At 54.9% G+C, this 57,671-nt stretch carries 54 protein-coding genes and 1 riboswitch (2 of these 55 only partly in view); of the genes, 29 read left to right on the top strand and 25 right to left on the bottom strand.

Going from position 1 to position 57,671, the window contains the following annotated elements; all coding sequences use genetic code 11:
- The 7 genes from gpmA to modE all read right to left on the bottom strand — a co-directional run.
- Positions 1-472: the 5' portion of a 2,3-diphosphoglycerate-dependent phosphoglycerate mutase gene (gene gpmA / locus M2374_RS01125; RefSeq protein WP_096757810.1), read on the bottom strand. The gene continues 281 nt to the left of window position 1, outside the view; the window shows 472 of its 753 coding nt (coding positions 1-472); its start codon is at positions 470-472; its stop codon lies off the left edge, out of view.
- Between the two features lie 222 nt (positions 473-694).
- Positions 695-1,735, bottom strand: coding sequence for a galactose-1-epimerase (gene galM, locus M2374_RS01130; RefSeq protein WP_181688352.1), 1,041 nt, complete (start codon positions 1,733-1,735; stop codon positions 695-697).
- Positions 1,729-2,877: a galactokinase gene (galK, locus tag M2374_RS01135; RefSeq protein WP_137362292.1), complete on the bottom strand. Its 1,149-nt coding sequence runs from the start codon at positions 2,875-2,877 to the stop codon at positions 1,729-1,731. The genes galM and galK overlap by 7 nt, the downstream gene beginning before the upstream one ends.
- 3 nt (positions 2,878-2,880) lie before the next feature.
- Positions 2,881-3,927 (bottom strand): galactose-1-phosphate uridylyltransferase, encoded by a 1,047-nt coding sequence (galT, locus tag M2374_RS01140; protein ID WP_135912373.1) that lies wholly within the window; start codon positions 3,925-3,927, stop codon positions 2,881-2,883.
- 9 nt (positions 3,928-3,936) lie between these two features.
- On the bottom strand, positions 3,937-4,953 hold the full coding sequence (gene galE, locus M2374_RS01145) for a UDP-glucose 4-epimerase GalE (protein WP_181688351.1): 1,017 nt from the start codon (positions 4,951-4,953) through the stop codon (positions 3,937-3,939).
- Positions 4,954-5,571: 618 nt separating this feature from the next.
- Positions 5,572-7,044, bottom strand: coding sequence for a molybdate ABC transporter ATP-binding protein ModF (gene modF / locus M2374_RS01150; protein ID WP_259153371.1), 1,473 nt, complete (start codon positions 7,042-7,044; stop codon positions 5,572-5,574).
- Positions 7,045-7,111: 67 nt separating this feature from the next.
- On the bottom strand, positions 7,112-7,900 hold the full coding sequence (modE, locus tag M2374_RS01155) for a molybdenum-dependent transcriptional regulator (RefSeq protein ID WP_096757798.1): 789 nt from the start codon (positions 7,898-7,900) through the stop codon (positions 7,112-7,114).
- 129 nt (positions 7,901-8,029) lie between these two features.
- Between modE and M2374_RS01160 the strand changes: the two genes are divergently transcribed.
- From M2374_RS01160 to modC, 4 genes are all read left to right on the top strand, one after another.
- Positions 8,030-8,179: an AcrZ family multidrug efflux pump-associated protein gene (locus M2374_RS01160; RefSeq protein ID WP_085047482.1), complete on the top strand. Its 150-nt coding sequence runs from the start codon at positions 8,030-8,032 to the stop codon at positions 8,177-8,179.
- Positions 8,180-8,378: 199 nt separating this feature from the next.
- A complete protein-coding gene (gene modA / locus M2374_RS01165; RefSeq protein ID WP_181688350.1) occupies positions 8,379-9,152 on the top strand; it encodes a molybdate ABC transporter substrate-binding protein in 774 nt (257 codons plus the stop codon).
- Positions 9,152-9,841: a molybdate ABC transporter permease subunit gene (modB, locus tag M2374_RS01170; RefSeq protein ID WP_115259021.1), complete on the top strand. Its 690-nt coding sequence runs from the start codon at positions 9,152-9,154 to the stop codon at positions 9,839-9,841. Before modA ends, modB begins: the two co-directional genes overlap by 1 nt.
- 2 nt (positions 9,842-9,843) lie before the next feature.
- Positions 9,844-10,902: a molybdenum ABC transporter ATP-binding protein ModC gene (gene modC, locus M2374_RS01175; protein WP_115259020.1), complete on the top strand. Its 1,059-nt coding sequence runs from the start codon at positions 9,844-9,846 to the stop codon at positions 10,900-10,902.
- Here modC and M2374_RS01180 read toward each other — a convergent pair whose 3' ends face one another.
- A complete protein-coding gene (locus M2374_RS01180) occupies positions 10,903-11,721 on the bottom strand; it encodes a pyridoxal phosphatase (RefSeq protein WP_115259019.1) in 819 nt (272 codons plus the stop codon). It lies immediately after the preceding gene.
- 166 nt (positions 11,722-11,887) lie between these two features.
- Between M2374_RS01180 and pgl the strand changes: the two genes are divergently transcribed.
- Positions 11,888-12,883, top strand: a complete 996-nt coding sequence (pgl, locus tag M2374_RS01185; RefSeq protein ID WP_115259018.1) for a 6-phosphogluconolactonase — start codon at positions 11,888-11,890, stop codon at positions 12,881-12,883.
- A gap of 65 nt (positions 12,884-12,948) precedes the next feature.
- Here pgl and M2374_RS01190 read toward each other — a convergent pair whose 3' ends face one another.
- On the bottom strand, positions 12,949-13,893 hold the full coding sequence (locus M2374_RS01190; protein WP_115259017.1) for a LysR family transcriptional regulator: 945 nt from the start codon (positions 13,891-13,893) through the stop codon (positions 12,949-12,951).
- A 179-nt stretch (positions 13,894-14,072) separates the two neighbouring features.
- Here M2374_RS01190 and M2374_RS01195 point away from each other — a divergent pair, with 179 nt between their 5' ends.
- The 3 genes from M2374_RS01195 to M2374_RS01205 all read left to right on the top strand — a co-directional run bounded on the left by M2374_RS01195 (position 14,073) and on the right by M2374_RS01205 (position 18,998).
- Positions 14,073-15,128: a 4-oxalomesaconate tautomerase gene (locus tag M2374_RS01195; RefSeq protein WP_181490426.1), complete on the top strand. Its 1,056-nt coding sequence runs from the start codon at positions 14,073-14,075 to the stop codon at positions 15,126-15,128.
- 80 nt (positions 15,129-15,208) lie between these two features.
- Positions 15,209-16,642: an anion permease gene (locus tag M2374_RS01200; RefSeq protein WP_117341659.1), complete on the top strand. Its 1,434-nt coding sequence runs from the start codon at positions 15,209-15,211 to the stop codon at positions 16,640-16,642.
- 91 nt (positions 16,643-16,733) lie between these two features.
- Positions 16,734-18,998 (top strand): hydratase, encoded by a 2,265-nt coding sequence (locus M2374_RS01205; protein ID WP_181490424.1) that lies wholly within the window; start codon positions 16,734-16,736, stop codon positions 18,996-18,998.
- Between the two features lie 93 nt (positions 18,999-19,091).
- Here the strand turns inward: M2374_RS01205 and M2374_RS01210 are convergent, their stop codons facing one another.
- A complete protein-coding gene (locus M2374_RS01210; protein ID WP_115259975.1) occupies positions 19,092-20,375 on the bottom strand; it encodes a putative acyl-CoA thioester hydrolase in 1,284 nt (427 codons plus the stop codon).
- Positions 20,376-20,598: 223 nt separating this feature from the next.
- Here M2374_RS01210 and hutI point away from each other — a divergent pair, with 223 nt between their 5' ends.
- The 5 genes from hutI (at position 20,599) to hutH (ending at position 26,894) form a co-directional block, all read left to right on the top strand.
- Positions 20,599-21,822, top strand: a complete 1,224-nt coding sequence (gene hutI, locus M2374_RS01215; protein ID WP_181490423.1) for an imidazolonepropionase — start codon at positions 20,599-20,601, stop codon at positions 21,820-21,822.
- Positions 21,819-22,760, top strand: coding sequence for a formimidoylglutamase (gene hutG, locus M2374_RS01220; protein WP_115259012.1), 942 nt, complete (start codon positions 21,819-21,821; stop codon positions 22,758-22,760). The genes hutI and hutG overlap by 4 nt, the downstream gene beginning before the upstream one ends.
- Positions 22,761-22,825: 65 nt before the next feature.
- Positions 22,826-23,551, top strand: a complete 726-nt coding sequence (locus M2374_RS01225; protein WP_096757790.1) for a histidine utilization repressor — start codon at positions 22,826-22,828, stop codon at positions 23,549-23,551.
- 135 nt (positions 23,552-23,686) lie between these two features.
- Positions 23,687-25,372: a urocanate hydratase gene (gene hutU, locus M2374_RS01230; protein WP_096757789.1), complete on the top strand. Its 1,686-nt coding sequence runs from the start codon at positions 23,687-23,689 to the stop codon at positions 25,370-25,372.
- 1 nt (position 25,373) lies between these two features.
- On the top strand, positions 25,374-26,894 hold the full coding sequence (hutH, locus tag M2374_RS01235) for a histidine ammonia-lyase (protein WP_096757788.1): 1,521 nt from the start codon (positions 25,374-25,376) through the stop codon (positions 26,892-26,894).
- 92 nt (positions 26,895-26,986) lie between these two features.
- On the opposite strand, the gene M2374_RS01240 is transcribed toward hutH, so the two are convergent.
- Both M2374_RS01240 and bioA read right to left on the bottom strand, forming a co-directional pair.
- Entirely contained in the window at positions 26,987-27,463 is a 477-nt protein-coding gene (locus M2374_RS01240) for a kinase inhibitor (RefSeq protein ID WP_137400322.1), read from the bottom strand.
- A gap of 57 nt (positions 27,464-27,520) precedes the next feature.
- Entirely contained in the window at positions 27,521-28,810 is a 1,290-nt protein-coding gene (gene bioA / locus M2374_RS01245; protein ID WP_181688349.1) for an adenosylmethionine--8-amino-7-oxononanoate transaminase, read from the bottom strand.
- A gap of 76 nt (positions 28,811-28,886) precedes the next feature.
- On the opposite strand from bioA, the gene bioB reads away from it, so the two are divergent.
- The 5 genes from bioB (at position 28,887) to uvrB (ending at position 35,147) form a co-directional block, all read left to right on the top strand.
- Positions 28,887-29,927 carry a biotin synthase BioB gene (gene bioB / locus M2374_RS01250; RefSeq protein ID WP_096757785.1) on the top strand — a complete coding sequence of 347 codons (1,041 nt, stop codon included), beginning with the start codon at positions 28,887-28,889 and terminating at the stop codon, positions 29,925-29,927.
- On the top strand, positions 29,924-31,078 hold the full coding sequence (gene bioF, locus M2374_RS01255) for an 8-amino-7-oxononanoate synthase (protein ID WP_181688348.1): 1,155 nt from the start codon (positions 29,924-29,926) through the stop codon (positions 31,076-31,078). The genes bioB and bioF overlap by 4 nt, the downstream gene beginning before the upstream one ends.
- On the top strand, positions 31,065-31,820 hold the full coding sequence (gene bioC, locus M2374_RS01260) for a malonyl-ACP O-methyltransferase BioC (RefSeq protein WP_137362334.1): 756 nt from the start codon (positions 31,065-31,067) through the stop codon (positions 31,818-31,820). Before bioF ends, bioC begins: the two co-directional genes overlap by 14 nt.
- Positions 31,813-32,493, top strand: a complete 681-nt coding sequence (gene bioD / locus M2374_RS01265; RefSeq protein WP_181688347.1) for a dethiobiotin synthase — start codon at positions 31,813-31,815, stop codon at positions 32,491-32,493. The genes bioC and bioD overlap by 8 nt, the downstream gene beginning before the upstream one ends.
- Before the next feature lie 632 nt (positions 32,494-33,125).
- Entirely contained in the window at positions 33,126-35,147 is a 2,022-nt protein-coding gene (gene uvrB / locus M2374_RS01270; protein WP_115259005.1) for an excinuclease ABC subunit UvrB, read from the top strand.
- A 159-nt stretch (positions 35,148-35,306) separates the two neighbouring features.
- Here the strand turns inward: uvrB and yvcK are convergent, their stop codons facing one another.
- Positions 35,307-36,215 (bottom strand): uridine diphosphate-N-acetylglucosamine-binding protein YvcK, encoded by a 909-nt coding sequence (gene yvcK, locus M2374_RS01275; RefSeq protein ID WP_115259004.1) that lies wholly within the window; start codon positions 36,213-36,215, stop codon positions 35,307-35,309.
- A 288-nt stretch (positions 36,216-36,503) separates the two neighbouring features.
- A riboswitch (molybdenum cofactor riboswitch) is annotated at positions 36,504-36,649 on the top strand.
- On the opposite strand from yvcK, the gene moaA reads away from it, so the two are divergent.
- From moaA to M2374_RS01305, 6 genes are all read left to right on the top strand, one after another.
- A complete protein-coding gene (gene moaA / locus M2374_RS01280; RefSeq protein ID WP_096757779.1) occupies positions 36,637-37,626 on the top strand; it encodes a GTP 3',8-cyclase MoaA in 990 nt (329 codons plus the stop codon). (Overlaps the previous riboswitch by 13 nt.)
- 19 nt (positions 37,627-37,645) lie before the next feature.
- Positions 37,646-38,158, top strand: a complete 513-nt coding sequence (moaB, locus tag M2374_RS01285; protein WP_181688346.1) for a molybdenum cofactor biosynthesis protein B — start codon at positions 37,646-37,648, stop codon at positions 38,156-38,158.
- Between the two features lie 2 nt (positions 38,159-38,160).
- Positions 38,161-38,646, top strand: a complete 486-nt coding sequence (gene moaC / locus M2374_RS01290; RefSeq protein ID WP_096757777.1) for a cyclic pyranopterin monophosphate synthase MoaC — start codon at positions 38,161-38,163, stop codon at positions 38,644-38,646.
- Entirely contained in the window at positions 38,639-38,884 is a 246-nt protein-coding gene (moaD, locus tag M2374_RS01295) for a molybdopterin synthase sulfur carrier subunit (RefSeq protein WP_096757776.1), read from the top strand. Before moaC ends, moaD begins: the two co-directional genes overlap by 8 nt.
- Position 38,885: 1 nt before the next feature.
- On the top strand, positions 38,886-39,338 hold the full coding sequence (gene moaE / locus M2374_RS01300) for a molybdopterin synthase catalytic subunit MoaE (protein ID WP_115259002.1): 453 nt from the start codon (positions 38,886-38,888) through the stop codon (positions 39,336-39,338).
- Between the two features lie 41 nt (positions 39,339-39,379).
- Positions 39,380-40,084, top strand: coding sequence for a Bax inhibitor-1/YccA family protein (locus M2374_RS01305; RefSeq protein ID WP_096757774.1), 705 nt, complete (start codon positions 39,380-39,382; stop codon positions 40,082-40,084).
- A 100-nt stretch (positions 40,085-40,184) separates the two neighbouring features.
- Here M2374_RS01305 and M2374_RS01310 read toward each other — a convergent pair whose 3' ends face one another.
- Genes M2374_RS01310 through M2374_RS01320 form a run of 3 tightly spaced genes read right to left on the bottom strand, consistent with a single transcriptional unit; the run spans position 40,185 to position 43,146 of the window.
- On the bottom strand, positions 40,185-41,147 hold the full coding sequence (locus M2374_RS01310) for a YbhN family protein (protein ID WP_181688345.1): 963 nt from the start codon (positions 41,145-41,147) through the stop codon (positions 40,185-40,187).
- A complete protein-coding gene (clsB, locus tag M2374_RS01315) occupies positions 41,147-42,388 on the bottom strand; it encodes a cardiolipin synthase ClsB (protein ID WP_181688344.1) in 1,242 nt (413 codons plus the stop codon). The genes M2374_RS01310 and clsB overlap by 1 nt, the downstream gene beginning before the upstream one ends.
- Positions 42,385-43,146 carry an endonuclease/exonuclease/phosphatase family protein gene (locus M2374_RS01320; RefSeq protein WP_115259000.1) on the bottom strand — a complete coding sequence of 254 codons (762 nt, stop codon included), beginning with the start codon at positions 43,144-43,146 and terminating at the stop codon, positions 42,385-42,387. The genes clsB and M2374_RS01320 overlap by 4 nt, the downstream gene beginning before the upstream one ends.
- A 130-nt stretch (positions 43,147-43,276) precedes the next feature.
- Between M2374_RS01320 and M2374_RS01325 the strand changes: the two genes are divergently transcribed.
- On the top strand, positions 43,277-43,687 hold the full coding sequence (locus tag M2374_RS01325) for a YbhQ family protein (RefSeq protein WP_115258999.1): 411 nt from the start codon (positions 43,277-43,279) through the stop codon (positions 43,685-43,687).
- Here the strand turns inward: M2374_RS01325 and M2374_RS01330 are convergent.
- Genes M2374_RS01330 through cecR form a run of 5 tightly spaced genes read right to left on the bottom strand, consistent with a single transcriptional unit; the run spans position 43,649 to position 49,290 of the window.
- Positions 43,649-44,755: an ABC transporter permease gene (locus tag M2374_RS01330; protein WP_096757769.1), complete on the bottom strand. Its 1,107-nt coding sequence runs from the start codon at positions 44,753-44,755 to the stop codon at positions 43,649-43,651. The genes M2374_RS01325 and M2374_RS01330 overlap by 39 nt on opposite strands.
- Before the next feature lie 10 nt (positions 44,756-44,765).
- Positions 44,766-45,899, bottom strand: coding sequence for an ABC transporter permease (locus M2374_RS01335; RefSeq protein ID WP_115258998.1), 1,134 nt, complete (start codon positions 45,897-45,899; stop codon positions 44,766-44,768).
- On the bottom strand, positions 45,892-47,628 hold the full coding sequence (locus M2374_RS01340; protein WP_181219254.1) for an ATP-binding cassette domain-containing protein: 1,737 nt from the start codon (positions 47,626-47,628) through the stop codon (positions 45,892-45,894). Before M2374_RS01340 ends, M2374_RS01335 begins: the two co-directional genes overlap by 8 nt.
- Positions 47,621-48,616, bottom strand: a complete 996-nt coding sequence (gene hlyD, locus M2374_RS01345) for a secretion protein HlyD (RefSeq protein WP_096757766.1) — start codon at positions 48,614-48,616, stop codon at positions 47,621-47,623. Before hlyD ends, M2374_RS01340 begins: the two co-directional genes overlap by 8 nt.
- Entirely contained in the window at positions 48,613-49,290 is a 678-nt protein-coding gene (gene cecR, locus M2374_RS01350) for a transcriptional regulator CecR (protein WP_096757765.1), read from the bottom strand. Before cecR ends, hlyD begins: the two co-directional genes overlap by 4 nt.
- A gap of 229 nt (positions 49,291-49,519) precedes the next feature.
- Between cecR and rhlE the strand changes: the two genes are divergently transcribed.
- The 4 genes from rhlE (at position 49,520) to M2374_RS01370 (ending at position 55,378) form a co-directional block, all read left to right on the top strand.
- Positions 49,520-50,866 (top strand): ATP-dependent RNA helicase RhlE, encoded by a 1,347-nt coding sequence (rhlE, locus tag M2374_RS01355; RefSeq protein ID WP_181688342.1) that lies wholly within the window; start codon positions 49,520-49,522, stop codon positions 50,864-50,866.
- A 95-nt stretch (positions 50,867-50,961) separates the two neighbouring features.
- Positions 50,962-53,112, top strand: coding sequence for an ATP-dependent DNA helicase DinG (dinG, locus tag M2374_RS01360; RefSeq protein WP_096757763.1), 2,151 nt, complete (start codon positions 50,962-50,964; stop codon positions 53,110-53,112).
- Positions 53,113-53,141: 29 nt separating this feature from the next.
- A complete protein-coding gene (gene ybiB / locus M2374_RS01365; RefSeq protein WP_259153382.1) occupies positions 53,142-54,110 on the top strand; it encodes a DNA-binding protein YbiB in 969 nt (322 codons plus the stop codon).
- Between the two features lie 182 nt (positions 54,111-54,292).
- The gene (locus tag M2374_RS01370) at positions 54,293-55,378 is read left to right on the top strand and encodes a malate/lactate/ureidoglycolate dehydrogenase (RefSeq protein ID WP_174360666.1); all 1,086 of its coding nucleotides are present in this window, start codon (positions 54,293-54,295) and stop codon (positions 55,376-55,378) included.
- Positions 55,379-55,472: 94 nt separating this feature from the next.
- On the opposite strand, the gene ybiJ is transcribed toward M2374_RS01370, so the two are convergent.
- From ybiJ to M2374_RS01390, 4 genes are all read right to left on the bottom strand, one after another.
- Positions 55,473-55,733, bottom strand: a complete 261-nt coding sequence (gene ybiJ / locus M2374_RS01375; protein ID WP_096757760.1) for a DUF1471 family protein YbiJ — start codon at positions 55,731-55,733, stop codon at positions 55,473-55,475.
- A 300-nt stretch (positions 55,734-56,033) separates the two neighbouring features.
- Positions 56,034-56,300, bottom strand: a complete 267-nt coding sequence (locus M2374_RS01380; protein ID WP_115258991.1) for a DksA/TraR family C4-type zinc finger protein — start codon at positions 56,298-56,300, stop codon at positions 56,034-56,036.
- Between the two features lie 76 nt (positions 56,301-56,376).
- Positions 56,377-57,054 (bottom strand): PKHD-type hydroxylase YbiX, encoded by a 678-nt coding sequence (gene ybiX, locus M2374_RS01385; protein ID WP_181595676.1) that lies wholly within the window; start codon positions 57,052-57,054, stop codon positions 56,377-56,379.
- Positions 57,055-57,097: 43 nt separating this feature from the next.
- Positions 57,098-57,671, bottom strand: the 3' end of a protein-coding gene (locus tag M2374_RS01390; RefSeq protein ID WP_137400334.1) for a catecholate siderophore receptor Fiu. It continues 1,712 nt past the right edge of the window; only the last 574 of its 2,286 coding nucleotides appear in the window; its start codon lies beyond the right edge, outside the window; it ends in the stop codon at positions 57,098-57,100.

Below are 57,671 nucleotides of genomic sequence, written 5' to 3' on the forward strand. Positions count from 1 at the left end.
TGGTCAGCGCCAGGCTTTCGGTAACCGGCAGCTCTTTGTCAGTGAGTTGAGCATAACGCGGATCGTGCCCCGGATAGCGCTCGTCATCTTTGGTCAGCTCCGGCGGTGTTACCGCGAAGCCACGACGCCATTGTTTAACCTGCTCGTCACCGTATTTTTCAGCGGTTTCGGCTTTGTTCAGACCCTGCAGAGCGCCGTAATGACGTTCGTTCAGCTTCCAGGATTTTTCAACCGGAAGCCACGCTTGATCCAGTTCATCCAGTACGTTCCACAGGGTGTGGATGGCACGTTTGAGCACAGAAGTGTAAGCAAAATCGAAGCTGTAGCCTTCCTCTCGCAGCAGTTTGCCCGCCGCTTTTGCTTCGCCTACGCCTTTCTCGGACAGATCAACATCGTACCAACCGGTAAAGCGGTTTTCGTTGTTCCACTGACTTTCACCGTGACGTACCAGAACCAGCTTAGTTACAGCCATACACTCACTCCTATAAACCATATTGAATGATAATAGTTCTCATTATATTGCCGTAATGCGTCAGCGGCAATGCTTACGCATAACCATAGCGAAAATAGCTGCACAGTGTAAGGTTCTTGTGAACTCAAGGTTGCGATTTTGGCTTTTGGTGGTGAGGCTTTGAGTAGGTTGGGGGAGGGCAATAAACGACGAGCCCGATACTGGACTCGTCATGGTTAGTCGTCAGGCCGGAATAAACCGGTATTCCGTCACGCAGGCGTACTCTTCGCCCGGGCGCAGGAAGCAGTCCGGCTGCGGCCATTCCGGATGGTTCGGGCTGTCCGGCAGAAACTCGCTTTCCAGCGCCAGACCTTGCCAGTCGGCGTACGCCTCTGGGCCACGGGACGGCGTGCCGCCGAGGAAATTCCCGGAGTAGAACTGCAAAGCCGGGGCCGAGGTGTAGACCTCCATCTGCAATTTTTCATCCTGCGACCACAGCAGCGCGACCGGCTTACGGGCATCACCTTGTGCCTGTAGCAGGAAGGCGTGATCGTAACCTTTTACGTGGCGCTGATCGTCATCGGCCAGAAATTCGCTGGCGATAACTTTTGGCGTACGGAAGTCAAAAGAAGTGCCCGCCACCGGCTTTAGGCCCTCGTGTGGGATACCCATCGCATCAACCGGCAGATACGTGTCGGCGAGGATCTGCAGCTTATGCTGGCGGACATCGGTTTTATCACCGTCGAGGTTGAAATAAACGTGGTTGGTCAGATTCACCGGGCAGGGCTTATCGACCGTCGCGCGATAGGTGATTGAAATGCGATTGTCGTCGGTCAGGCGATACTGCGCTGTCGCGCAAAGGTGGCCTGGGAAACCCTGGTCGCCATCGTCAGAGGTCAGTGCGAACAGCACCTGACGGTCATTCTGATTCACTATCTGCCAGCGACGTTTATCGAAACCGTCCGGCCCGCCGTGCAGCTGATTTTCACCCTGGCTTGGCAGTAATTCAATGGTTTCACCAGCGAAGGTATAACGGCTGTTGGCGATACGGTTCGCGTAGCGGCCAATCGATGCTCCCAGAAACGCAGCCTGATCAGGATATTGCTCCGGGCTGGCGCAGCCGAGCAATGCTTCACGCACGCTACCATCGCTCAGAGGAATGCGGGCCGACAACAGCGTTGCGCCCCAGTCCATCAGGTTGACCACCATCCCTGCGTCATTACGCAGGGTCAGCAGACGAAACGGCTGGCCATCGGGGGCCATGACGGGAATTTCGTTTAGCACTGTCCGGCTCCTTGTGAAGGTTTACACACATAGAAGGTTTCTTTGATACCGGTTTTCGCTTCGTACTGCGCAGCGACAGCCTGCTGTACTGCAGGAACCAACGCTTCAGGGATCAGCGCCACAATGCAGCCGCCGAAGCCGCCGCCGGTCATGCGCACGCCGCCCTGGGAGCCGATGGTCGCTTTGACGATCTCCACCAGGGTATCAATTTGCGGCACGGTAATTTCAAAGTCATCGCGCATGGAGGCGTGAGATTCCGCCATCAACTGGCCCATGCGCAGCAGGTCACCTTTTGCCAGGGCATCAGCGGCTTCCACGGTACGGGCATTTTCGGTGATCACGTGGCGGACGCGTTTGGCGACGATCGGGTCCAACTCATGGGCGACGGCGTTGAATGCCTCAAGGCTGACATCACGCAGCGCGGGTTGCTGGAAGAAGCGCGCGCCGGTTTCGCACTGCTCGCGACGGGTGTTGTACTCACTGCCGACCAGCGTACGCTTAAAGTTACTGTTAATGATCACCACGGCGACGCCTTCAGGCATGGAGACCGCTTTGGTACCCAGCGTACGGCAGTCGATCAGTAGCGCATGATCTTTCTTGCCCAGCGCGGAAATCAGCTGATCCATGATGCCGCAGTTGCAGCCGACGAACTGGTTTTCGGCTTCCTGACCGTTCAGGGCAATCTGCGCGCCGTCGAGCGGCAGGTGATAAAGCTGCTGGAACACGGTGCCGACCGCTACTTCCAGCGACGCTGAGGAGCTTAAGCCAGCGCCCTGCGGTACATTGCCGCTGATCACCAGATCGGCACCGCCAAAGGCGTTATTACGCTTTTGCAGGTGTTTTACCACGCCGCGGACATAGTTCGACCACTGCTGGCTGTCATGGGCGATAATCGGCGCGTCGAGAGAAAACTCATCAACCTGATTCTCGTAGTCAGCGGCAATCACGCGCACGATGCGATCGTCACGCGTCGCACAGCTGATCACTGTTTGGTAGTCGATGGCGCAAGGCAGAACGAAGCCGTCGTTATAGTCGGTATGTTCGCCAATCAGGTTGACGCGACCGGGCGCCTGAATCGTATGGGTGGCAGGGTAGCCAAATGTTTCAGCAAACAGAGATTGTGTTTTTTCTTTCAGACTCATTTTTTAAACTCCGGATTCGCGAAAATGGATGTCACTGACCGCACGCAAACGCTCGGCGGCTTGTTCTGCCGTCAGGTCGCGCTGGGTTTCCGCCAGCATTTCATAACCGACCATAAATTTACGCACGGTCGCGGAACGCAGCAGGGGCGGATAAAAATGCGCGTGCAGCTGCCAGTGTTGATTCTCTTCGCCATTAAACGGTGCGCCGTGCCAGCCCATGGAATAAGGGAAAGAACACTGGAACAGATTGTCGTAACGGCTGGTCAGTTTCTTCAGCGCCAGCGCCAGGTCGGCACGCTGCGCGTCGGTCAAATCGGTAATACGCAGCACATGTGCTTTAGGCAGTAGCAGCGTTTCAAATGGCCATGCCGCCCAGTAAGGCACGACCGCCAGCCAGTGCTCAGTTTCCACCACCGTGCGGCTGCCGTCTGCCTGTTCACGCTGGACGTAATCGACCAGCATCGGTTTGCCTTGCTCAGCGAAATAGTCTTTTTGCAGGCGGTCTTCACGCTCTGCTTCATTGGGCAGGAAGCTATTGGCCCAAATCTGACCGTGCGGATGTGGGTTCGAACACCCCATCGCTGCGCCTTTATTTTCAAACACTTGTACCCAGGGATAGGTTTTCCCCAGATCGGCCGTTTGCGTCTGCCACGTTTTCACAATCTCCGTCAGCGCAGGCACGCTGAGTTCCGGCAGCGTTTTGCTGTGATCGGGTGAGAAGCAAATGACACGGCTGGTTCCACGTGCACTCTGACAGCGCATCAACGGATCGTGACTGTCCGGTGCGTCCGGGGTGTCGGACATCAGCGCGGCAAAATCATTGGTAAAGACGTAGGTGCCGGTGTAATCCGGGTTTTTATCACCGGTTACGCGCGTGTTACCTGCACACAGGAAGCAGTCCGGGTCATGTGCAGGGAGAACCTGCTTAGACGGTGTCTCCTGCGCCCCTTGCCAGGGGCGTTTGGCGCGATGTGGTGAGACGAGGATCCACTGCCCGGTAAGCGGGTTAAAGCGGCGGTGTGGATGATCGACAGGATTGAATTGCGTCATGACGTGTCCTTAATCCGAATATCCTTGCGGATGGCGTGACTGCCAGTGCCAGGTGTCTTGTGCCATTTCGTCCAGCGTGCGGGTTACGCGCCAGTTTAATTCGCGATCGGCTTTGCTGGCATCTGCCCAGTAGGCGGGAAGATCGCCGTCACGACGCGGTGCAAAATGGTAGTTAATCGGTTTACCACAGGCTTTACTGAAGGCGTTGACCACGTCCAGTACGCTGCTGCCGACGCCCGCGCCGAGGTTATAAATATGCACACCTTGTTTACCCGCCAGTTTTTCCATAGCGACAACGTGCCCGTCGGCGAGATCCATCACGTGGATGTAATCGCGAACGCCGGTACCATCTTCGGTAGGGTAGTCGTTGCCAAATACCGCAAGCGACTCGCGGCGGCCAACGGCAACTTGAGCAATGTAAGGCATCAGGTTGTTGGGAATGCCCTGCGGATCTTCGCCCATATCGCCTGACGGATGTGCGCCAACCGGGTTGAAGTAGCGCAGCAGCGCGATGCTCCACTCTGGCTGGGCTTTTTGCAGATCGGTCAGGATCTGCTCGACCATCAGTTTGCTTTTGCCGTACGGGCTTTGCGGGGTTCCGGTTGGGAAGCTTTCAACGTAAGGAATTTGCGGCTGATCGCCATAGACTGTGGCTGAGGAGCTGAAGATGAAGTTCTTGACGTTGGCGGCGCGCATCGCGTTTACCAGACGCAGGGTACCGTTGACGTTGTTGTCGTAGTATTCCAGCGGTTTGGCAATAGACTCACCCACGGCCTTCAGACCGGCAAAGTGAATGACCGTATCAATGGCGTGATCGTGGAGAATTTCGGTGATCAGCGCTTCGTTGCGGATATCCCCTTCAATGAAGGTCGGATGCTTCGTGCCTAAACGCTCGATAACGGGCAGTACGCTGCGCTTACTGTTGCAGAGGTTATCAAGGATCACTACGTCGTGACCGTTTTTCAGTAACTGCACGCACGTGTGGCTTCCGATGTAACCGCTACCACCTGTAACCAATACTCTCATAATTCGCTCCGTTAAGCCTATGGTATGGAATGATCCTAGCATAACAAAGATGCGAAAAGTGTGACATGGAATAAATTAGTGGAATCGTTTACACTTCAGTGTTTTCACCGTTTAGCGTCTTTTTTTTAATTGTAAATCATAGGGTTTGTTCACGACTGCGCCATTTATCCGAAAAAGCAGGTAAAAAAATGGGCGTCCAATGCGTACAGCACGTCAGTTAGACATGTATGGAAAATGTATTAGCCCGGAGCAGGATGTCGCTTCAGCGCTCTGACTTTCAGTCAAATTAATTTCTCTGTTCAGGTAAGTTCAAATAACAACACCGGTGGTTAGGTGTGGGCTGGTCCGGCTGAAAATTGCCGACGAGTTTCCGTAAGGCCGGGAGAACCCGCAGGGATGCGGGTTCAGGGCGCGTTTTGCATGGACGCTTCCTCGCGCCCGGCCCGGTAGCCTGGAGGAATTAGCGGAGGGGACCACGAAGTGGCAATTTTCCCGCCGGGAGCCGGGATTGTAAAGGGCGTGGCGGAGAACGCCCTTTACCCGTTCACGGGTAGTGTGGCATCGGAGAAGCTATATACATGAGGTGAACGGAACAGCTTGCCTGAAATAACATGTTTATTATTCCAGGGACGTTTGTCGATAGCCATAGATCTCGCCGTCAGGCACAAACTCCAGTCGATGCGTAATACAGGCTGGCGCATCCTCGGCGCGGTGAGAAACGAACAGCAGCTGGGTATCACCTTCGCCGATCAGCACATCAACAAAACGGCGGATCAACTGGCGATTCAGCGGATCCAGCCCCTGCAAGGGTTCATCGAGGATTAACAGAGTAGGGTGCTTAACCAGCGCGCGAACAATCAGCGCCAGTCGCTGCTGACCCCAGGAAAGGCTGTGAAACGGCGCGTCGGCAGTACGCTTATCGATGCCCAGAATGTCTAACCACTGCTGTACCAGCTTACGCTGCCGGTCAGAAACCGCCTGGTAGATACCGATCGAATCAAAATAACCGGAGAGGATCACGTTGCGCACCGTGGTACTGACGCGGTACTCGAGGTGCAGGCTGCTGCTGACATAGCCAATGTGTTTTTTAATATCCCAGATGGTTTCACCGCTGCCGCGACGACGACCAAACAGCGTCAGTGCGTTGCTGTAACCCTGTGGGTGATCGCCGGTGATTAAGCTGAGCAGGGTGGATTTCCCCGCGCCATTTGGGCCGACAATTTGCCAGTGTTCGCCTGGATTCACCTGCCAGCTCAAGTGATGCAGAATAGGGCGATCGTTATACGAGACCACGCCATCGTTGAGCACAATACGCGGCTCGTGATCGGCCAACGTACGGCGAACAGAGGGTTCATCGGGTTCGGGTAATGTAATCCCGGCCAGTTGTTCGCTATGCGCAAGCTGGGCTATCAATGCCTGTTGCAGTAAACCGGCTTTCTCGCCGGTTTCAGTCAGGGTGCAATCCGCGAGGACGCCAGCAAACTGCACGAATTCTGGAATCTCATCAAAGCGGTTGAGGACCAGCACCAGCGTAATACCTGCCTGATGCAACGTGGCGAGCAAATCCGCTAACTGATGACGTGACGCAACGTCCAGTCCGTCAAACGGTTCATCCAGGATCAGCAATTCCGGTTCCGACATCAGCGCCTGACAAAGCAGGGTTTTACGTGTTTCGCCGGTAGAGAGGTATTTGAAACGCCTGTCGAGCAGATGCGCAATGCCAAACTTCTGCGCCAGCGCTTTGCAGCGCGCTGGATTTTTGATTTCATCGAGAATGATTTCTGCCGTCGTGCGTCCGGTGTCGTCTTCGCCGGGGCTGAGGAGATCGGTGTTATTACGCTGCCATTCGTCGCTGACCAGTTGTTGCAACTGCTCAAAGGAGAGTCGGGTGATACGCGTGAACTGACAGCGGCGCTCGCCTTTTAACGGCGGCAATTCCCCCGCCAGCGCACGCGCTAACGCGGATTTCCCACTGCCGTTAGAACCGACAAACGCCCAGCTATCCCCCGCGTTCAACGTCAACGTATTCAACTGGAGCGTTTTTGTGTCGCTCAGACGAAACGTGCCTTGCGAAATTTGCAACGATGACATTTTATATCCCATGTTTTGCAGCAATGAACAACAGGGATACGTGTTCTGCGAGCCGATGTCAATCGACTCAACACAACGTGGCGATAATCACTCTGTCGGCGTTGAAATACGCGGTGACGTTAGCGCCTTCTTGCAGCGTCGCGGCGTCTTCCGACGGAACCGTGGCGCACAGCGTCTGGCCATCGGGCAGCGCCATTAACACTTCGCACTGTTCGGCGCCGCGCTCAATATGGCTGATGGTCCCCTGTAGTTGGTTATCAGCCGCCTGGGCGATAGCGTCGTCCTGGGTGATCCCCACCCATGGCGCCTTCAGCAGGACCAGCACTTCTTTACCCTCATCCAGCCCTAAACGTTCGCCACTTTGCGCCGTCAACGCGACTTTCAGCCGCGTTTCGCCATCGGCCAGCAGGACATCAACATGCTGCTGAACCTGAGAGTGGTCGCGTGCGGTAATGGTGCCAAACCACTGGTTACGGGCGCTGGTTTGTAGTGAAAAACGGGAGATGGCTGCCAGCAAACTGTTCAGCGGCAGGGCGTCGTCGTCGCTCAGGACATCAAACGCTTTCTGCTGAATTTGTGCCAGCAAATCGTAAAGTTGGATTAGGCGCTGGCCATAGCGGGTTAATACCGCGCCGCCGCCGCCTTTGCCGCCGGTGGCGCGCTCTACCAGCGTTTGCTCACTGAGCTGGTTCATCTCATTGATGGCATCCCAGGCGCTTTTGTAACTGATACCCGCATCCTTCGCGCCCTGACTAATAGAGCCGGAAAGCGCAATGTGCTTAAGCAGCGAAATGCGGCGGGGATCGGCAAACAGCTTTTGCTGAAGTTTCAGGGTAAGAAGGATTTCGGCCTGCATATCAAGCTCCTGGCAAAAGGGATATTGTGACGGAAAACCGCGCGCGCGCAAAGTCGACCGCACAAAAGGGGAGTGCAATTCTGCGTTATGGGGTTAAAATACAGCTAAGGACTATATCTGGAGTTGATCATGTTAGAGTTATTGAAAAGTCTGGTATTCGCCGTAATCATGGTTCCTGTGGTGATGGCCATCATTCTGGGGCTGATTTACGGACTGGGTGAAGTGTTCAACATTTTCTCCGGTATCGGTCAGAAAGATCAGTCCAAACAGAACCATTGATTCCCCAAACGCCCGCTCAGTCGGGCGTTTATATTTCTCGCCTCCTAGCTCGCTTTCTGTACCTATAGTTTCTCAAGATCCTGCTTTTCCTGCCGATAATTTCTTTATATAACCTTTGATGGGTACGAATAACCACTGGGAAAATCCTGAATTAATCGTTATATTGCTTCGTACATAACGAAACGCAAAGGAGTTACAGATGGCACGTACATGGTTACGCTTGTTTGCAGGGGCAACACTCTCTCTTTCTGTTGCCGGGCATGCATTGGCGGATGAAGGCAAAATTACGGTGTTCGCCGCGGCGTCGCTGACAAATGCGATGCAGGACATTGCAGCCCAGTATAAAAAAGAGAAGAACGTGGACGTCGTCTCCTCTTTTGCCTCGTCTTCTACGCTGGCGCGCCAAATTGAAGCCGGTGCACCCGCCGATCTGTTTATTTCTGCCGACCAGAAATGGATGGATTATGCGGTAGACAAAAAGTCTATCGACACCGCATCACGTAAAACGCTGCTCGGTAACAGCCTGGTGGTCGTGGCGCCAAAAGCGAGCGAGCAGAAAGCGTTTACCATCGACAGTAAAACCAATTGGACCAACCTGTTGAACGGTGGGCGTCTGGCGGTCGGTGACCCGGAACATGTTCCGGCGGGCATTTATGCCAAAGAAGCGCTGCAAAAACTGGGCGCATGGGATACTCTGGCGCCGAAACTGGCCCCAGCTGAAGACGTACGCGGCGCACTGGCGCTGGTCGAACGTAACGAAGCGCCGCTGGGGATTGTTTACGGTTCCGATGCCGTCGCCAGCAAAGGCGTCAAAGTGGTAGCCACGTTCCCGGAAGATTCACACAAAAAAGTCGAATACCCTATCGCGATTGTTGATGGGCATTCTAACGCCACGGTCAGCGCGTTCTATGATTACCTGAAAGGACCGCAGGCTGCTGAAATCTTTAAACGTTATGGATTTACGACCAAGTAATGATACTCAGCGATCCTGAATGGCAGGCCGTTATACTGAGCCTGAAAGTTTCTTCCCTGGCCGTGCTGTTCAGCCTGCCGTTTGGGATCTTCTTTGCCTGGCTGCTGGTGCGCTGCACGTTTCCAGGTAAAGCTCTGCTCGACAGCGTGCTGCACTTGCCATTGGTACTGCCACCGGTGGTGGTCGGTTATCTGCTGTTAGTGGCCATGGGGCGACGCGGATTTATCGGCGAGCGGCTGTACGACTGGTTTGGTATTACGTTTGCCTTCAGCTGGCGCGGCGCGGTGCTGGCGGCGGCGGTGATGTCTTTCCCGCTGATGGTGAGGGCCATCCGTCTGGCGCTTGAAGGCGTGGACGTCAAGCTGGAACAGGCCGCCCGTACGCTGGGGGCCGGTCGCTGGCGCGTATTCCTGACCATCACCTTGCCGCTGATGCTACCGGGCATTATTGTCGGCACGGTGCTGGCATTTGCCCGCTCGCTCGGCGAGTTCGGCGCGACGATCACCTTCGTTTCCAATATTCCTGGCGAAACCCGCACTATCCCTTCGGCGATGTACACCCTGATCCAGACTCCTGGCGGTGAAAGCGCGGCGGCGAGACTTTGCCTGATTTCTATTGTGCTGGCGTTAATTTCGCTACTGATTTCTGAGTGGCTGGCGCGCATCAGCCGCGAACGGACGGGGCGATAATCATGCTGGAACTGAATTTCACCCAGACGTTAGGCTCGCACTGTCTGACGCTCAACGAAACGTTACCCGCCACTGGCATTACCGCGATTTTTGGCGTGTCCGGGGCGGGCAAAACCTCGCTGATTAACGCCATTAGCGGACTGACGAAGCCGCAGTCCGGGCGCATTGTGCTCAACGGTCGGGTGTTGAACGATGTAGAAAATGGCATCTGTTTAACCCCTGAAAAACGCCGGGTCGGCTACGTTTTTCAGGATGCGCGCCTGTTCCCGCATTATAAAGTGCGCGGTAACCTGCGCTACGGCATGGCGAAAAGCATGGCCGGGCAGTTTGATAAGCTGGTGACGTTGTTAGGGATTGAACCGCTACTCGAGCGCCTGCCTGGTAGCCTTTCCGGCGGTGAAAAACAGCGCGTGGCCATTGGTCGGGCGCTGCTGACCGCGCCTGAGTTGCTGCTGCTTGACGAGCCGCTGGCGTCACTGGATATTCCGCGTAAGCGTGAACTGCTACCCTACCTGCAACGCCTGGCGCGCGAAATCAACATCCCGATGCTGTATGTCAGCCATTCGCTGGATGAGATTTTGCATCTGGCCGATAAAGTGATGGTGCTGGAGAACGGCCAGGTAAAAGCGTTTGGCTCGCTGGAGGATGTCTGGGGCAGCAGCGTGATGCACCCCTGGCTACCGAAAGAACAGCAAAGCAGCATCCTCAAAGTCAGCGTGCTGGAACATCATCCGCATTATTCAATGACCGCGCTGGCGCTGGGCGATCAGCATCTGTGGGTTAATAAACTGGAGCAGCCGCTGCAAACCGCGCTGCGTATTCGTATTCAGGCCTCGGATGTATCACTGGTATTACAACCGCCGCAGCAGACCAGTATTCGCAACGTGTTGCGCGCCAAGGTCGCGCAGTGCTATGACGACAACGGGCAGGTGGAAGTGCAGCTTGAGGTCGGCGGTAAAACGCTGTGGGCGAGGATCAGCCCGTGGGCCAGGGATGAACTGGGCATCAAACCTGGCCTGTGGCTGTACGCGCAAATTAAGAGCGTGTCGATAACCGCCTGATTACAGCAGGTGAGAATAAATAAATTTGGCGATGCTGTCGGTGGTGTTGTCACCAATCACGATATTGGCGCGGGCCTTGACCGCGTCATCTGCATTACCCATCGCCACGCCGGTGCCTGCGGCTTCCAGCATACTGATATCGTTAAAGTTGTCGCCAAAGGCGATGACATTCTCCATTGACCCCCCCTGTGCTTCAATCCACTGGGTCAGGCGTTTTCCTTTGCTGTTGCCTTTGCGGGCCACGTCGACCTGATCGTGCCATGACCATTCGCACTCCAGCCCCAGCTGTTGCTCAACGTGCTTGCCAAACTGCTGCAGCTTAGGAATATCTTCGTCGGTAAGGGCAAATTTCCAGACGGCGTTAACGTCCTGTGCGGCCTGCGCCAGTGAGGGGACCTGGGTAAAGGTGGGACGCTGCTCCGGCGGCAGGGTTTGCGCCCAGTTTGCGGTACGTACCACATGCCCGGTCGGGCGCTCATACAGCATGGCATCGTCTACATACATCAGACCGTGGATCTGATGTGCCTCCAGCAGATCGATCAGTTGCAGTGCCTGATCAACGGGAAGGGGATCGGATTGCAGAACCTTTTTTGCCTGATAATCATACAAGTAAGTGCCATTACAGCAAATTGCAGGTGTATCCAGCGCCAGTGCCTGATAAAAAGGATGAATAGCAACGTGATGGCGACCTGTGACAATGATAAGTTGGTAGCCGGCTTCTCTGGCGCGCGAGAGCGCTTCGAGAGAAGAGGGCAGTAAGGTTTTTTTCGGGGTCAGCAACGTACCGTCTAAATCCAGGGCAATCACGCGAGTGGTCATCAGTTATTCCAGATTAAGGTTGAGAATTGTGTCTTTGGGCATGGTACACCGAGTCGGCAACCGGACAAAATTCTGAGTCTTAATTAAGCATTCACCGTTAAAAGCGTCTACCTTAGGCGTGTGTCAGGCAATTGCAGCCACTTGCCAAAAAGTAAAAGGAGCATTCATGAAGCAAACCGTTTATACCGCCAGCCCTGAAAGTCAGCAGATCCACGTCTGGAGCCTGAACCACGACGGTTCACTGACGCTGACGCAGGTGGTTGATGTACCGGGTCAGGTGCAGCCGATGGTCGTCAGCCCGGATAAGCGCTATCTGTATGTTGGCGTGCGTCCTGAGTTTCGCGTGCTGGCCTACCGTATTGCGCCGGATGACGGTGCGCTGACCTTTGCCGCAGAATCTGCGCTGCCGGGCAGCCCGACGCATATTTCGACCGATCATCAAGGTCGTTTTGTGTTTGTCGGATCGTACAACGCAGGCAGCGTGAGCGTGACGCGTCTGGAGGATGGCCTACCGGTTGAGCTGGTGGACGTAGTAGAAGGTATGGACGGGTGCCACTCGGCCAATATCTCTCCGGATAACCGCACGCTGTGGGTTCCCGCACTGAAGCAGGATCGTATCTGTCTATTTGGCCTCAGTGATGATGGCAAGCTGATCGCACAGGATCCGGCGGAGGTGACGACCGTAGAGGGCGCGGGACCGCGTCATATGGCGTTCCATCCGAATCATCAGTACGCCTATTGCGTCAATGAGCTGAACAGTTCGGTTGATGTCTGGGAACTGAACGATCCGCACGGCAAAATTGAGTGCGTACAAACGCTGGATATGATGCCAGCTGATTTCTCCGACACCCGCTGGGCGGCAGATATTCATATCACGCCTGATGGTCGTCATCTGTATGCCTGTGACCGTACCGCCAGCCTGATTACGGTGTTTAGCGTGTCAGAAGATGGCAGTGTGCTGACCAAAGAGGGCTTCCAGCCTACCGAAACCCAGCCGCGTGGTTTTAATATCGACAGCCGCGGAAAATACCTGATTGCCGCCGGGCAGAAATCGCACCACATTGCGGTGTATGACATTGCGGGTGAGCAGGGACTGCTGACCGAGAAAGGTCGCTATGCGGTTGGACAAGGCCCGATGTGGGTCGTGATCAACGCATACTAAGACTTTATGCCAAATGGCCTACGATAAGCACACGCTTCGTAGGCCTGATAAGGCATTAGCCGCCATCAGGCACTCTGTTTCCCCTGGAGATCGGAAATTGGTCGCCACAAGTTGTCCTTCTCTTCGGCCCACAGATTTAACAGCAGAGAAAAAAAGCGTTCAGCGGGAGGAGAGAGCACCGCATCTTTACGCCGAATAACGCCTAACGTGCGCCTAATCACCGGCTCAACCAGCGGGATGCCGATCAGCGTTGGATGCGACGTGTGCGGCATGGCCAACCCTGGCAACGCGGAAACCCCCAGCCCAGCCTCCACCAGGCCAAGCGAGGTGGATAAATGGCGAACCTCGTAAAACCAATCCAGCTTCCACGGTTTATCTGCCAGGTGTTGCTCAATCAGCAATCGGTTACCGCTCGACGAACGCACGCCTATTAATTTGCAATTCACCAGTTCTTGCCATTCGACCAGCTGTTTATGGGCGAGCGGATGATCGCGCCGACATGCCAGAACAAAGGGTTCGTTAACCAGCGGGGTGAATTCAATGGAAGAATTTGTGATGTTGTTCATGTTTATGCCAAAATCAGCCTCGTTGCAAAGTACGGATTCCATACAATTATTCGTACCTTGTTCAATAATTCGCACCTTAATATTGGGATATAGCTCATTAAATTTGCCGATCGCCAACGGTAAAAAATAGAAAACGGCGGTAGGGATACAGGATAACGTTACCATCCCGTGATAGTGTGTATTCATTTTGCTGATATTAAAGATTGTTTCATCTAGGGTTCTAATTAATTCACGGGCTTCTGGTAATAACAACTGGCCTGCTTTTGTTAATGTGACTTTGCGGGTTGTTCTCTCAAATAGTTGAGTGTGTAAATACTCTTCCATTTTCTTTATTCTACGTGTTAATGCAGGTTGCGTAATATTAAGTAACTTAGCCGCATTGTTAAAAGAATTGGACTCTGCCAGCGTGACAAATGCTTTCATGCTCGATAATTCATGTTTCATTCCGGCTCCAGACAAGGTTAAGGGACGTTCTGTCCTGATAGAGCGACCAGTTTACCTGCCAATGTTAATCTTGAATTAATAAAAAAAAGTCACTAATCACGACAACAAAGTCATTAGCCAGCGTATTTCACGCATGTAATCCTGTCTTTAATATGAATAATATAGTTGAGGGCATTGGCGTGAAAAAAATACCTTGCGTTATGATGCGTGGAGGAACCTCCAGAGGCGCATTTTTATTAGCAGAACATCTACCACAAGAGAAAACGCAGCGTGATGATGTATTGATTAAAATTATGGGTTCCGGGAATGCGCTGGAAATCGACGGTATTGGTGGGGGTAATCCGCTAACCAGTAAAGTGGCGATTATCAGCCGTTCAACCGACCCACAGGCAGATATTGATTATTTATTTGCTCAGGTTTTGGTGCATGAACAACGTGTCGATACCACGCCAAATTGCGGCAATATGCTTTCCGCCGTCGGGGGATTCGCCATCGAAAATGGGCTGATTGCCGCCACAGCGCCGACGACGCGCGTACGGATTCGCAATATAAACACCAATACGTTTATTGAAGCCGATGTGCAGACGCCGCAAGGTGTTGTTGAGTATGAAGGCCCGGTCAAAATAGACGGCGTACCGGGTACGTCAGCGCCTGTAGCACTCACGTTCCTGAATGCCGCGGGGTCTAAAACAGGACGTATTTTCCCAACGGGGAACCATCGTGATTGTTTTGATGCCGTTCCGGTGACCTGTATGGATATGGCGACACCGGTGGTGATTATTCCCGCTGAATATCTGGGCAAAACCGGTTATGAATCACCGGAGGAACTGGATGCTGACTCAGAATTATTAGCACGCATGGAATCTATTCGCTGTCAGGCAGGGCTGGCTATGGGGTTAGGGGATGTTTCCAATATGGTCATTCCTAAACCTATCCTTATTTCAGCGCCGCAGCAGAGTGGTGCAATTACTGTGCGCTATTTTATGCCTCACGCTTGCCATAAAGCGCTGGCGATCACTGGCGCTATTGCCATTGCCAGCAGTTGCGTGATTGCTGGGACGGTAACTCAGCAGGTAGCACCGGGGGTAGGGTATGGAAATATCAGCATTGAACACCCCGGTGGCTCACTGGATATTTATTTGAGTAATGAAAGTGATGATGCTACGGCTATTCGTGCCTCGGTGATTCGCACCGCCCGGAAAATATTTTCTGGTGAGGTTTACCTTCCCGCATAACGTTAATTAAAACGGTTATGCATCGCGGATACTGGATTTATTTCGCGAGATTGCCTGTACGTATAAATCAGGAATACCACATGAATGTGAAATCATTATGGAAGCTAATCGTTATATTGGCGATCCCCTGTATTATTGGCATTATTCCTGCGCCAGCAGGATTAACGGAACTGGCCTGGGTTCTTTTCGGTATTTATCTTGCCGCTATTGTCGGGTTGGTGATCAAACCTTTTCCTGAGCCGGTAGTGTTGTTGATTGCCGTCGCGGCATCAATGGTCGTGGTCGGTAATTTAGGTCACGGCGTACTAAAAACCAGCAGCGTTCTCAGCGGTTATGCGTCAGGCACCACGTGGCTGGTTTTCTCTGCATTTACGCTAAGTGCCGCGTTTGTGACTACCGGTCTGGGCAAGCGCATTGCCTATATTTTGATCGGCAAAATCGGGAATACCACACTGGGGCTAGGCTACGTCACTGTTTTTCTGGACCTGGTTTTGGCGCCAGCAACGCCATCTAACACCGCGCGAGCGGGAGGGATTGTGCTGCCAATCATCAATAGCGTGGCGGTGGCATTGGGGTCTGAACCAGACAGAAGCCCACGCCGTGTTGGCCACTACCTGATGATGACGGTCTATATGGTCACCAAAACCACCAGCTATATGTTTTTTACCGCCATGGCAGGCAACATCCTGGCATTGAAAATGATTAACGATATCTGTCACCTGCAGTTAAGTTGGGGCGGATGGGCGCTGGCGGCGAGTTTACCTGGTATTGTGATGTTGCTCCTGACTCCATTAGTTATCTACTTTATGTATCCGCCTGAAATTACCAAAGTGGATAACAAAACCATCGCCAAAGCCGGGCTCCAGGAACTGGGGCCGATGAAAGGGCGAGAAAAAATGCTGTTGGGCATTTTTGTTCTTGCACTATTAGGGTGGATCTTCAGTAAAAGCCTCGGCGTTGATGAATCAACGGTGGCCATTGTAGTGATGGGCGCGATGCTCCTCTTGGGCGTAGTGACCTGGGATGATGTGGTAAAAAATAAAGGGGGCTGGAATACCTTAATTTGGTACGGCGGAATTATTGGCCTGAGTTCTTTATTATCGAAAGTGAAGTTTTTTGACTGGTTAGCTGAACTGTTCAAAAATAACCTCTCTTTTGACAATCATAGCAATGTAGCCTTCTTCGTTATTTTGTTCCTGAGTATTATTGTCCGCTATTTCTTCGCTTCCGGTAGCGCTTATATTGTGGCGATGATGCCCGTCTTTGCCATGTTAGCGAATGTCTCTGGTGCACCACTGATGTTAACGGCTCTGGCATTACTGTTCTCTAACTCATATGGCGGAATGGTAACCCATTATGGCGGCGCGGCGGGTCCGGTTATTTTCGGTGTGGGCTATAACGACATTAAATCGTGGTGGCTGGTTGGCGGCATGCTGACATTCTTAACTTTTATTGTGCATATCACCCTGGGCGTATGGTGGTGGAGCATGTTGATTGACTGGAATATGTTGTAAATAACATGTCAATATTCAGTCTATTAAGTTTATTGATTAACAATGCCTTTGTGCACGGTATTTGTGCGGGCGTTGTACCATGGAGTATGTGATGATTAATTTATATGAGAAAGGCGTCTTTCTCTCCGAAAACAATGAACTGTTAACCGAGGAACATTGTTCCGGGCATATCGAAAAAGATCACGCGAAAAAAGGGACTATCGCCTGGTCGATTCTGTCGGCACACAATACGTCGGGAGATATGAACAAGCTTAAAATTAAGTTTGACTCATTAGCGTCACACGATATTACCTTTGTCGGCATTATTCAGACAGCGAAAGCTTCAGGTATGGAGCGTTTCCCGTTGCCTTACGTGTTGACCAACTGCCATAACGCATTATGTGCGGTAGGCGGGACCATTAACGGTGACGATCATCTGTTCGGGCTGTCCGCGGCGCAACGCTATGGGGGCATTTTTGTGCCTCCACATATTGCGGTGATCCATCAATATATGCGTGAGATGATGGCCGGCGGCGGAAAAATGATCCTCGGCTCAGACAGCCATACGCGCTATGGCGCACTGGGCACAATGGCAGTCGGTGAAGGTGGCGGCGAGCTGGTCAAGCAACTGTTAAACGATACCTGGGATGTTGATTATCCTGACGTTGTTGCGGTCTATCTGACCGGAAAACCGGCACCTGGCGTGGGGCCGCAGGATGTCGCGCTAGCTATTATCGGCGCGGTGTTTAAAAACGGCTACGTCAAAAATAAAGTGATGGAGTTTGTCGGTCCGGGTATTAAGTCTCTCTCCACAGATTTTCGCAACAGCGTTGATGTGATGACGACAGAAACCACCTGTCTGAGCTCCGTCTGGCAAACGGATGATGAAACCCGCAGTTGGCTGGCGCTACATGGCCGTGAGCAAGACTATCGCCTGCTGAACCCGCAGCCGATGGCGTATTACGATGGCTGTATTTATGTTGATCTGAGCGCCATCAAGCCAATGATCGCGCTGCCTTTCCACCCCAGCAACGTCTATGAAATTGACACCCTCAATGAGAATCTCACCGATATTCTTCGCGGGATCGAAATTGAATCTGCGCGTATCGCGCAAGGGAAAGCCAGCCTCTCACTGCTCGACAAAGTTGAGAATGGGCGTTTAAAAGTACAGCAGGGGATCATTGCCGGGTGCTCGGGCGGCAACTACGAAAACGTGATTGCCGCCGCCAGTGCGCTACGCGGTCAATCCTGCGGTAGCGACACCTTCTCGCTGGCGGTCTACCCCTCATCACAGCCGGTGTTTATGGACTTAGCGAAGAAAGGTGTGGTGGCGGATTTGATGGGCGCGGGCGCCATTATCCGAACTGCGTTCTGTGGCCCTTGCTTCGGCGCGGGTGACACACCAGTCAATAACGGGCTGAGCATTCGCCATACCACACGTAATTTCCCTAACCGCGAAGGCTCGAAGCCGGGCAACGGGCAAATGTCAGCCGTGGCGCTGATGGACGCGCGTTCCATTGCCGCAACGGCGGTAAACGGCGGATTCCTGACCCCGGCAACCGACCTGGACTGTTGGGACGAAATTCCGGCCTATGCATTTGACCCTGCGCCTTATAAAAGTCGTGTGTATCAGGGCTTTGTGAAAGGTGCCACGCAGCAGGCGTTAATCTATGGTCCTAATATTAAAGACTGGCCGGAGCTGGGTGCACTGACTGACAATATTTTGTTGAAGGTCGCCTCGAAAATTCTTGATGAAGTGACGACGACCGACGAGCTGATCCCATCCGGGGAGACGTCGTCCTATCGCTCAAATCCTTTAGGGTTGGCGGAATTTACGCTTTCACGGCGGGATCCCGGTTATGTGGGGAGGAGTAAAGCTACTGCTGAGCTGGAAAAACAGCGACGGGCTGGTGGTGTAAACAGCGCATTGTCACCCATCTTCGACCGTATTCGTCAGATTGCCGGTCAGGAAGATGTTGTGCCACTGGAAACGGGGATTGGCAGCATGATTTATGCCGTCAAACCGGGAGATGGTTCCGCGCGTGAGCAGGCGGCAAGCTGCCAGCGCGTGATTGGTGGGCTGGCGAATATCACCGAGGAATATGCCACCAAGCGTTACCGTTCCAACGTCATCAACTGGGGAATGCTGCCGCTGCAAATGATCGGGAAGCCGTCTTTCGAGGTGGGTGATTATATTTACATTCCCGGTATTCGCCGCGCGCTGGACGCATGCAGTCGCGAGATTACCGCATACGTACTGTATGAGAATGGGTCGGTCAGTGAAATTAACCTGTATATGGAAAGTCTGACGGCGGAAGAGCGTGAAATCATCAAGGCAGGAAGTTTGATTAACGCGAATAAAGCGCGTTTGATGTAAGGCTTACTGTAGGCCGGATGGCGGTTTTCGTCGCCATCCGGCACATTGCCCGGTGGCGCATGCGCTTACCGGGCCTACATAAGAGAATGACGTTTACTGCTTCGGCTCGGCAACCACTTTGCTACCCACACCGCGGTTGTTGTATTCCCACATGCGGTTAAAGTTGGTGTCGTTCAGGTTACGCTGGATTTCACCTTTGTCGTCTTCCGCACCGGTGTTGCCGGTAAACGGATGCTTACCGATTACGCTGTCACCCCATGGCTTCGCCATGTTAAAGCCTTCGTTGATCACGCTGTCGCGGATCACCACCTGACCGTTGGTGTTAGCATCGACATCCAGTGAGCGGCCTAACTGTGCCACGCCATCACCGGCAGCCGTAAAGCGGCTGTTGACGGCAAGGAAACCGTAATAAATGTTCGACAGCGTGGCAGGTGCGAACACGTAGGCTTCCTGCTGGGTGCGAGAATTGACGACGCGGAAATCGGTGTTTTCGAATACCACCGCGCCGCGACCAGAAACAATATCCACATCGCCTTCAATGTAGCTGTTTGTCACCAGCGTACGCGGTTGACGATCGTTTTCCAGACGGTTTTGTACACCGCTGTTGGTTACGAAGAAGGTGTTCTGACGACCCAGAATGTTGACGTTGTTGATCTGTACTTTATCGCCATCGGTACGCAGAGCAACGGCCGGATGGTTACCTGCATCCACGCTGTCGCCGAGGTTGTTTTCGATGGTCAGGTTCTGTAACTGCAGACCGTTGTTTTGTGACCAGACGACTGCAGAACACAGTACGCCAATGTTGGTACCGCGCTTGCTCTGGCAATTATCAAACATATACCACGCAGGTTTACCCGGCATATATTTGCCGCCTGGGTTGACCGTACGACGCCAGTCAGCGGTGCTCATCTCTCCGTCAATTGCCTGGCCAATTTTCACATCAAGCGGTTTTTCGCCCATGCCGTACAGCGTCAGGCTGCCCGTTGCTGCCGGGATATAAACCGTGCCCTGATATTCACCCGGCATGATTGCAATATATTGACGCTTGTTGGTGCGTTTAATGATTGCTGCATCCACCGCCGCCTGAATGGTGGTGTGGGTGACGCCCTGAGTCCCTGCCGGGCCGACAACAAAATCAGGCTGTGCGGGCAGAGAAATCGCAGAAGGGGACCACGGCGCGGTGTTTGGCGTCAGTGCAGAAAAATAATGAGCCGCGACAAAATTGCTGGCTTCATTTGCCGACAGAATCGGGCGCGAGGAGGTGCCTGGCGCGGTCTGGTCGGAAGGAATTTGATCGGGCGAGGTTGCGCTACAGGCGGTCAGCGTCACGCCAAAAGCCATTACCAGCGCCAGACGGGAAACTGATGAAATGTTCACAGGTTGCTCCGGGCTTTGAAATTTATCCATTGAAGCCTGCTTTTTTATACTAAGTTGAGCGAAACGGAAAGGCGAAAAGGTAAAAAGTTGTTTTTTATAGCAGCAATGTCGGATGCAGAACGTCCTGATATCACAATTAAATAACAATTATCGCCCTTCAGGTTGACAACATCCGCAGGATCTCAATAAATGTCTATACAACCTATGACAAGTGGTGAGTGGAATGCAGCAATTTTTCCCTGATGATGCCATCTGGCGTAATGTCCGCCTGGCGACCATGGATCCTGAACGTAATACCCCGTATGGGCTGGTGGACGGTCACGCGCTGATTATTCGACAGGGCAAGATTCGCGCCATCGTGCCTGAATCCTCGTTATACCGCACACATGACAATACCTTTGATATGCAGGGTCGGCTGGTTACGCCAGGTTTGATTGATTGCCACACGCATCTGGTTTTTGGCGGGAATCGTGCAGGCGAGTGGGAGCAGCGGCTGAATGGTGTGTCTTACCAGCAAATCAGCGCCCAGGGTGGGGGCATAAACGCCACCGTGTCGGCGACCCGCCGCGCATCTGACGATCAGCTCCTTGCCGTGGCGCGCGCGCGCATGGAACGGCTGATAAAAGAAGGCGTCACGTTGCTGGAAGTGAAATCAGGCTATGGTCTGGATTTGGCGACAGAAGAGAAAATTTTGCGCGTGGTCTCTGCGCTGGCGGCGGAAAATACCCTTGAAATCAGCCCCACGCTGCTGGCCGCGCACGCGACACCGGCGGAATACCGTGACGATCCTGACGGCTATATTACGCTGGTGTGCGAGACCATTTTGCCGCAGCTGTGGGAACAGGGACTGTTTGAGACTGTCGACCTGTTTTGTGAAAGCGTTGGGTTTAGCCTGGCACAAAGTGAACGGGTATTTCAGACGGCTCAGGCGTTGGGCATTCCGGTTAAGGGCCACGTTGAACAGCTGTCGTTGCTCGGTGGCGCGCAGTTGGTAAGTCGCTATCACGGATTATCGGCCGATCATATTGAATATCTTGATGAAGCGGGCGTGGCGGCGATGAGCCACAGCGGCACGGTAGGGGTCCTGCTACCCGGTGCCTTTTATTTTCTTAAAGAGAAACAGCGCCCGCCGGTGGAGTGGCTACGTCAATATAACGTGCCAATGGCGGTGGCGACGGATTTCAACCCTGGTACCAGTCCGTTTATCAGTTTGCACTGGGCGATGAACATGGCCTGCGTGCAGTTTGGCTTAACGCCGGAAGAAGCGTGGGCGGGCGTCACGCGTCATGCGGCGCAAGCCCTTGGTCGTCAGGCGACCCATGGGCAATTGAAGGTCGGGTTCGTGGCGGACTTTGTGGTGTGGGACGCCCACCTTCCGGTTGAGATATTGTATGAACCTGGCCGCAACCCGCTGTATCAACGCGTATTCCGAGGACAACCATCATGAGTCACTGGCATCCCGCATCTCCCGCGCTTTGGCAAGGTCGCGATGATCGCGCTGAGTCACCCAACGCGCTGCGCCTGTTTCAGACTATCACGCTCAGTGCAGCGTTTAGCCCGGAAAACTATCGTGAACAGATAGCGCTGCTGGGATTCGCCTGCGATGAAGGCGTAAAGCGTAATCAGGGACGCACGGGGGCGGCTGGCGCGCCTGATGCACTGCGTAAAGCGCTGGCGAATTTAGCCAGCCACCAAGGCCATGACCGGCTGGTGGATCTGGGCAACATTGTGGCGCAAGCCCCCGATCTCGAAGGGGCGCAGCAGGCGTTACGCCATGCGGTACAGCGTTGTCAGCAGGCTGAGATGCGCACTTTCGTGCTGGGGGGCGGGCACGAAACCGCCTTTGCCCACGGTGCAGGTGTGCTGGATGCGTTCCCACGCTTAACCGTGGGCATCGTCAATCTCGATGCCCACCTCGACTTACGCCATGCCGATCGGGCCACCTCCGGAACGCCGTTTCGCCAGTTGGCGCAGCTTTGCGACGTGCAGCAGCGTGAATTTCATTACGCCTGCTTTGGTGTTAACCGGGCGGCTAACACCCAGGCGCTGTGGGATGAAGCGCAGCGGCTTGGGGTTACAGTGGTGGAGGATCTGCACTGTCAAAACGCGCAGGCACAGATGGCGCAGTTTATCTCCAGCGTAGACGTCATCTATCTGACCATCGACCTCGACGTTCTACCGGTCTGGGAAATGCCCGCTGTGTCCGCACCCGCCGCGCTGGGCGTGCCGTTGTCGACGCTGCTGAGGCTGATTGAGCCCCTGTGCCGCTGCGGTAAGCTGCAGGCGGTAGACATGGTTGAATTTAATCCCCGTTTTGACGATGATGGCAACGCGGCGCGCGTTGCGGCTCGTCTTGGCTGGCAAATCGCACACTGGTGGCATTGACGTGTCGAATAGCGTTACGCCGCCATTTTTCCACTCTCATTTTTCAGCGTAAGGAAGGCTAACGCATGCTCCCATCCCACTCCCGTTCTGCCCCGGCACCTTTTTACGAAAAGGTAAAACAGGAGATCAGTGAAAAGATTGCCAGCGGTATCTGGCAACCTCACGATCGCATCCCGTCGGAAGCGGAGTTGGTCGCGCAGTATGGTTTTAGCCGTATGACTATTAATCGGGCGCTGCGTGAGCTTACTGACGAGGGGCTGCTGGTGCGTTTGCAGGGCGTCGGTACGTTTGTCGCCGAGCCGAAAGGTCAGTCCGCGTTGTTTGAAATTCGCAGCATTGCCGATGAAATTATCGCCCGCCAGCATCAGCATCGGTGCGAGGTGCTGAAGCTGGAAAGCACACGCGCGAACGCGCAGCAGGCCACGGCGCTGAACGTTAAAGAAGGTACCTTTATTTATCACTCGATCATGGTGCACTTTGAAAACTCCCTACCTGTACAAATTGAAGATCGCTGCGTCAATGCGGAGATTGTGCCGGAGTACCTGACACAGGATTACAGTCAGACCACGCCGCACGCCTATCTGTCGCTGATCGCCCCGTTGACCGAAGGCGAGCATATTGTCGAAGCGGTTCGCGCCAGCGCGGAAGAGTGCGCGCTGCTGAACATTAAAGAACACGATCCCTGCCTGCTGATCCGTCGCAAGACCTGGTCCGCGTCATCCATTGTCTCTCATGCTCGTTTGCTTTTTCCGGGTTCCCGCTATCGTCTGCAAGGGCGCTTCATGTCCTGAGCCCGATATGAAAACCGTGATTGCTGACGCAATATAATAAAAATGTATCTTAATTGTTAAAACAACCCTTGCGACAACTTGTATAGACAAGTATATATTATTTATCTATCCGAACGTTCGCGAGGAGTTTCCGTCATGTCTCACAGCAAGTATCGTCAGCAGGATATTCGTGCCCCACGCGGCACCACCTTAACGGCCAAAAGCTGGCTGACCGAAGCGCCGCTGCGCATGTTAATGAACAATCTCGATCCTGATGTGGCGGAAAATCCCCATGAGCTGGTGGTGTACGGCGGGATCGGTCGCGCCGCGCGTGACTGGGAATGCTATGACGCCATCGTCAAGGCGCTGACCAAACTGGAGGCCGATGAAACGCTGCTGGTCCAGTCGGGTAAACCAGTCGGCGTCTTCAAAACCCACGACAATGCGCCACGCGTGCTGATTGCCAACTCCAACCTGGTCCCGCACTGGGCGACCTGGGAACACTTCAACGAACTGGATGCGAAAGGGTTGGCGATGTACGGCCAGATGACCGCCGGGAGCTGGATTTATATCGGCAGTCAGGGCATTGTGCAGGGGACGTATGAAACCTTCGTTGAAGCCGGACGTCAACATTATCAGGGTAGCCTGAGTGGACGCTGGGTACTGACCGCTGGTCTTGGCGGAATGGGCGGGGCGCAGCCGTTAGCCGCGACGCTGGCGGGGGCGTGTTCGCTGAACATTGAATGTCAGCAAAGCCGTATCGATTTCCGTCTGCGTACCCGCTATGTGGATGAGCAGGCCACAACGCTGGATGACGCGCTGGCGCGTATCGACAAATACACCCGTGAGGGTAAAGCCGTTTCTATTGCGCTGTGCGCGAACGCGGCCGACGTTGTTCCGGAACTGGTGAAGCGTGGTGTGCGTCCGGATATGGTCACCGATCAGACCAGCGCTCATGACCCGCTACACGGTTATCTGCCGTCCGGCTGGAGCTGGGAAGAGTACCAGGCAAAAGCGGTATCCGATCCGCAGGGTACGGTGCAGGCGGCGAAACGTTCCATGGCCACACACGTACAGGCAATGCTGGACTTTAGCAAAATGGGTGTGCCGACGTTTGATTACGGTAATAACATTCGCCAGATGGCCAAAGAGATGGGCGTGGAAAATGCCTTTGATTTCCCTGGCTTTGTACCCGCCTATATTCGTCCACTGTTCTGTCGCGGCATTGGTCCCTTCCGCTGGGTGGCGCTTTCCGGCGATCCGCAGGATATTTATAAGACCGATGCCAAAGTAAAAGAAATTGTTGCCGACGATAAACACCTGCACCACTGGCTGGATATGGCACGTGAGCGGATTAACTTCCAGGGCTTGCCAGCCCGTATCTGCTGGGTTGGTCTGGAGTGGCGGCAAAAGCTGGGGCTGGCGTTTAACGAAATGGTGCGCAGCGGTGAAGTCTCCGCGCCTATCGTCATTGGACGTGACCATCTGGACTCTGGCTCTGTTGCCAGCCCAAACCGTGAAACCGAAGCCATGCGCGACGGTTCTGACGCCGTGTCCGACTGGCCTTTGCTTAACGCGCTGCTCAATACCGCCAGCGGGGCAACCTGGGTGTCGCTGCACCACGGCGGCGGGGTCGGCATGGGCTTCTCGCAACATGCGGGGATGGTGATTGTGTGTGACGGCACCGATGAAGCCGCCGCGCGTATTGCCAGGGTTCTGCATAACGATCCGGCTACGGGCGTCATGCGTCACGCAGACGCCGGGTATGACATCGCGGTGGAATGTGCCGTTGAGCAAGGATTGAATTTACCGATGATTGCCGGGACGCAGGGGAAAGACTGAAATGACTAAGCTTACGTTAACACCAGGTCATCTGAGTTTTACGCAGCTACGGGAGATCTGGCAGCAGCCGGTACAACTGAGTCTGGACCCCAGCGCGGTTGATGCCATCAACGCCAGCGTGGCCTGCGTGAATAATATTGTTGCCGAAGGGCGAACGGCCTACGGCATCAATACGGGATTTGGCCTGCTGGCCCAGACCCGTATCGCCACGGAAGATCTGCAAAATCTTCAGCGCTCGCTGGTGCTTTCACATGCTGCTGGCGTTGGCAACGCGCTGGATGATGCCATGGTGCGTCTGATCATGGTGCTGAAAATCAACAGCCTGGCGCGCGGTTTCTCCGGTATTCGCCTGAGCGTGATTGAAGCGTTAATTGCGCTGGTGAACGCCGAAGTTTACCCGCTGATCCCAGCGAAAGGTTCTGTCGGCGCATCGGGCGATCTGGCCCCGCTGGCGCACATGTCGCTGACTTTGCTAGGTGAGGGGAAAGCACGCTGGCAGGGGGAATGGCTCCCGGCGACGCAGGCACTGAAAAAAGCCGGACTGGAGCCGATTACGCTGGAGGCAAAAGAGGGGCTGGCGCTGCTGAACGGGACTCAGGCGTCCACCGCCTTTGCCCTGCGTGGGTTGATTGAAGCCCAGGAGCTGTTTGCCTCCGCGACGGTGTGCGGCGCGCTGACGACCGAAGCGGTGCTGGGCTCACGTCGTCCGTTTGACCCTCGCATTCATGCCGCGCGTGGACAGCGTGGGCAGATTGACGCCGCTATGTTGTATCGTCATGTGCTGACCGACGCCAGTGCGCTGTCGCAATCCCATCATAACTGTGAAAAAGTGCAGGATCCGTATTCCCTGCGCTGTCAGCCGCAGGTGATGGGCGCGTGCCTGACGCAAATGCGCCAGGTGATGGACGTACTGTTAGTTGAAGCCAACGCTGTGTCGGACAATCCGCTGGTGTTTGCCGAAGAAGGGGATGTGATTTCCGGCGGTAACTTCCATGCCGAGCCGGTGGCGATGGCGGCGGATAATCTGGCGCTGGCGATCGCGGAAATTGGTGCGCTATCAGAGCGGCGTATTGCGCTGATGATGGATAAACACATGTCGCAGTTGCCGCCATTCCTGGTCAAAAATGGTGGGGTTAACTCTGGCTTTATGATTGCGCAGGTCACTGCCGCCGCGCTGGCCAGTGAAAACAAAGCGCTGGCACACCCGCACAGCGTAGACAGCCTGCCCACGTCGGCCAACCAGGAAGATCATGTTTCCATGGCACCTGCGGCTGGTCGCCGACTGTGGGAGATGGCGGCAAATACGCGCGGTGTGATAGCCGTGGAGTGGCTGGCGGCCTGTCAGGGGATCGATTTACGTGAAGGACTGACCTCAAGCCCGCTGCTGGAACAGGCGCGTCAGGCCTTGCGCGAACAGGTTTCACATTATACCCAGGACCGTTTTTTCGCTCCGGATATCGAGTGTGCGACCGAGCTGTTAGCGCAAGGAACGCTGTTGAAATTGTTGCCTGAATTTCTGTAGCAAATTGCCTGATGGCGACGCTGATGCGTCTTATCAGGCCTACGGTCTGCCTGGTAGGCCGGATGAGGCGAAGCCGACATCCGGCACTGCGCTTAACTGAACATCGCGGTAATTGACGCGCTGGCGAGCGAATGGAAATGGACGTTAAATCCGACCATCGCGCCGCTGGCGCCCTCATCGACATCAAGACGCTCCACATCCAGCGCGTGAAGCGTAAAGATATAGCGATGCGTTTCCCCTTTTGGCGGTGCCGCGCCGCCGTAGCCAGCTTTACCAAAGTCCGTGCGCGTTTGCAGCACGCCCTCCGGCAACGCAACCAATCCGGAGCCGTACCCTTGCGGCAGAACCCGGGTATCTGCAGGTAGGTTAACCACCACCCAGTGCCACCAGCCGGAGCCGGTTGGTGCATCAGGATCGTAACAGGTCACGACAAAACTTTTGGTCCCGGCGGGCACATCGTCCCACGCCAGATGCGGGGAAATATTGTCCCCGTCATACCCCATGCCGTTTAAAACGTGGCGATGCGGAAGTTTGTCCCCGTCGCGCAGATCGTTACTGATAAGTTTCATGCCGACTCCTCTCGTTAGCCAAAAAGTGTAGCCAGAAAACGCACAGTTTACCGCCGATTAATCGCTAAAAAATGTTGCATTGCGCACGGCGTCGTTCACCGCCTGGGTCAGACGACGCAGTTGTTCGGGCTGGATAATATACGGTGGCATCAGGTAGATAAGCTTGCCAAACGGTCTGACCCATACGCCCTGATCGACAAAGAACTTCTGCAACGCCGCCATCTTCACCGGGTGGGTGGTTTCTACCACGCCGATGGCACCGAGAACGCGCACGTCGGCGACATACGCCGAATCCGCCGCCGGTGCCAGTTCACGGCGCAGTTGCGCTTCGATTGCAGCCACCTGTGAGCGCCACTCGCCCGACTCCAGCAGAGACAAACTGGCGGAGGCGACGGCACAGGCCAGTGGATTGCCCATAAACGTCGGACCGTGCATAAAGCAGCCCGCTTCGCCGTTACTGATGGTTTCCGCCACCTGGCGAGTGGTCAGGGTGGCAGAAAGGGTCATTGTCCCGCCGGTTAACGCTTTGCCGAGACATAAAATATCCGGCGTAATGTCGGCGTGTTCACAGGCAAATAGCTTACCGGTGCGTCCAAAGCCGGTGGCGATTTCGTCGGCAATCAGCAGAATACCTTCGCGATCGCACATCTTACGGATGCGCTTTAACCACTCGGGATGGTACATGCGCATGCCGCCTGCACCCTGAACGACAGGCTCCAGGATCACTGCCGCAATCTCGTGGCGATGGGCCGCCATCAGACGGGCAAAGGGCACCATATCCAGCTCATCCCACTCGCCGCCCATCCGGCTTTGCGGGGCTGGGGCGAACAGGTTTTCCGGCAGATACCCTTTCCACAGACTGTGCATTGAGTTGTCAGGATCGCAGACCGACATCGCCCCGAAGGTATCACCGTGATACCCGTTACGGAACGTCAGGAAACGCTGGCGAGATTCGCCTTTTGCCTGCCAGTACTGCAGCGCCATTTTCATCGCTACTTCCACGGCAACGGAGCCTGAGTCCGCGAGAAAAACGCAGTCCAGTGGTTCTGGCGTCATGGCAACCAGCTGGCGGCACAGTGCAATGGCCGGGGCATGGGTAATGCCGCCAAACATCACGTGTGACATGGCGTCGATTTGCGTTTTCATCGCGGCGTTCAGCTGCGGGTGATTGTAACCGTGGATCGCCGCCCACCAGGACGACATCCCGTCAATCAGTCTCTCGCCGCTGGCTAAAATCAGTTCACAACCTTCAGCGCGCGCTACCGGATACACCGGCAGCGGGGAGGTCATCGAGGTGTAAGGGTGCCAGATATGGCGTTGGTCAAAGGCAAGATCGTCCGTTGTCATAATCGACTTGTAAACCAAATTAAAAAGATTTAGGTTTACGAGTCTACATGAAACTCAAAATGAAACGAACACCAATATGGCTCATTCTTCTCGCTGGACAATGTCGCAAGTTACCGAATTATTTGAAAAACCACTGCTGGATCTGCTGTTTGAAGCGCAACAGATCCACCGTCAGCACTTTGACCCGCAGCAGGTACAGGTCAGTACGTTGTTGTCGATAAAAACCGGCGCTTGTCCGGAAGACTGCAAATATTGCCCACAAAGTTCCCGCTATAAAACCGGTCTGGAAACCGAGCGTTTAATGGAAGTTGAGCAGGTACTGGACTCTGCGCGTAAGGCCAAACAAGCCGGTTCAACGCGTTTCTGCATGGGCGCGGCGTGGAAGAATCCACACGAGCGCGATATGCCTTACCTGGAACAAATGGTGCAGGGCGTGAAAGAACTGGGGCTGGAAGCCTGTATGACGCTGGGTACGCTGGATGAAACGCAGGCGCAGCGTCTGGCCAGCGCGGGTCTCGACTACTACAACCACAACCTCGACACCTCGCCGGAGTTTTACGGCAATATCATCACTACCCGTTCATATCAGGAACGCCTGGATACGCTGGATAAAGTGCGTGAAGCCGGAATTAAAGTCTGCTCTGGCGGCATTGTCGGCTTAGGCGAAACGGTCACTGACCGCGCCGGGTTGCTGCTGCAGCTGGCAAACCTGCCCACTCCGCCGGAAAGCGTCCCCATCAATATGCTGGTGAAGGTGAAGGGCACGCCGCTGGCGGATAATGACGATGTGGATGCGTTTGATTTTATCCGCACCATCGCCGTGGCACGCATCATGATGCCGACCTCGTATGTCCGTCTGTCTGCAGGACGAGAACAAATGAACGAACAGACCCAGGCCATGTGCTTTATGGCCGGGGCTAACTCGATTTTCTACGGCTGTAAACTGCTGACCACGCCGAACCCGAACGAAGATAAAGACCTGCTGCTGTTCCGCAAGCTGGGCCTGAATCCCCAGCAAACGGCGGTGCTGGCGGGCGATAACGAACAGCAGCAGCGTCTGGAACAGGCCCTGCGCACTCCAGACACTGACGATTACTACAACGCGGCAACTGTATGACCTGGCAGCAAAAAATTGACGATGCGCTTGTGGCTCGTCGTTCTGCCGATGCTCTGCGCCGTCGTCATGCGGTGACGCAGGGCGCCGGGCGTTGGTTGCAGGCAGATGGTCGTCAATATCTGAATTTTTCCAGTAACGATTACCTTGGGCTAAGCCACCATCCGCAGATCGTCTGTGCGTGGCAGCAAGGGGCCGACCGATTTGGCGTCGGCAGCGGCGGATCAGGGCATGTCAGCGGTTATTCCATAGCGCATCAGGCGCTGGAAGACGAACTGGCACAATGGCTGGGCTATTCACGCGCGCTGCTGTTTACCTCCGGGTTTGCCGCCAATCAGGCGGTGATTGCCGCGCTGATGGGTAAACAGGATCGCATTGTTGCAGACCGACTCAGCCACGCTTCGCTGCTGGAGGCCGCCAGTCTGAGCCCGGCCATGCTGCGCCGCTTTACCCATAACGACACTCAGCATTTAGCTCGTCTGCTGGCGGCTCCCTGTCCGGGGCAACAGCTGGTGGTCACCGAAGGTGTATTCAGCATGGACGGCGACAGCGCGCCGCTGGCGCAAATCCACGCCGAGGCGCAGCGCCATGAGGCGTGGCTGCTGGTGGATGATGCCCACGGTATTGGCGTCACCGGTGAGGAAGGACGCGGCTCGTGCTGGCAGCAGCAGGTCAAGCCCGAGCTGCTGGTGGTGACCTTCGGCAAAGGCTTTGGCGTCAGCGGGGCGGCCATTCTCTGCTCTGACAGCGTGGCCGATTATCTGCTGCAGTTTGCTCGCCATCTGATTTACAGCACCAGTATGCCCCCGGCACAGGCTCAGGCGTTGCGCGCCGCGCTGGCGGTGATCCGCAGTCGCGAAGGCGACGAGCGCCGGGAAAAGCTGGCGATGCTTATCCAGCGTTTTCGTGCCGGTATGACGAACCCTGATTTGCTGCTGGCACAGTCAGACAGCGCCATTCAGCCACTGATCGTCGGCGATAACCAAAAAGCGTTGCAGCTGGCGCAGACGTTACGCGATCGGGGTTGCTGGGTGACGGCAATCCGGCCACCTACCGTGCCGGCTGGTACTGCCAGACTGCGACTGACGCTGACTCAGGCGCATGAAGCTCAGGATATCGACCGCTTGCTGGAGGTGCTGCATGACGCAGGTTGATAAGCAGGCCATTGCCGCCGCGTTCGGACGCGCTGCCTCCCACTACGAACAACACGCTGAATTACAGCGTCAAAGCGCCGATGCGTTACTGGCGCGGCTGGCGGGGCGGCAGTATGCCCGCGTGCTGGATGCCGGCTGCGGGCCAGGTCGCATGAGTCGCTACTGGCGAGAGCAGGGGAGCGAGGTCAGCGCCCTGGATTTGTCTGCGCCTATGCTGGCGCAAGCCCAGCGGCACGATGCGGCGCACCATTATCTGCTGGCCGATATTGAGGCCATTCCGCAGGATACCGCGACGTTTGACCTGGCCTGGAGCAATCTGGCCGTGCAATGGTGCGGCGATTTACGCCACGCATTAGGCGAACTCTACCGCGTCGTGCGCCCCGGCGGGACGGTGGCCTTCAGCACCCTGGCGCATGGCTCGATGCCGGAACTGCGTCAGGCGTGGCAGGCGGTGGATAACCGGGCGCACGCCAACCGTTTTTTACCCGTCGAACAGCTGGAAAACGCGCTGCACGGCTGGGAGGTTGAGTATCAGATGCAGGCCGTCACGCTGTGGTTTGACGATGCGCTGAGCGCCATGCGTTCGCTCAAAGGCATTGGCGCGACGCATTTGCATGAAGGTCGCGAACAGCGCGTGCTGACCCGCTCACAGCTGCAACAGTTACAGTTAGCCTGGCCCCAGAAACAGGGGAAATACCCGCTGACGTACCATCTTTTTTTGGGAGTGATTCAACGTGACTAAAACGTATTTTGTCACCGGGACGGACACCGAGGTTGGTAAAACCATCGCCAGCTGTGCATTGTTACAGGCGGCAGGACAGTTGGGCTACCGGACCGTGGGCTACAAGCCGGTCGCCTCGGGCAGTGAAATGACGGCAGACGGCCTGCGTAACAGCGATGCCCTGGCGTTGCAGCGGAACAGTTCGTTGGCAGTGGACTATGCGGCCATCAATCCGTATACCTTCGCCGAACCCACGTCACCGCATATTATCAGCGCCGATGAAGGGCGACCGATTCAGGCCCCGGTGATGTCTGCCGGTTTACGCGCCCTGGAGAAACAGGCCGACTGGGTGCTGGTAGAAGGGGCCGGGGGATGGTTGACCCCGCTTTCGCCGACGCTGAGCTTTGCCGACTGGGTGCAAACGGAACAATTGCCGGTGATTCTGGTGGTGGGCGTGAAGCTCGGCTGTATCAATCATGCCCTCCTGACCGCGCAGGCGATACGCCAGGCCGGGCTGACGCTGGTCGGCTGGGTTGCCAATGACGTAACCCCGCCAGGGAAGCGTCACGCTGAATACATGGCGACGCTGAGGCGCGCACTTGCGGCACCGCTGCTGGGCGAGATCCCGTGGCTGTCAGCGACGCCGGAGCGGGCAGAGACCGGACGCTATATCGATCTGAGCACGCTGCCTTAGGCGCCATTCTGGTGCGGATAGGCTGCTGTGGCCTGCCCGTGTTAACGCCCTGGGCAGGCAAAAAAATGATGAAAATGCGAGCAGGATCTCGACTGTTCCAGCCCGCTTCGTTAGCTGATAAATATCAAAATTTAGCGATAATTTTTTTTTATTCGACCAAAAAAGGACATCGATACGTTTCTGCCAGGCGGCAGTCAGCACGGGCTGGAGACAGTTATCCACTATTCCTGTGGATAACCTTGTGCATTAGAGTTAGAAAACACTATGTAAGCGAGAGAAGACGCGGCCTGCGACTAAATTGCTGCGAAAGACGGCTTGAGAAAATAGTTATTCAAATACAGATTGTTAGATAAAAGCAATGGCTGTCGCGGAAGTGTCATCTGTTGCCATAAAACTTTCATCTCCTGGCTTGACAAATGTTAAAAAAGTCATAGGTCTGGGGATAACACATTTTTGCTGGTGTTTTATCTTGCCTGCGGTGAAATTTTAGCCCGCCGTGATGGGGGTTAAGGGGGCGTAACAGAAATATTGTGGTGTGTTACTGTTTTTCCATCCAGTATATTTTACTGGCAAAATCTACTGCTGCGAGTAAAATTAGACACCTGCCCGCCCATTGCTTCAGGTAGCTGCTCATGAGTAAACCGTTCAAACTGAATTCCGCTTTTAAACCCTCTGGCGATCAGCCTGAGGCGATTCGTCGCCTGGAAGAAGGGCTGGAGGATGGTCTGGCGCATCAGACGCTGCTGGGCGTAACGGGTTCGGGGAAAACGTTCACCATCGCCAACGTCATTGCGGACCTCCAGCGCCCGACCATGGTGTTGGCACCCAACAAGACGCTGGCGGCCCAGCTGTATGGCGAGATGAAAGAATTCTTCCCGGATAACGCGGTAGAGTATTTTGTCTCCTACTACGACTATTACCAGCCGGAAGCGTACGTACCGAGTTCTGATACATTCATCGAGAAAGATGCGTCGGTCAACGAACACATCGAGCAAATGCGACTGTCGGCGACCAAGGCGCTGCTGGAGCGTCGGGATGTCATTGTGGTGGCCTCGGTTTCCGCGATCTATGGTCTGGGCGACCCGGACCTGTATTTGAAAATGATGCTGCACCTGACTGTCGGGATGATCATCGATCAACGCGCCATTTTGCGTCGCCTGGCAGAGCTGCAATATACCCGCAACGATCAGGCATTTCAGCGCGGGACGTTCCGTGTGCGCGGTGAAGTGATAGACATCTTCCCGGCAGAATCTGACGACATTGCGTTGCGCGTGGAGCTGTTTGATGAAGAAGTGGAGCGTTTGTCACTGTTTGACCCGCTGACCGGGCAGGTTGAATCCAGCATTCCACGCTTTACCGTCTACCCTAAAACGCACTACGTTACGCCACGCGAACGCATTGTGCAGGCGATGGAAGACATTAAGGTCGAGCTTGCCGAGCGGCGTAAAAACCTGCTAGCGAACAACAAGTTGTTGGAAGAACAGCGCTTAAGCCAGCGTACGCAGTTCGATCTGGAGATGATGAACGAACTGGGCTACTGTTCGGGCATTGAAAACTATTCCCGCTATCTCTCCGGGCGCGGGCCTGGCGAGCCGCCGCCGACGCTGTTTGACTACCTGCCAGCCGATGGCCTGCTGGTGGTCGATGAATCCCACGTGACTATTCCGCAAATCGGCGGTATGTATCGCGGCGACCGGGCGCGAAAAGAGACGCTGGTCGAGTACGGTTTTCGTCTGCCGTCAGCACTGGATAACCGCCCGTTGAAGTTTGAAGAGTTTGAGGCGCTGGCCCCGCAAACCATCTATGTTTCCGCCACGCCGGGCAACTATGAGCTGGAGAAATCCGGCGATGACGTCGTTGATCAGGTAGTACGACCGACCGGCCTGCTGGATCCAGTGATTGAAGTGCGCCCGGTGGCAACACAGGTCGATGACCTGCTGTCTGAAATTCGTATCCGCGCGGCGATCAACGAACGTGTACTGGTGACGACGCTAACCAAGCGGATGGCGGAAGACCTCACGGAATACCTCGAAGAGCACGGCGAGCGGGTGCGCTATCTGCACTCGGACATCGACACCGTGGAACGTATGGAAATCATTCGTGACCTGCGTCTGGGCGAGTTTGACGTGCTGGTGGGTATCAACCTGTTACGAGAAGGTCTGGACATGCCTGAGGTCTCTCTGGTGGCGATTCTGGACGCCGACAAAGAAGGGTTCCTGCGTTCTGAGCGATCGCTGATCCAGACTATCGGCCGTGCGGCACGTAACATCAACGGTAAAGCGATCCTCTACGGCGATAAAATTACGGCCTCAATGGCAAAGGCGATCGGCGAAACCGAACGGCGTCGTGAGAAGCAGCATCAGTACAACGAAGAGCATGGTATTACGCCGCAGGGGCTGAACAAGAAGGTGGTCGACATTCTGGCACTGGGGCAAAATATTGCCAAGACCAAAGCCAAGGGCCGAGGCAAGTCGCGTTCCGGCGCGAAGTCCGAGGTGGTTGAATTGGATATGACGCCGAAGGCGCTGCAGCAGAAAATCCATGAACTGGAAGGGCAGATGATGAAGCACGCGCAGAACCTGGAGTTTGAAGAAGCTGCTCAAATCCGCGATCAGCTGCACCAGCTGCGCGAGCTGTTTATCGCGGCATCGTAAGTGGGTGCCGGATGCGGGATAAATCCCTTATCCGGCCTGCGGGATAGAGCGCGTTGGTAGGCCTGATAAGCGCAGCACATCAGGCAGTGTTTGGTGGCGGATGGCGGAACAGAACGCTTCGGTAGGTCTGATAAGCGTAACGCCATCAGGCAATTCCACCTAGCCTAACGCTTGCACCGCTTTTTCCAGCGCGTCGTGCAACAGCTGACGGTCGTGGCGATACGGAATATCGCTGGCTTCCAGCACGTCCTGAATCACGATGCGGTCACTCACGGCTGAAGCATCGACTTTTGGCCCGACAACCACCGCATCAATCACTTTTTTCCCGACATATTGTTCGATGATAGTCAGCTTATCGTTAAGCGTCAGACTGGCGGCAGGGAGGCTTAATTCACGCCCCAGATTGCCGATGTAGACCATCGGAGCCGGTGTGCGACGTAAGGCCTGCGCCAGTTCGTCGAGCAGCAGGATAGGCATCAGGCTGGTGTAAAAACTGCCCGGCCCAATCAGAATCAAATCGGCTTCAGCGATAGCCTCTACCGCTTCGCGCGTGGTCGGCACCTTTGGCGACAGCATCAGTTCCTGAGGCGGGATAGTGAGCTGATCGATATTCACCTCGCCATAAATCTCATGTCCCTGATCGTCGATAGCCATTAAATCGACCGGCAGCTCGGACATCGGAATTAAATGCGCGTCAACTTTCAACAGGCTGCGAATTAAATTGATTGCTTCCAGAGGCCGTACGCTGAGGTGATCTAATGCCTTTAACATCAGATTTCCGAGGTTATGCCCGGAAAGTTCGCCATTACCGCCAAAACGATACTCAAACATCGCGGATGCGACGCTGGGCTGGGTAATTAACTGGTTCAGACAGTTACGCATATCTCCCCAGGCAATACCTCCCTCGGAGCGGCGAATTCGACCGGTAGATCCGCCGTTATCGGTGGTGGTGACAATGCCCGTCAGGCGTGAACCTAAAGGAGAAAGTGAAGAGAGGACGCGTCCCAATCCATGCCCTCCGCCGAGAGCGACAACGCGATCCAGATCCGCCAACGTGCGAGTGCGCATAGTTATTCCTGATATTAATTGATCGCCGTTACAGTAGCGTAAATTACGGGTTTTCAGCAATTATCTGGTGGTGTTGTGTGAAAATAAATTTAGGCGATCTACCTCTTTTTGACGACATCCACCTGATAGCAAGATGATGTATATCAATGCAAAACTGTGGTTTTTGCTTATTCTGTAGCGAAATTGCACGATCATGTCGCTATGTATAGGATTATATAGCGAAAGTGTACATGGCAAAACTGTTATTTACACGCTAGTATCGGCATAACCAACATGTACTCGACGTATGACGAGTATAAACACTCTAGCCTCTGCACCTGGGTCAAATGATACGGTGCTTTGGCCGTGACAAGGCTTACATCAGATTGTCACCAGGGCGCAGGAAGAAATGACTCCGCCTCCCGTATTTGGAAAGGTGTACATGGGCTCTCAACTTACCGATGCTTTCGCACGTAAGTTTTACTACTTACGTTTGTCGATTACCGATGTGTGTAACTTTCGTTGCACCTACTGCCTGCCGGATGGCTACAAGCCCGGTGGGGTCACCAATAACGGTTTTTTGACCGTTGATGAAATTCGCCGCGTCACGCGTGCGTTCGCCAATCTGGGAACGGAAAAAGTGCGTCTGACCGGGGGCGAGCCGTCATTGCGTCGTGACTTTACCGACATCATCGCCGCCGTGCGAGAAAATGACGCCATCCGCCAGATAGCGGTGACCACCAACGGTTATCGTCTGGCACGGGATGCCGCCACCTGGCGTGAGGCGGGGCTCACAGCGCTGAACGTCAGCGTCGACAGCCTTGACGCCCGTCAGTTTCATGCCATTACCGGGCAGGATAAATTTCAACAGGTGATGGCGGGCATTGATGCCGCCTTTGATGCCGGTTTTGAGAAAGTCAAAGTGAACACCGTGCTGATGCGCGATGTAAACCACCATCAACTGGACACCTTTCTCGCCTGGATCCAGCCACGTCCGATTCAATTACGCTTTATTGAGCTGATGGAAACCGGCGAAGGCAGTTCTCTCTTCCGTAAACACCATATCTCCGGCCAGGTACTGCGCGATGAACTGCTGCGTCGCGGCTGGATCCATCAGCTACGCCAGCGCAGCGACGGTCCGGCGCAGGTTTTCTGTCATCCCGATTATGCGGGTGAAATCGGTCTGATCATGCCGTATGAGAAAGACTTCTGCGCCACCTGCAACCGTCTGCGCGTCTCTTCTGTCGGCAAACTGCATCTGTGCTTATTCGGTGAAGGCGGGGTCAGCCTGCGTGATTTGCTGGAAGATGACGCTCAGCAGTCTGCGCTGGAAGAACGTATCTCAAGCGCGTTGCTGGAGAAAAAGCAGACCCACTTCCTGCATCAGAACAATACCGGTATTACGCAAAACTTATCTTACATTGGCGGCTGATCGCTAAAAGGAGTTTTTCATGAGTCAGGTAAGCGCTGAATTTATCCCGACACGCATTGCTATTCTTACTGTTTCCAGCCGTCGTGGCGAAGAGGACGATACCTCCGGCCATTATCTGCGCGACAGTGCGCTGGAGGCGGGTCATCAGATTGTAGACAAGGCGATTGTTAAAGAGAACCGCTATGCCATCCGCGCCCAGGTTTCCGCCTGGATTGCCAGTAACGATGTGCAAGTGGTGCTGATTACCGGCGGTACCGGTTTGACCGAAGGCGACCAGGCACCAGAAGCGCTGCTGCCGCTGTTCGACCGTGAAGTCGAAGGGTTTGGCGAAGTGTTCCGCATGCTCTCCTTTGAAGAGATTGGCACCGCGACGTTGCAATCACGCGCGATTGCCGGAGTGGCCAATAAAACGCTGATTTTTGCCATGCCGGGGTCGACCAAAGCGTGTCGCACTGCCTGGGAAAATATCATTGCGCCGCAGCTCGATGCCCGTACGCGTCCGTGTAACTTCCACCCCCATTTGAAGAAATAAGTATGTCGCAACTGACTCATATTAACGCCGCTGGCGAAGCGCACATGGTGGATGTTTCCGCCAAAGCCGAAACCGTACGTGAAGCGCGCGCCGAAGCCTTCGTCACTATGCGTAGCGAAACCCTGGCGATGATTATCGACGGCAGCCACCATAAAGGCGATGTTTTCGCGACCGCACGTATTGCCGGTATCCAGGCCGCCAAGCGTACCTGGGATCTTATCCCGCTATGTCACCCGCTGATGCTCAGCAAGGTTGAAGTTAATCTGCGCGCCGAGCCGGAACACAACCGTGTGCGCATTGAATCGCTGTGCCGACTGACCGGGAAAACCGGCGTCGAAATGGAAGCGTTAACCGCAGCATCGGTGGCGGCGCTGACCATCTACGACATGTGCAAAGCGGTTCAAAAGGATATGGTGATTGGTCCGGTACGCCTGCTGGCGAAAAGCGGCGGCAAGTCGGGTGATTTTAAGGTGGATGCAGATGATTAAGGTGCTTTTCTTTGCCCAGGTGCGAGAACTGGTGAACGCAGATACGTTAGAGGTCGCGGCAGATTTTCCCACGGTGGAAGCCTTGCGCCAGCATCTGGCTGCGCAAAGCGATCGTTGGGCGCTGGCTTTAGAAGATGGCAAGCTGCTGGCGGCCGTCAACCAGACGCTGGTGAGCTTCGACCATCCCCTCAACGCAGGTGATGAAGTGGCCTTCTTCCCACCGGTAACCGGAGGCTGAGATGGCTGAAACGCGAATTGTTGTTGGGCCTGCGCCATTTAGCGTGGGGGAAGAATATCCCTGGCTGGCAGAGCGCGATGAAGACGGCGCGGTGGTCACGTTTACCGGTAAAGTCCGTAATCATAATCTCGGGGACAGCGTGCAGGCATTGACGCTGGAACATTACCCGGGCATGACCGAAAAAGCGCTGGCGGAAATCGTCGATGAGGCGCGTGAACGCTGGCCGCTGGGCCGCGTGACGGTTATCCACCGTATTGGTGAGCTGTGGCCGGGAGATGAGATAGTCTTCGTTGGCGTGACCAGCGCGCATCGCAGCAGTGCCTTTGACGCCGGACAGTTTATTATGGATTATCTTAAGACCCGCGCGCCGTTCTGGAAACGCGAGGCCACGCCGGAAGGCGACCGTTGGGTTGATGCCCGCGACAGCGATAAGCAAGCAGCAAAACGCTGGTAGAGTACAATTGGTTTAGGTACATACTAATTCAGGAGATTGTCATGGACCGATTCCCACGAACCGATTCTATTGTGCAGGCCCGTTCCGGTCTGCAAACCTATATGGCGCAAGTCTATGGCTGGATGACCTGCGGGTTGTTACTGACGGCGTTTATTGCCTGGTATGCGGCGAACACGCCGGCGGTGATGACGTTTGTCTTTTCCAGCAAAATCACCTTCTTTGGGCTGATCATCGCCCAACTGGCGCTGGTGTTTGTCCTTTCCGGCATGGTGCAGAGGCTCAGCGCCGGTATGGCCACCACACTGTTTATGCTCTATTCGGCATTAACCGGGCTGACGCTGTCGAGCATCTTTATCGTCTATACCTACTCGTCTATCGCCAGCACGTTTGTGGTCACTGGCGGGATGTTCGGTATCATGAGCCTGTACGGGTACACCACCAAGCGCGATCTCAGTGGTTTTGGCAACATGCTGTTTATGGCGTTGATCGGCATCGTGCTGGCCTCGCTGGTTAACTTCTGGCTGAAGAGCGAAGCGCTGATGTGGGCGGTGACCTACATTGGGGTGATTGTGTTTGTCGGCCTGACCGCTTATGACACGCAGAAGCTGAAAAACATCGGCGAGCAAATCGATTTGCGCGACAGTTCCAACCTGCGTAAATACGCGATCCTTGGGGCGTTAACGCTGTATCTGGACTTTATCAACCTGTTCCTGATGCTGCTGCGTATTTTCGGCAATCGTCGTTAATTTCTGCTGCCGGATGGCGCTGCGCTAATCCGGGCTATCGTGTTGCGTCGAAAGTAGGCCGGATAAGGCGTTACGCCGCATCCGGCAATAACCTTCACGGTTATTTCGCCATCGCCTTCTCGTTTTTTGCCCGCAGTTTTTTCGCCCGACTCTCCAGCAACAAATAGCACATCAACGCCAGCAGCAGCGGGATAAAATAATACAGTACGCGATACGCGAGCAGGGCGGCGATGATCGTGCCTTGTGAGGTATTTTCGCCCGCCAGCAGTGCCATGAATACCGCTTCCAGCACGCCGATACCCGCCGGAATATGTACGATAACCCCGGCGATACTGCTGACCAGTAGCACGCCCAGCACGAAGAAATAATGGATTTCCTGGCCTAATAACAGCCAGATAATCGCTCCCATCACCATCCAGTTTGCTCCGGAGATGGCCATCTGCGCCAGCGCGAATTTCCACGATGGCAGCACCAGTTTTTGCCCTTTAATCGTGATATGCCGATGTTTAGCGAAGGCGCAACACCACAGATAAATGACAATAATCAGCAGCAGTACGATACCCAGAATGCGCAGTGTGGCCTCGTCGATATACCAGTGTGCGGGCAGTTGAACGACGCCGAAGGTAAAAATAAACCCGCCGAGCAGAATATAGCCCAGCCAGTTGGTGGTAATGCTGAGTGAGAAAATGCGCGTGATCGTGCTGCCCGGTAATCCGAGGCGGGAATAGAGTCGATAGCGCATGCCAATGCCGCCCACCCAGGTGCTTAACGTCAGGTTGAAGGCGTAGCAGATAAACGACACCAGCATCACCTGACGTTTTGCCAGCTTGTGTCCGCAATAATAGCGTCCGAGCAGGTCATAACAGCCGTACAGCAGATAGCTGACGATGACCAGACCAATGGCGCTGAGCAGGGCGAGGCGGTTGTAATCCCGGATAACCGACCAGACCTCTTCCCAGTTGACCTTGCTGGCATACACCACCAGCAGTACGATCACCGCGATAAAAAACAGCCAGGTGAGGATCTTTTTTGCTAACCGCCAGCGGGGAGATGCTTTCGCCATCAGGGTTTCCCTCCTGCATCTTCAGCCTGAATGCGGTCTTGCGTTTCCAGAGTCGGCTGCGCGGGAGGCGCGACTTCGGTAAGGTGCGGCGTGTGCGCCGGTAGCCAGCCGACCAGCGCCGGAAAGTGGCGTAAAAAGTGGAACGCCAGCACGCTCTTGGTCAGGTTCCACCAGGTGCGTCTGGGCAACATCGATTCATCTACCTGCTGGCAATCCTCGGTAATAATGGGATGCAGATTGTCCCGCAGGACCTGGTTAAATGCGCGATCATGGATAATGATGTTGGCCTCCAGATTCAGCGACAGGCTGAGCGGGTCGAGGTTGCTGGAGCCTACCGTCGCCCAGTGATCGTCCATTAGCGCGACTTTGCCGTGCAGGGGTCTGCGACGGTATTCATACACCAGGACGCCGCCTTTCACCAGATAGTTGTACAGCAGGCGAGCGCCGACTTTCACAATCGGCATATCCGGTTCACCCTGCACTATCAGTTTGACCCGCACGCCGCGTCGCGCCGCTTTGCGCAGCGCATGCAGCAGGCGATAGCCGGGAAAGAAATAGGCGTTGGCAATGATCACTTCGCGTTTGGCCTGGGTGAGCATTTTCAAATAATGGCGTTCAATATCATCACGATGTTCTTCGTTATCGCGCCAGACAAACAGCGCCTGCGCCTCGCCGGGCTGGCGATTTTCGATTGCCCGATGATGACGTCGCCACCAGCGGCGCACGGCGCTTTGCCCCGGCAGGTTTTCCAGCACGAAGGTCAGGATGTCTGCCACGATGGGACCTTCAATACGCACGGCGTAGTCCTGCTTGGCCTCCGGGCCGTAATCGGACATATGCTCGGCGGAATAGTTAATCCCGCCGACGAAAGCGACACGGTCGTCAATCACCACAATTTTGCGGTGCATGCGGCGAAAAAGGTTGGTCCGCATGCCGAACAACCGCGGGCGTGGGTCGTAATAGCGGAAAACCACGCCCGCGGTGGTGAGTTCGCTGACAAACTCCTCGCTGAGATCCGGTGACCCGTAGCCGTCGAGCAACACTTCGGCTTTAACACCACGCTGTGCCGCACTGAGCAGTGCCGCATGCAATTGTTTCCCGACCGCATCTTCAAACCAGATAAAAGTCTCAAGGATGATTTTTTGCTGCGCCTGTTCAATGGCCTTAAACACGGCGGGGTAGTACTGGTCGCCGTTTTCCAGCAGCTGAATTTGATTGCCATCACGCCAGCCATATTTCATAAATGAATCTCCGCGCTCAGGGGGGCATGGTCGGACAAATGTCGCCAGTGACGTAGCGCCAGCGCCGTCGGAATACTGGCATTGGCGTTTTTCACATAGATCCTGTCGAGGCGCAGCAGCGGCAAACGTACCGGAAAGGTACGCGCCGGGCGTCCGTGGGCGCGGGTAAAAATCTCGTCAAGACCGGCCTGCGTTTTCAAAGGATGATTGGCCTTTTGCCGCCAGTCGTTGAAATCCCCGGCCACCACCACGGGTTCGGTTTCAGGCAGGGCATTGACCCAATCAGCCAGCATGGTCAACTGCGCCTGGCGGTGGGCTTCACGCAAACCAAGATGTACACACATCACATGGATGGGGTGAGGGAGCATCGGCGGCACGATGCGGCAGTAAAGCACACCGCGCTTTTCACTGCTGCCGACGGATACATCACGATTCTCATAATGTTCAATGGGATAGCGCGACAGCACCGCGTTACCGTGATGCCCCTGCGGATACACGGCATTGCGTCCGTAGGCGAAGTCGCTCCACATAGTATCTGCGAGAAATTCATAGTGTGTAGTATCTGGCCAGTTCTCTACGTGCAGGGGATGAACCTCGTGCGCACCCATCACTTCCTGCAGGCACACAATGTCCGCACCGACCGTTCTGACGGCATCGCGTAGCTCAGGCAAAATAAATCGCTTATTAAAGGCGGTAAAACCTTTGTGAGTATTAATTGTGAGCACATTGAATGAAAATCGAACTGTTTGTCCGCTCATGATTCTCCTGTCGGCGTCATTTTTCCTTTAAATAGTGTAGTCGGCGTCACAAAAGGATGCGGTGTTACGGAATTTTCCGTAAAGTCCGGTACTCTGAACAATTAGTTAAAGATCCTTCAGGAGAAAAGCCATGAGGTGGCAACAACGTGTTCGTGTCGCAACAGGTCTTAGTTGCTGGCAGATTGTGTTGCATTTACTGGTAGTGGCATTGCTGGTAATGGGATGGATGAGCGGCACGCTGGTGCGCGTCGGCCTGGGATTATGCGTCGTTTATGGCGTCACGGTTTTATTAATGCTGGCGCTGCAGCGTCATCATGAACAGCGCTGGCGTGATGTCGCCGACGTACTGGAAGAGCTGACCACCACGTGGTATTTCGGTGCGGCGATGATCGTGCTGTGGCTGCTGTCCCGCGTGCTGCAAAACAACGTCTTACTGGCGTTAGCGGGACTGGCGATCCTTGCCGGACCCGCAGTGATTTCGCTGCTGGCGAAAGACAAAAAACTACATCACTTTGCGTCTAAACATCGCATACGCCGCTGATCCGGTCGTGGCCGCTATCACCAACAGTGGCCACAAACTTCCCCAGACAATCTTCAGGCTCGCATCCTTCAGGTAAATCTGTTTCGTGATGTCCGTAAAGTGACGGATTGGGTTTATCCACGTCAGATTCTGCAGCCAGACCGGCATGTTTTCGACCGGAGAAACGTATCCTGACAGTAAAATTGCCGGCATCATAAAGACGAACACGCCGATAAACGCCTGCTGCTGGGTTGAACACAGCGATGAAATCAGCAGACCAAAGCCCACCAACGACAACCCGTAAATCACCATCGTGAAGTAAAACAAGCCCAGCGAACCGGCAAACGGAATGTGATAGGCCCAGATGCCAATAGCCAGCACGATAGTAGCCTGAAAGGTAGCCACGATCAGCGCAGGCACCGCTTTGCCAATGAAAATTTGCCAGGTGGTGAGCGGAGAGACCAGCAGCTGATCCAGCGTGCCCTGCTCACGTTCGCGGGCTACAGACAGCGAGGTGACGATCATCACTCCGATGGTGGTGATCATGGCGATCAGCGACGGAACGACGAACCATTTGTAATCCAGATTCGGGTTATACCAGTTACGCACCACCAGTTCGCTGTTGTTCGGCTTCGCTTTGCCGTCCATCAACTCCTGCTGGTATTCCTTAACGATCTGTTGCAGATAATTCGCTGCGATCTGCGCGCTGTTTGAGTTGCGCCCGTCAAGGATCAGCTGCATAGGTGCTTGTTGGAAGGTATCCAGATTACGCGAAAAGTCGGCCGGGAAGCGCACCAGTAACAGGGCTTTTTGCGTGTCGATGGTCGGTTGGATCTCCTGCGGGCTTTTCAGCAGCAGGATATGGGTAAAGGCGCTGGCGCGGGCAAAGCGCTGTGTTAATTCCACTGAATGCTTGCCGTTGTCTTCGTTATAGATGGCGATAGTGGCGTTGGTCACTTCTAACGTGGCTGCAAACGGAAACAGGATCACCTGAATCAGCACCGGTAAAATCAGGATCGCCCGCGTCTGCGGCTCGCGTAACAGCGACTGCAGCTCTTTGCGAATTAATGTCCATAAACGATGAAACATGGCCGTCCCCTCAATCCAGCCGACGTTTGGTTTTAAGCCACGTCAGACCAATAAACATCACCGCCGAAGCGATTAAAAACAGCACGTTGATGATCAACACTACCGGAATATTTCCCGCCAGAAACAGGCTTTGCAGGGTGCTGACGAAATAACGTGCGGGAATGATATACGTCACCGCGCGAATAATGGCGGGCATGCTGTCTATCTGGAAGATAAAGCCCGACAGCATAATAGATGGCAGGAAAGCGGCGTTGAGCGCCACCTGCGCGGCATTAAACTGGTTGCGGGTGATGGTGGAGATCAGTAATCCCATGCCAAGCGTACTGAGCAGAAACAGGCTGGTGATAAAAAACAGGATCAGCAGAGAACCGCGATAGGGCACGCCAAGAATAAACACCGACACCAGCATACACAGCAGCATCGCCAGCATGCCGAGAAAATAATAGGGGATCAGTTTACACAGCAGCAATTCGACGCGGGTGACTTCGGTCGACAGCAGCGCTTCCATGGTACCGCGCTCCCATTCACGTGCGACCACTAATGAGGTCAGGATCGCGCCGATGACCGTCATAATAATGGTCACCGCTCCTGGAATAATAAAATGCTGGCTGATCGCCGCCGGGTTGAACCAGTAGCGGGTCTGCACGTCGATCAGCGGTTCAAACGATTCGCCGCGGTCTTCTGCCCGCTGCTTTTGCCAAATCTGCCAGATGCCTTCTACATAGCCTTGCACAAAGTTGGCCGTGTTCGGTTCGCTGCCATCGGTGATTACCTGAATGGGCGCAATATCGTTTGGCCGCGCCATCTGCTGGGCAAAATCCACCGGGATCACCACCAGTCCGCGAATACGCCCGGCCTGCATTTTCTCAACTAACTCCTGGCGGTTGTCGCTGATGGTGGCGTCAATATACGGCGAGCCGGTCATGGTATGGGTAAAATCCAGCGCCTCTTCGCTCTGTTGCTCGAGCAAAATCCCCACCCGCAGCTTGCTGGAGTCGAGGTTAATCCCGTAGCCGAAGATAAACAGCAACAGTAATGGGATCACCACGGCAATCAGCCAGCTACTGGGATCGCGCACGATCTGCCGCGTTTCTTTAATGCACAGCGCGCGCACGCGTCGCCATGAAAGCGCGTGATTACTCATGTGCGTGCTCCTTATCCCAGTCATTGATAAGCGTGATAAACGCCTGCTCCATAGTCGGGTCCGGCGTGTCGTTATCGGCCGCCTGCGCTTTCAGGTCGTCCGGCGTGCCGCTGGCGATTAGCTTACCGCGGTACACCAGCCCGATACGGTCGCAATATTCCGCCTCGTCCATAAAGTGGGTAGTGACCATCACCGTCACACCTTTTTCTACCATGCTGTTGATATGCAGCCAGAACTCGCGACGGGTGAGGGGATCAACCCCGGAGGTCGGTTCATCGAGGAACAGGATGTCGGGTTCATGCATCAGCGAACAGGCCAGCGCCAGACGCTGCTTAAAGCCTAGCGGCAGTTCGTCGGTGGCATGAGAGGCGATGGTCTTCAGGCCGAACGCCTCGCTCATACGATCGATTTTTTCTTTCTGTGCGCGTCCGCGCAGGCCGTAGACGCCGGAGAAAAAGCGCAGATTCTGCTCCACCGTCAGGTTACCGTACAGGGAGAATTTCTGCGCCATATAACCCAGATGCTGGCGTGCTTTTCCGGAACTGACCTTCAGGTCCATGTCCAGCACCAGCGCTTTACCTGAGGTGGGAACCAGCAGGCCGCACATCATTTTAAACGTGGTCGATTTACCCGCCCCGTTGGGGCCTAACAGGCCAAAAATCTCACCGCGTTGGACGGCAAAATCCACATGGTCGGTGGCGGCAAAATCACCGAATTTTTTGGTCAGCGCTTTGGCTTCAATCACCGTTTCACCGGCGGTACCTTCTACGGTGTGCAGGATAGCGCCCAGCGGCGATTCAGAGGTTCCCGCGCCGCCGAGTAAATCGATAAACGCATCTTCAAAGCGCGGCGCTGTACTGGTGATGGTGATTTCCGGCATGCCTTCAGCTTTGCGAATATCGTCCGCCGTGGCCGCTTTTTTCAGGATCAGGCGCACGGATTTCCCCTGAATCATGCCGTCGCTGACCTGCGGTAACTTGAGCGCGCGTTGTAGCAGTTTGCGGTTATTTTCCTGCGGGCTGCTCATTAAAAAACTGCGCCCGGCCATGGTTTGCGTCAGCTGAGTCGGATCGCCTTGATAGAGCAATTCACCTTCGTTCATCAGCAGCACATCGCGGCACTGCTCGGCCTCGTCCAGATACGAGGTGCTCCAGAGGATCAACATGCCATCCCCGGCCAGTTCATGCACCATTTGCCACAATTCGCGGCGGGATATTGGGTCTACGCCCACGCCGGGCTCATCCAGCAGCAGCACTTTGGGTTCGCCGACCAGCGTACAGGCAAGACCCAGTTTCTGCTTCATGCCGCCGGAGAGTTTCCCCGCCAGACGTCCGGTAAACGGCCCCAGCGAGGTAAACTCCAGCAGACGGGCAAAGGTTTTCTCACGCGCTTCACCAGTAACGCTGCGTAAATCGGCATAGAGATTGAGGTTCTCCATGACGGTCAAATCTTCATACAGGCCGAATTTCTGTGGCATATAGCCCAGCACCGCATGCAGGGCGCTGTCGTTGATGATGGGGTCAAAGCCAATCACCGTCGCGCTGCCGCCATCCGGCTTCAACAGGCCCGCTAGCATCCGCATCAGCGTGGTTTTCCCTGCGCCGTCGGGACCTACCAGACCGGTGACATAGCCTGCGTGAATCGTGCAGTCGAGCGGGGCGACCGCCGGTTTTTCCATTCCGGCAAAGCGCTTAACCAGCCCGTTGAGGGTAATGACTGCGTCATTCATGCCGCGCCTCGTCACCGAACTTCACCGTCACCGGCATTCCCTGACGCAGCGCGTCGTCGGCATCGGTCACGACAATACGCAGGCGGTAGACCAGGTCGGTACGCAGGTCCGGGGTCTCTACCGTTTTCGGTGTAAACTCTGCTGTTGGCGACACAAAGCCGATTTTGCCGTGGTACGGTTTATCCGGGCGGCCATCGGTATAAAGCAGAATTTCACGTCCTGGCTGCGCCTGGCTCAGATTGCGTTCGTCCACATAGGCGCGGACCCACACCGGCCGGGTAAGCGACAGCGTCAGCACCGTGCCGCCCGCGTTCAGCATACTGCCGGGCTCGACCGCACGGGTAAGCAGTGTGCCGTCAGACGGGGAGGTCAGCGTGGTGTCATGCAAATCGAGTTCAGCCTGCGCCAGCTGCGCCTGAGCTTGTTCGAGCGTCGCTTTCGCTTGGGCGATATCTTGCGGACGATTACCGCTGCGGTATTGACTGAGTTTATCCTGCGCGGATTTCAGCGTTGCCAGCGCCTGGTCGCGTGAAGAACGGGCGTTTTCCAGATCGTTGGCTGAGATAGTGCGGCTTTTCCATAATCCGAGCTGGCGATTATAAAAGTTCTGCGCGTAGTCATACGCTGCCTGGGCCTGCTTCACGGCCGCCGCGGTTTGTGCGATTTCTTCTTCACGATACCCGGCCAGCATCAGGTCGTACTGCGCCTGCGCGGCGGCAACGTTAGCCTTCGCCTGCATCAGCGCGTTTTCGTAGGGGGCGTGGTCCAGTTCGCCCAGTACCTGACCGGCAGTAATCGCATCACCTTCGTCAACCGCCAGCGAGGCCAGCCTGCCGCCTACGCGAAAACTTAAATTGACGCTGCGGATATCGACGTTGCCGTACAGGGTCAGGCCGTTATCTTGTTGGCTTTGATACCACCACGTTCCACCAGCAATCACGGCAACGAGGGCCGCGATAACCAGCCCGAGAACGACAGGTTTTTTCATGACTCCAGACTCCTTTGCGTTAAACCTTGCAGAATAAGATCGATGTGACAGGTGATCGTATGTTCAATTAGCGCGGTTTTATCCGCATCAAATTGTGACCAACCCGTGCGCAACAGAATAGTTTCTTTACCCAAACGGAAGGCCAGCACTTCACCCAATATGGCGTGGGTATGCAGGATCATTTGGGTGTCATTGGCATCGCGACCCGTATAAGCGGCAATTAAGCGGGTCAGGTGGCTATGCAGCGGGTTGATCACCTGGTCATGCACCAACTGATAGGCTGCAGTGGGGGAGAGCTGTTCGCGCGAAATAAATTTGCTCAGGTTCACCGTGTCATCCTGGGTTAACAGCATGATCATGTTTTTGCAGGCACGCAGGATCAGTTCGCGCATGGCGGCCCGATCCGGCTCGGGTTGGGTAAACAGACGCTCGGCTTCTTCAGCATGAGGGCGAAACTGTGAACCGATAAAATCCGCGATCCACTGGGCGCAGGCGAGATATAAATCCTCTTTTGAACCAAAATAGTAGGTAATCGCGGCGATGTTTTGTCCGGCCTGAGCGGCAATATCGCGCGTAGTGGCATGCAGTCCGTACTCACCAAATTGTGCGAGCGCGGCGGCAATCAGCTGGTTCTTTGCCTGTTCACCTTTAGTTGTCATGGTGGGTGTATTCATGGCATGCCTAAATTATTAATCAATCGATTGATTAAGATTATGACTGATTTCTGCACTTGTCTAGTCTGGTGGTTTATTTTGTTTTTCGCGGCTGGCGGGATAATTTATGCGGTACATCACAAAAACTGCTACACTCCGCCCCTTCATGACATTGTGGTTTTTGTCATCTCTTTTGCGAGTATCGTCCTGAAAACGACACCGGTAACGGTCAGGGCGGTTCGGAGTAGTTATGTCTTTTGATTCCCTTGGTTTAGATCCTGAAATCTTGCGCGCCGTTGCCGAGCAGGGTTACCGTGAACCTACCCCTATTCAGCAGCAGGCAATCCCCGCCGTGCTGGAAGGCCGTGATCTGATGGCCAGCGCCCAGACCGGCACGGGGAAAACGGCAGGTTTTACCCTGCCGCTGTTACAACACCTCATTACCCATCAGCCGCATGGCAAAAGCCGTCGTCCGGTGCGTGCGCTGATCCTGACGCCAACCCGCGAGCTGGCGGCACAAATTGGTGAAAACGTCCGCGATTACAGCAAGTATCTGAACGTTCGCTCGCTGGTGGTTTTCGGCGGCGTAAGCATTAACCCGCAGATGATGAAACTGCGCAGTGGCGTAGATGTGCTGGTGGCAACGCCGGGCCGTTTGCTCGATCTGGAACATCAAAACGCGGTGAAACTGGATCAGGTTGAGATCCTGGTACTGGATGAAGCGGACCGTATGCTGGATATGGGCTTTATCCATGATATTCGTCGTGTACTGGCTAAACTGCCCGCTAAACGTCAAAACCTGCTGTTCTCCGCAACGTTTTCTGACGACATTAAGTCGCTGGCAGAAAAACTGCTGCATAACCCGCTGGAAATTGAAGTTGCGCGTCGTAATACCGCGTCTGAGCAGGTCAGCCAGCTCGTTCACTTTGTGGATAAAAAACGTAAACGTGAATTGCTGTCACAGATGATTGGCCAGGGTAACTGGCAGCAGGTGCTGGTCTTTACCCGTACCAAACATGGTGCCAACCACCTGGCAGAACAGCTGAATAAAGACGGTATTCGCAGCGCGGCGATCCACGGTAATAAATCGCAGGGTGCGCGTACGCGTGCGCTGGCCGATTTTAAATCCGGCGATATTCGCGTGCTGGTGGCGACCGATATCGCGGCTCGCGGGCTCGACATTGAAGAGCTGCCGCACGTGGTGAACTATGAGCTGCCAAACGTCCCGGAAGACTATGTTCACCGCATCGGACGTACCGGTCGTGCTGCGGCTACCGGTGAAGCGCTGTCTCTGGTGTGTGTTGATGAGCACAAGTTGCTGCATGACATCGAAAAACTGCTGAAAAAAGAGATCCCGCGTATTGCGGTTGATGGCTATGCGCCGGACCCGTCGATTAAAGCCGAGCCAATCCAGAACGGACGCCAGCAGCGTGGCGGCGGCGGTGGTCGTGGGCAAGGTGGAGCAGGCCGTGGTCAGCAGCCGCGTCGCCAGGACGGTGGTGCGCCAAAAGCGAAACCGCGTAACAGTGAAGGCAAACCGGCAGGCGACAAACCGCGTCCACCGCGTCGTCCTCGCAGACCGTCTTCTGTACAGTAATTGCGAGCCCGGCCGAATAGCCGGGCTTTTTTTTTGCGACGCGTATCAGAAAGTGCCACAATAGTGGCTGTTTATACAGTATTTCAGGTTTTCCCATGGCATTAACCGCAGCGTTGAAAGCGCAAATTGCCGCCTGGTATAAGGCGCTTCAGGAACAGATCCCCGACTTTATCCCCCGTGCACCGCAGCGGCAGATGATTGCTGATGTCGCGAAAACGCTGGCTGGGGAAGACGGGCGACATCTGGCTATCGAAGCGCCGACCGGCGTCGGGAAAACGCTGTCCTATTTAATTCCGGGGATTGCCATTGCCCGTGAAGAACAAAAGACGCTGGTGGTCAGTACCGCCAACGTCGCGTTGCAGGATCAGATCTACAGTAAAGACCTGCCGCTGCTGCGCAAAATTATCCCTGATCTGCGATTTACCGCCGCGTTTGGGCGAGGGCGCTATGTCTGCCCGCGTAATTTAGCGGCCTTGGCCAGTACCGAACCCAATCAGCAGGATTTGCTGGCGTTTCTCGACGATGATCTGACGCCCAACAACCAGGAAGAACAAAAACGTTGCGCCAGGCTCAAAGGCGACCTCGACACTTATAAATGGGATGGGTTGCGCGATCACACCGATATCGCCATTGATGACGGGCTCTGGCAGCGCCTGAGCACCGATAAAGCCAGCTGCCTGAACCGTAACTGTCATTACTACCGTGAATGCCCATTTTTTGTTGCCCGCCGTGAGATCCAGGAAGCCGAAGTGGTGGTGGCAAACCACGCGTTAGTGATGGCGGCCATGGAGAGCGAAGCGGTGTTACCGGAACCGAAAAATTTGCTGCTGGTGCTTGATGAAGGCCACCATCTGCCGGACGTCGCGCGCGATGCGCTGGAAATGAGCGCCGAGATTACCGCGCCCTGGTATCGGCTGCAGCTGGATTTATTCAGCAAACTCGTGGCGACCTGCCTGGAGCAGTTTCGCCCGAAAACCACGCCGCCGCTGGCTAATCCAGAGCGCCTGAACGCCCACTGTGAAGAGCTGTATGAGCTGATCGCCTCACTAAACAACATCCTCAATCTGTACCTGCCCGCCACGCAGGAAGCTGAACACCGCTTTGCAATGGGTGAGCTGCCTGCGGAAGTGATGGAGATTTGTCAGCGTCTGGCGAAGCTCACCGAGATGCTACGTGGTCTGGCGGAACTGTTCCTCAACGATCTCAGCGAAAAAACCGGCAGCCACGATATCGTTCGTCTGCATCGGGTTATTTTGCAGATGAACCGGGCACTGGGTATGTTTGAAGCGCAAAGTAAACTGTGGCGGCTGGCTTCGCTGGCGCAGTCATCAGGCGCGCCGGTGACCAAATGGGTGACGCGTGACGTGCGTGACGGACAGATGCATGTCTGGTTTCACTGCGTGGGGATCCGCGTCAGCGATCAGCTTGAACGCCTGCTGTGGCGCAGCGTGCCGCATATTATCGTCACCTCTGCCACCTTACGCTCGCTCAACAGTTTCTCGCGCCTGCAGGAGATGAGCGGCCTGAAAGAAAAAGCAGGGGACCGTTTTGTTGCGCTGGACTCGCCGTTTAATCATGTCGAGCAAGGCAAAATTGTCATTCCGCAGATGCGTTACGAACCGTTGATGGAGAACGAAGAGCAGCATATTGCCGAAATGGCGGCTTATTTCCGCGAACAGGTGGAAAGTAAAAAACATCAGGGCATGCTGGTGCTCTTTGCCAGCGGTCGGGCAATGCAGCGTTTTCTTGAGCACGTAACCGATCTGCGTCTGCTGTTGCTGGTGCAGGGCGATCAGCCGCGCTACCGACTGGTGGAACTGCACCGCAAGCGGGTGCAAAACGGTGAGCGTAGCGTGCTGGTTGGGCTGCAGTCTTTTGCCGAAGGCCTCGATTTGAAAGGCGACCTGTTGACCCAGGTTCATATTCACAAAATTGCGTTTCCGCCCATCGACAGCCCGGTGGTGGTGACTGAGGGCGAATGGCTGAAAAGCCTGAATCGCTATCCCTTTGAGGTGCAGAGTTTACCTGCGGCATCGTTCAATTTGATTCAGCAGGTTGGGCGACTCATTCGTAGTCACGGTTGCTGGGGCGAAGTGGTGATTTACGATAAGCGTTTATTGACCAAAAACTATGGTCAGCGTTTACTGAATGCGTTACCCATATTTCCGATAGAGCAACCTGGTGTGCCAGACGTTATAGTAAAACCAAAAGAAAAAGCGAAACCCACACGGCGCCGTCGGCGTTAACGATGTGAGCAACAGGCAAGGAGTTATCGATGGATTACCGCAAAATCATCAAAGAGATTGGGCGAGGTAAAAATCACGCGCGTGACCTGGACCAGGATACCGCTCGCGGACTGTACACCCACATGTTAAACGGCGACGTACCTGACCTTGAGATGGGCGGCGTACTGATTGCGCTGCGTATTAAAGGGGAAGGTGAGGCAGAAATGCTGGGCTTTTATGATGCGATGCAAAACCATACCCTTCGCCTGACGCCGCCCGTTGCCAAACCGATGCCTATCGTCATTCCCAGCTACAACGGTGCGCGCAAGCAGGCTAACCTGACGCCGTTGCTGGCTATTTTGCTGCATAAGCTGGGTTTCCCGGTCGTGGTGCACGGGGTGAGCGAAGATCCAATCCGCGTGCTGACGGAAACCATTTTTGACCTGATGGGGATTGCACCTACCCTGCATGCCGGACAGGCACAGGCCAAACTTGAGGGACATGAGCCGGTGTTTATCCCAGTGAGCGCGCTGTGCCCGCCGCTGGAGAAACAGCTGGCGATGCGCTGGCGGATGGGCGTACGCAACAGTGCGCATACGCTCGCGAAATTAGCCACGCCGTTTGCTGAAGATGCCGCACTGCGTCTTGCCAGCGTTTCGCACCCGGAGTACGTGTCGCGGGTAGCGAAATTCTTTGGTGATATCGGCGGGCGCGGCCTGCTGATGCACGGCACGGAAGGGGAGGTGTACGCCAACCCACAGCGTTGCCCGCAGATCAGCCTGATAGACCATTCTGGTGTACGAGTGCTGCAGGACCGCCAGAGCGAGATGCCTGACGAGCCAGTGCCGCTGCCGGTGGCAAAAGATCCGGAAACCACCGCGCGCTGGATAGAGCGTTGTCTGGCCGGAAGTGAGCCGGTACCGGCCTCGTTGAGGATTCAGATGGCCTGCTGCCTGGTGGCAACCGGCGAAGTCGCTACGCTGGCTGAAGGATTTACCCGCGTCGACCAGTGCTTCTGATGTACTCATCTCCCCGGCGGGCCTGATTTACAGGTCCGCCCGTTCCCGCCTTTTCTGCTATTCCTGCTATTTCTGCAATGTGAAATTTCTGCACGTTTATTGACCTCCTGAGCGTCGTGGCGCAGCATAGTTTGTTGAAAAATAAGAAACACAACAAACACGCAACATAACAGGAGATAACCATGAACAGTGGACACCGCTTTCATGCGCCTACGCTGCACGCCTTTATTCAGGCCGTTTTTCGTCAGATGGGCAGCGAAGAGCAGGAAGCGCGCTTAGTTGCCGATCATCTGATCGCCGCGAACCTTGCCGGGCACGATTCTCACGGCATTGGCATGATCCCAAGCTATGTTCGTTCCTTTTCGCAGGGACATTTGCAGCTAAACCGCCACGCGAAAGTGGTGAAAGACGCAGGGGCGGTGGTAACGCTTGACGGTGACAGTGCGTTTGGTCAGGTTGCGGCACATGAAGCTATCACGCTGGGAATCGAGAAAGCCCGTCAGTTCGGTATTGCCGCGGTGGCGCTACACAATTCCCATCACATCGGACGCATTGGCTATTGGGCAGAGCAATGTGCAGCCGCAGGCTTTGTCTCCGTTCACTTTGTGAATGTGGTCGGCATCCCGATGGTTGCGCCTTTTCAGGGGCGTGACAGCCGGTTTGGCACTAACCCTTTCTGCGCCGTGTTTCCGCGTAAGAATGATTTCCCCCTGCTGCTGGACTATGCGACCAGCGCCATTGCTTTTGGCAAAACGCGCGTTGCGTGGCATAAGGGTGAGCCAGTGGCGCCAGGATGTCTGATTGATGCTGACGGCGTTCCGACTACCGATCCCGCCGTGATGCAGGTGTCTCCGCTGGGCTCGCTGCTTACCTTCGCTCAGCATAAAGGCTATGCGCTGGCGGCAATGTGCGAAGTTCTGGGTGGTGCGCTTTCCGGGGGGAAAACTACGCACGAAGACAGTTTGCAGGACAGCGCTGACGCCATCATTAACTGCATGACGACGATCATTCTAAACCCGGAATTATTTGGCGCGCCGGATTGTGACCATCAGGTCGCCGCATTTGCGAAATGGGTCAAAGCGTCGCCGCATGGCGAGGACGCCCCGGTTCTGCTACCGGGTGAGTGGGAAGTGAATACGCGTGAGGCGCGACTGGCGCAGGGCATCCCGCTGGATTTAGGAAGCTGGCAGGCAATTTGTGAGGCGGCGCAGTTCGTGGAGATGCCGGAGACGGTGTTGCAAGAATTCCGTCATCGGTTGGAACAGTAAGCAAAAAAAAGCCCGTCCAGTGGACGGGCAAACAAAGGGTAACAAACAGGGTCAATGAGGGTTGGAGCATTGGGTCTTGCAGGTAATTCGTCGGTTATTTGTAGATAACCGCAGTGCCGCTCATTTTGTCTTTGCCGACAGCGGACGTAATGCTGTAGCCACTTGCACCTGCAGCGGCAGCTTTTTCAGCCAGTTTGGCTTCCAGGCCATCCAGCGTGCTGGCGCCATCAGCAGATACCACGCCCACTTTATTCATGCTCTGTGCCTGAGTGGAAGTAACAGGCTCGGCAGCGAAAGCGCCAAATGACAGGGTAGACAGGGCGATGGCAGCAACAGCATATTTGATATTTTTCATGATTAATCTCTCGCAGGTTATTCTGTTAGTCAGTGTTTTGTTCGGTAGACGTTGTTTTGTCGATGTGAGAAGTATCACGTTTTTTTAGGTGAGAGAAAATCGAATAGAATTGACGACATCAATCAAAAAAATTGAATGACAAATAACTTATTGAATATTAATAAATTCGGAAGGCGGATTTACAGTTCTTGTCATTGCGATTTACAGAGCCAGCGACAACGGCACATTTTGCTACACTCATTGCAAAAAACCGTGCTCGTAAAGGAAATCGTATGCGCTGAAACTTTTGGTAAAGAAGGGTCAACGTAGCTGGCTGTCTTTCGATCCTCTACGATTATATCCTGAGTATGCGGTGTTATGTGAATCTTTATCCTGCTGGCAGGCGATGCATAAACGTACCCCAGGTACCGCTTCGCGCCGGGCCTGAGGGATAGGATTGCCACATTCTTCGCATTCATACAGACTTTCACCCGTGGGTAACTCACCACGGGCGCGGGCGACAGCATCTTCAATAGTATTGTTGATCTGTTCGTTCACTGCGTCGTCATTTGCCCATCCGGATGCCATAGCCCCTCCGTATATTCAGTTTGTATAATAATTATAGTGAATGATATGGATGGAAAACGAATGCACAAGCGCACCGTCAGATTTCAGACCATTCGCGTAGCAGATTATGGTAGAGATTGAGCAGCGATGGGATCTCGGCGCTTTCACCGTGGCGTGCCTTCAGGGACTGGATGTTCTTATCCAATTCAAAGAGCATGGCGCGTTTTTTATCGTCGCGGATCATCGACTGGATCCACATAAACGACGCTATACGAACGCCGCGCGTCACCGGTGTAACGCAATGCAGACTGCTGGAAGGGTAGAGCACCAGGTCGCCAGCCGGGAGTTTGACCGCATGCTGACCGTAAGTGTCATTGACCCGCAACTCTCCCCCCTCATAGCTGTCGGGGTCACTTAAGAATAATGTGGCGGAAAGGTCGGTACGCATCCAGCCGCTTTCCGGGTGGCTACGCACCGCGCCATCAACGTGAAAGCCGTAGGTCTCTGCGTTCTGATAACGATTGAACAACGGCGCGGAGATTGTTTTTGGCAATGCTGCAGCAAAGAACAGCGCGCTGCTGTTCACGGCGGCCAGCACCTCTTTATGTAACGCAACATAGCGCTCGCTCTGCGTATCAACCTGCTGGTTATTTTTGACCTGAGCGCCCTGAGCGCCGGTGGTTGCGCGGCCATCTATCCACTCGGCTAAGTCCAGCTGTTCGCGAAACCAGGCAACGTCCTGCGGCGATAAGACGCCAGGAATGTGGTACATCATCAGTGTTTCTCCTGAAAGTGGGGCTTACGCCCCACGTGATACATCAGAAATGCATATTGGCGGTGAGCAGGAAGGTTCTCGGCTCACCTGGATGGTAACGGTATCCGCTCTTGTTGATCGAGGAGACATAATCGGTGTCAAACAGGTTATAGACGTTAAGCTGGAAATCGAGGTTGCGGTTTACGCGATATCCCAGTTTGGCATCCGCGACCCAGTAGCTTTCAGTAAAGGATGGCGTGCCCACCGCGCCGTCCGCGCCGCGATGCATACTACCCACATAGCGTGCGCCTGCGCCAACGGAGATATCATCCGTGGCCTGATACTGACTCCACAGGGTGAATGCATGTTCCGGTGTATACGGCAGGGAGGATGAACCATCCTGAGCAACGTCTTTACCGTTATGGACCGTGGCGCGCTGCTGGGTGTATCCGCCAATCACCTGCCATGCCGGGGTAATGTTGCCGGCAACCGACAGTTCGTACCCTTCAACGCGTTTCTCCCCATACTGGGACCAGGTACCGTCATCGTTCTGCTCGACCTCGTTCTCAATGTCGGTGCGGAAAATCGCGGCGGTTAACAGCAGGCGCTTATCCAGTACTTCCCATTTGGTGCCAATT

The organism is Citrobacter sp. JUb117 (assembly GCF_024809055.1).
GTDB lineage: Bacteria > Pseudomonadota > Gammaproteobacteria > Enterobacterales > Enterobacteriaceae > Citrobacter > Citrobacter gillenii.

Excerpts from the sequence above, each read along its gene's own strand:
- M2374_RS01205 (WP_181490424.1), top strand. The coding sequence starts at position 16,734 with ATGATTAATTTATATGAGAAAGGCGTCTTTCTCTCCGAAAACAATGAA.
- galT (WP_135912373.1), bottom strand. The coding sequence starts at position 3,927 with ATGACGCAATTCAATCCTGTCGATCATCCACACCGCCGCTTTAACCCG.
- hutG (WP_115259012.1), top strand. The coding sequence starts at position 21,819 with ATGAGTCACTGGCATCCCGCATCTCCCGCGCTTTGGCAAGGTCGCGAT.
- bioF (WP_181688348.1), top strand. The coding sequence starts at position 29,924 with ATGACCTGGCAGCAAAAAATTGACGATGCGCTTGTGGCTCGTCGTTCT.
- clsB (WP_181688344.1), bottom strand. The coding sequence starts at position 42,388 with ATGAAATATGGCTGGCGTGATGGCAATCAAATTCAGCTGCTGGAAAAC.
- galK (WP_137362292.1), bottom strand. The coding sequence starts at position 2,877 with ATGAGTCTGAAAGAAAAAACACAATCTCTGTTTGCTGAAACATTTGGC.
- M2374_RS01305 (WP_096757774.1), top strand. The coding sequence starts at position 39,380 with ATGGACCGATTCCCACGAACCGATTCTATTGTGCAGGCCCGTTCCGGT.
- modF (WP_259153371.1), bottom strand. The coding sequence starts at position 7,044 with ATGTCATCGTTGCAAATTTCGCAAGGCACGTTTCGTCTGAGCGACACA.
- uvrB (WP_115259005.1), top strand. The coding sequence starts at position 33,126 with ATGAGTAAACCGTTCAAACTGAATTCCGCTTTTAAACCCTCTGGCGAT.
- hutH (WP_096757788.1), top strand. The coding sequence starts at position 25,374 with ATGACTAAGCTTACGTTAACACCAGGTCATCTGAGTTTTACGCAGCTA.
- pgl (WP_115259018.1), top strand. The coding sequence starts at position 11,888 with ATGAAGCAAACCGTTTATACCGCCAGCCCTGAAAGTCAGCAGATCCAC.
- modB (WP_115259021.1), top strand. The coding sequence starts at position 9,152 with ATGATACTCAGCGATCCTGAATGGCAGGCCGTTATACTGAGCCTGAAA.
- M2374_RS01200 (WP_117341659.1), top strand. The coding sequence starts at position 15,209 with ATGAATGTGAAATCATTATGGAAGCTAATCGTTATATTGGCGATCCCC.
- M2374_RS01180 (WP_115259019.1), bottom strand. The coding sequence starts at position 11,721 with ATGACCACTCGCGTGATTGCCCTGGATTTAGACGGTACGTTGCTGACC.
- moaA (WP_096757779.1), top strand. The coding sequence starts at position 36,637 with ATGGGCTCTCAACTTACCGATGCTTTCGCACGTAAGTTTTACTACTTA.
- M2374_RS01240 (WP_137400322.1), bottom strand. The coding sequence starts at position 27,463 with ATGAAACTTATCAGTAACGATCTGCGCGACGGGGACAAACTTCCGCAT.
- M2374_RS01370 (WP_174360666.1), top strand. The coding sequence starts at position 54,293 with ATGAACAGTGGACACCGCTTTCATGCGCCTACGCTGCACGCCTTTATT.
- modE (WP_096757798.1), bottom strand. The coding sequence starts at position 7,900 with ATGCAGGCCGAAATCCTTCTTACCCTGAAACTTCAGCAAAAGCTGTTT.
- hlyD (WP_096757766.1), bottom strand. The coding sequence starts at position 48,616 with ATGAAAAAACCTGTCGTTCTCGGGCTGGTTATCGCGGCCCTCGTTGCC.
- M2374_RS01335 (WP_115258998.1), bottom strand. The coding sequence starts at position 45,899 with ATGAGTAATCACGCGCTTTCATGGCGACGCGTGCGCGCGCTGTGCATT.
- ybiX (WP_181595676.1), bottom strand. The coding sequence starts at position 57,054 with ATGATGTACCACATTCCTGGCGTCTTATCGCCGCAGGACGTTGCCTGG.
- modC (WP_115259020.1), top strand. The coding sequence starts at position 9,844 with ATGCTGGAACTGAATTTCACCCAGACGTTAGGCTCGCACTGTCTGACG.
- galE (WP_181688351.1), bottom strand. The coding sequence starts at position 4,953 with ATGAGAGTATTGGTTACAGGTGGTAGCGGTTACATCGGAAGCCACACG.
- moaE (WP_115259002.1), top strand. The coding sequence starts at position 38,886 with ATGGCTGAAACGCGAATTGTTGTTGGGCCTGCGCCATTTAGCGTGGGG.
- hutI (WP_181490423.1), top strand. The coding sequence starts at position 20,599 with ATGCAGCAATTTTTCCCTGATGATGCCATCTGGCGTAATGTCCGCCTG.
- moaC (WP_096757777.1), top strand. The coding sequence starts at position 38,161 with ATGTCGCAACTGACTCATATTAACGCCGCTGGCGAAGCGCACATGGTG.
- M2374_RS01380 (WP_115258991.1), bottom strand. The coding sequence starts at position 56,300 with ATGGCATCCGGATGGGCAAATGACGACGCAGTGAACGAACAGATCAAC.
- bioC (WP_137362334.1), top strand. The coding sequence starts at position 31,065 with ATGACGCAGGTTGATAAGCAGGCCATTGCCGCCGCGTTCGGACGCGCT.
- M2374_RS01310 (WP_181688345.1), bottom strand. The coding sequence starts at position 41,147 with ATGGCGAAAGCATCTCCCCGCTGGCGGTTAGCAAAAAAGATCCTCACC.
- M2374_RS01340 (WP_181219254.1), bottom strand. The coding sequence starts at position 47,628 with ATGAATGACGCAGTCATTACCCTCAACGGGCTGGTTAAGCGCTTTGCC.
- moaB (WP_181688346.1), top strand. The coding sequence starts at position 37,646 with ATGAGTCAGGTAAGCGCTGAATTTATCCCGACACGCATTGCTATTCTT.
- M2374_RS01330 (WP_096757769.1), bottom strand. The coding sequence starts at position 44,755 with ATGTTTCATCGTTTATGGACATTAATTCGCAAAGAGCTGCAGTCGCTG.
- ybiJ (WP_096757760.1), bottom strand. The coding sequence starts at position 55,733 with ATGAAAAATATCAAATATGCTGTTGCTGCCATCGCCCTGTCTACCCTG.
- M2374_RS01225 (WP_096757790.1), top strand. The coding sequence starts at position 22,826 with ATGCTCCCATCCCACTCCCGTTCTGCCCCGGCACCTTTTTACGAAAAG.
- bioA (WP_181688349.1), bottom strand. The coding sequence starts at position 28,810 with ATGACAACGGACGATCTTGCCTTTGACCAACGCCATATCTGGCACCCT.
- M2374_RS01320 (WP_115259000.1), bottom strand. The coding sequence starts at position 43,146 with ATGAGCGGACAAACAGTTCGATTTTCATTCAATGTGCTCACAATTAAT.
- M2374_RS01190 (WP_115259017.1), bottom strand. The coding sequence starts at position 13,893 with ATGAAACATGAATTATCGAGCATGAAAGCATTTGTCACGCTGGCAGAG.
- modA (WP_181688350.1), top strand. The coding sequence starts at position 8,379 with ATGGCACGTACATGGTTACGCTTGTTTGCAGGGGCAACACTCTCTCTT.
- M2374_RS01325 (WP_115258999.1), top strand. The coding sequence starts at position 43,277 with ATGAGGTGGCAACAACGTGTTCGTGTCGCAACAGGTCTTAGTTGCTGG.
- rhlE (WP_181688342.1), top strand. The coding sequence starts at position 49,520 with ATGTCTTTTGATTCCCTTGGTTTAGATCCTGAAATCTTGCGCGCCGTT.
- hutU (WP_096757789.1), top strand. The coding sequence starts at position 23,687 with ATGTCTCACAGCAAGTATCGTCAGCAGGATATTCGTGCCCCACGCGGC.
- M2374_RS01160 (WP_085047482.1), top strand. The coding sequence starts at position 8,030 with ATGTTAGAGTTATTGAAAAGTCTGGTATTCGCCGTAATCATGGTTCCT.
- ybiB (WP_259153382.1), top strand. The coding sequence starts at position 53,142 with ATGGATTACCGCAAAATCATCAAAGAGATTGGGCGAGGTAAAAATCAC.
- cecR (WP_096757765.1), bottom strand. The coding sequence starts at position 49,290 with ATGAATACACCCACCATGACAACTAAAGGTGAACAGGCAAAGAACCAG.
- dinG (WP_096757763.1), top strand. The coding sequence starts at position 50,962 with ATGGCATTAACCGCAGCGTTGAAAGCGCAAATTGCCGCCTGGTATAAG.
- bioB (WP_096757785.1), top strand. The coding sequence starts at position 28,887 with ATGGCTCATTCTTCTCGCTGGACAATGTCGCAAGTTACCGAATTATTT.
- moaD (WP_096757776.1), top strand. The coding sequence starts at position 38,639 with ATGATTAAGGTGCTTTTCTTTGCCCAGGTGCGAGAACTGGTGAACGCA.
- yvcK (WP_115259004.1), bottom strand. The coding sequence starts at position 36,215 with ATGCGCACTCGCACGTTGGCGGATCTGGATCGCGTTGTCGCTCTCGGC.